This window comes from Aneurinibacillus sp. Ricciae_BoGa-3, from assembly GCF_028421645.1.
Lineage (GTDB): Bacteria > Bacillota > Bacilli > Aneurinibacillales > Aneurinibacillaceae > Aneurinibacillus_B.
Map to the genome: position 1 here is coordinate 223,813 of NZ_CP116888.1, position 57,671 is coordinate 281,483.

Here is a 57,671-nt window from a genome sequence, read left to right on the forward strand (position 1 = left end):
CAACAGTTTTGTATAGCGTTCAATAGGGGGGAAATAATCTCCCCATTTTTATTTTAGTAGATGGTTGTTTTATAGTTTATCTTCTTCAATCCATTGAACCAATTTTTCCAAGTCCACACCAAAATCTTTCGGACTTTCATAATTGGAAATTGAGTTATAGAACAAAGGTGCTTCCATCATCTTTAACATCCTCGATTCCACAAAGGCTTGCCTGTTGTAGGATGGTTTGGTTTTCTTTTTCACACCCTCCGTAAGGAGTATCTTGGCTCGTAATGCTTCAAAGGAATATCCTCTACCCAAACGATTAATAACACGAATAAGGCTGTTTAAAGACTCTGTATAAGCGTTGGTAATAGGATGGTCAAAATAGGCAAATATTTCATCCTCCCAATTTTTTAATGCTTTGGTGAGTGGCAGAAAAGCATCTTTTAATTCGCTTGTAATACCCTTTTTCCATTCTTCTAATCGTACTTTTGCCATTGTCTTTGATTCACTATCCCAAACCTTATAAAAACCTTCTTTGAGGTCATAGACTTGTTGTAGAATAGGGTATTGTGTTGACCATACTTCTAATAAGAGTATTTCACGCTCGGTAAGGTCGTGATTTCGCTTTAAGAGGACAAATCTATCGTGCATAAGTTGTCGCCTTTGTTTTTGTGTTAAATCGGCTCGTAATTGCTTCCTAACTGTCTCTAAGCAATCATTAGCCATTCTAACAACGTGAAACTTATCGACTATGATTTTAGCTTGTGGTAAGACTTCTTTAACAGCATCACGATAGGGATTCCACATATCCATTGTCACATAACGAATACGCTTCTTATTCTCTAAATGGTGTAGATAACGAATAACAGTTTCCTTATTACGATTAGTAAGCATATCAACTAAGGTACGTTGCTCTATGTTTGTGATAACACATCTCGCCTTACTTAATATGTGAATTTCATCAATTCCTAACCATTGAGGTGTTTCTATTCTGACTTGTTCTTCTAAGCGATTAACGTACTCTCGAAAGATAGAACGGATGGTTTTTTCATCAACACCCAATTCTTCTGAAAGGGAAACGAATGTACGTTTTAATGATTGCTTTTCAATAAAATCTACCAATCTCTTTGTCATAAACCTTCGTTCATCCATTACATCTTCATATTGTTCTCGGAAGGTAGATTGACAGCTTCGACATTGGAAGCGTTGTTGTTCCATAAAAATACCTACACGTTTTGCGTGAATAGGTAAATCCATATATAATTTTTGTTTCTTTCCGAATTTCTTTAAATCAGAAAAACCACATTCTGGGCAAAATAAAGGCGGTGTTGGTCGCACCGCTGATATAGCATAATCATGTTCATTTTCTTGTATTTTGGTAACTTGGATATTAGATAAGTTAAGAATGTCCATTGAGATGCGTTCCTCTCTAAACTATGTCTGTAGCAATAACACTATAAATAATCTACTAATGCCTTTGACTCACTTATTAGCAAAAAGTTAGACATTATAAATTCGTCTAATTCTTTTCTTGTAATCCCATCAAATTCATTTTTATCTTTAACACGAATTAGCTTTCTGAATGCTTCGTAAAGATGGGAATAATGTTCTTTAATCACTAATCTAATCGTGTGCCAGTGTTCTCCTAAATCACATGGGTAAAATTTTTGAGTTTTTTCATCAAATACTCCCAAACCAGCATGACCTTTTTTAATATAGTCATTTTCTAAATCACGAAACCTTTGTGACCCATGTACTATTTCAAATATTGATATAAAGTCATGTTCATAATCTGTAAATGTAATTTCTTCATAGCATTCTTTTTTCACAAATTCATATAGGATAGAGTTTAATTCATCATCTATCATTGTTTTCAAAAACTCGAAATTAGCAAATCTGCGAGCATCAGTTTCCTTTTTTCCTTCATCAGTATCCAAATATTGTTCAATAAATATTTTCATTAACTCTCTAACTATTGCTAATGGTTGATATTTAAAGTGTATTTTTTTTGTTTCCCTCAACAAATTTTCCTCCCCATCGAACTACGACATTAAATAGTTTCTTCAAGACGCTCGAAGGTCTGACTTTGATTTGTAAAATATGCAGTTTCACATAATGTGAATTGAACGAATAACCATGAACCACCTGTTCCTTGATTCATTCCATTAAAATCTGCATCTACATATATTTTACCTATCAAAGTTCCACCAATTATTGAATCTTCATTATTGAGAAAAAAGGACTCTTTCATTACTTCAAATTCTTCATCAAAAATGACATTTACTATGAATTTTAGTTCTTTCAAATTTTTCTTGCCTTTATAGTAATTAAGTTCTCCTTCTTCATTTCTTTTCCATTTATGCTGATTATTAAAGTATCTATAAATCATCTTCATTCGTTCAGTAAATTGATTTGAGTTCAATATCAATCACCCTCTTTATGTCATTAAGAATATATTACCATTAATTAGATAAGACAGCAACCAATTAATCCGATTTTATAACCGATTACATTGAAACTACAAATCTTTAAAACAACCAACTATTCCGAAGAGCCTAATTTTAACAGCATACACCTCTTTATACCAATTCCCCTTCTCGTCCAGCCTTGATTTAAGGGAATCTACGAGACCTTGCAGTTTATCTCTTCTTTTTATTTCTTTTTCTAGGGTCTTTTTTATCTGAGTGGGTGTATCCAGTTTTGCTTTTTTTGAAAATAAAAAACTAACCATGTATTTTATCGTTTCCCTTTCTTAGGCTTATATTTTTGTACTAATATTATATCTTATATTGTATTTTTGGTTAATTATATTTTACATTTAGTGTGTCTGACCCTCTTTAGCCATACGCATGTCATTTTTAGCCCGTTTGGAAAGTAAATCGATGGTTTGCAACTGGCTATTTAAATACCTTTTTTTATATTCCTTCATCTTTTTTAACGCCATTTTCTGTTCTTCAACTAAACCAGCCTTCGTTAATTCAGGGTAGTACGGTCTAAATATATTGGTGGCAATATAATAACAGATTTCATTTACCGTATCGTTTTCCAGCTTCTCGTCCAACTCCGTAAATACAGGAAGATATTCTGGATGCCCATAAAATCTGTCAATGAAATAGACAACGTTTAGCTTTTCTTCGTTTTTAACCAAAAAAGCCATATCTAAACGCTTGTTTAATTTCTCTGACAACTTATGAAACACTTCCTCTTTACTGGATAATTCGTGGTATTTTTGAATGGGTTGAAACCATTCTGGGAACTCATAACTATCTAGGACGATATCGAAATAACGAATACTCTTTCGGTTATATGCCATTCTAATTTTGTTAATCTTAAAGTTAAGGTTATTGCTTAATCCTTGTTTTCTTGCAATATCTACAAGATGTTCAGATAAAAAGAGATACAGCTTGTTTTTATCTCGTTCTTTAATCCAATTCCATACTGTTTTTTTATGTTCACTCCACACTTTACGTGGATAAAAATAATCAATAAACAACGCCAAGTTTCCCATCGAAACGGTGTCACTTTTCATCAGTTTTGTGTCTACTAACAAACGAACCCATTCAAAGAATTCTTTTCGAATGAAAGAAATATTTTTTTCCAAAACAGTCACCTCTCTCTTTTTTATTATGATAATGGTTTGATTAAATAATGATTCCATCATGAGAGGTGAAGCCTGTTTGAATACAAAAAGAACCCCTTTTACAATAAAAGGGGTTCTCATGCTTTAAGCTGACATTTTATTCAGTGAAACTTTTCGTCCACTCTCTGTCTCAAACGTCGTACCTTCTAGAGAATCATACATTTCCAGAAGTTCTTCTTCCGATAATGGACTGGATTGCAAGTTAATCGTGTGTTCAATTTCTAATTCTTTCGCATATCCATAAATCACAGCCGTGATAATCTCGCCTTCTTCTGACATGAAATCATAATTAGGGCTGAATTCCAGCATGGCTAACATTGATTTTCGAATGTCTTCGATTTTCGGATTGTTAAAGATGTTCTTTTGCCCAATCCGTTTGGCAGAACTTTTAACGGCTGTCAAAGGTTTGCTACCTGGTTTTTGATTCTTTTGAATCGCAACAAGCACCTTATTGATGTTTTCAAATGCATCATTTAGTGTGTTTCCTACAATTTCATAGAGCGTAGAAACCGTATCCTGATTTAAGCCATCCTTTATTTGGTCTTGTATGTCTTTTGAGAACATATCTAAGTTTTCCGTTACAGGGAAGGCTTTTGCTCCAACCGTCATGTAAAAACTGTCGGCATATTCCGTTTTAGAAGGAATCCTGGACATGATGGTCTGAAACACTTTATCCTTGTCAATCGCTTGAAGGTCATCAAGCGTATTTTTGAGAAGCTCTTTGAAACGTTCAATGAGGAAGTCCCATTTCGCTAAGATTTCATCTCTTGTTTCAAAGTACTCTTTCTTTTTGGTCTCTACAAATTCAACGAATGTGTTGTAGGAATCCAGTGTCATAAACTTGTAATCATATCCGATGGCATTACGTTTCCGATTCATCCGTACACCGTTGTCAATTTTAACGAGCTTGGCTTCGTACTCTTCAGGAATGAAGCTGATTTTTCCCATTTGCATGTGCTGTTTGAAAAACTCATTCACTTCGGTTCCTTTTTGGGTCAAATCGACGCCAAACAACTTAGGTGAAACTTTCACGTAATTGCGTTTGCGACCAATATGTTCCTGAACAATTAAGCCTTGTGTTCGAAGGTAAGAAGATAGGTCTTCTATTCCAACTGAAACGCCATCTTTTTGTAAACCTGCAACCAATTCCTCTGTCTTCTTTGCATCAAATCCAATATTGTTAACATCCTTAAATGTAGTAATTGGGTTTTTCATGTAAACCTCTCTCCTTAATAAGTAAAATTTTTCCTTTTTGATAATTAAACGACTGTTTAAATAAGTAAGTTTAGAAAGGGATGTGACTCCCTTTCCCCTAAGTTTGTATCATGGTCTAAACCAAGTTTATCGTGAAAACAAGATGGCTACACAAGGTAATGCACATAAAAGAAACATCATCATTACAAGTGTTCGAATTTCTTCCATTATTATCATCCCCTATAAGTGATTGATTGACCCGTCTCTTCCCCACTATTCTTCGTCAAAGATTCCAAGAAACATGGTTTTTTCAAACAACTTCATAAAGGACTGTTCTGCACCCGCATGACGGTCAAGATATTCAAAGTTTGACATCTGAACATCCAAGGATTCAATCAAGTGAAACGCTACGGCTTCTCGTGAACGTGGGATGAACAAGGCTCCAAAGTTTTGTCTACCTTTTGCAGAACCAACAACGTGTTCGAGCATCATTTTTTGCTCTTCAGGAAGTGAACTTTTATCCAGTTCTTGCAGAACGATTTTCATTGTTAAGTAGCTATCCTCAAACAGTTCCCCTTCTTGCGTTTTCTCAATCTTATGTCCATTGAATTTAAACGCATGAATTTTACCGATATTTACAAGGATGCTTGCAGTAACAAGGAAATCCACATTCAGTTTAGAAACGAAGTTATCTATGTTATGATTCCAAGCCGCCAATGTATGGGCAACCGCCTTTGTCAAACGAATGAGGCGCACCGTTTTAGCAAGTAAACCACCCTCAAAGGAATATCCACTCATTTGTGTGGCTGGAGCTTTAAAGAACCCCTCTTTAATGTCATCTCGGTTGAACAGTGAAATCAGAAGAGCATGAAGCTCTTTATCCTTCATTTCCTTTAAGACTTCCCGCAATTCTTGCTTCAATCCTTCAATATCCACATAGGTTTCAGTAGGTCGCTCCACTTTTCCGATGGACTTAATATCAACGTTGATAAATTCACCGTTTCTTGTGGCAACCACTTCCGCCTGAACATAATCTCCATTTTCAATTTCAGCAATAACAGGACTAATCGGTAGATTGCGCCATACCCGTTGGGTTGCCATAGCTGTACCGTCACTGATTCGAACAAAATCGTAATCACCGTTGCTGGCGTTTTTGACTTGTTTAGCGAATTCCCCTACGATAATCGCTGTTTCCCCATCTTTTAAGTCTTGTACTTTAACCTTTGTAATTGTGTTTTCCATTTTTTATTATCTCCCTTTTGAAAGTATGTAAACCTGTTAGATACAAAACAACATGAGATAACCTTAATATACATTTTCGTACAATAATTGTCAATTATTTATTACAAAATAATTTTACTAATGTATATTAGATTAACCTTTATTAAGTAAAATACAACGTTTCACCTTCTTTTTAAGTTTTTATATTTTAGTGTTTTCCCAACAGATTATTCAAAAGGAGTATCCAAGACTCAAAAAAAGAAACCAACCCAAATTGGGTCAGTTTCTAAGCGACAGTTTTCTTTAGTTCATCTAAGGCAACATGGATATCCATTTCGAATGGTGTACCCTTTGCCAATTCCACATAATAGGCTTCCGTTTCCTTAATGTATTTACGGCGGAAGGATTCGCTTGCTATTTTTGCGGTCAATAAGTTATGGAGTCTATCCGCTAACTTTACCATCTTCGCCAATTTATTTTTTCGAATCCCTTCGATATAACTTTCCATGACATAGCCTTTAAACTTCGTCAGCAGATTTACAGCAGTTAAGACTTCCTGGTTGCTGTGTAACAGAATTTCTTCATCTGTAGCATCGGTATCTTCCTTTAGGTCATGAAACATGGCAACAAGCGAGTAATTGCCTCGAAATCCTTTTTCATACAACAGCATGGCAACCGCAATCGGGTGAGTGGCATACGGCTCCCCACCGATACGTTTTTGATTCTTATGTTTTTCAAAGACAAAAGGAATGGCATCGACAATCATATGGCTTTCTCCTCCACTGGTTTATACACGGTATTTTTGAGAGATACAAAAGAAAATCCTTCTTTAGTTAAGACGGCGGAACGTAGTTCACCTCCTCGCTCAACTGCACCTTCTAAATTAAAGCTATGTTGGTATGCATTTGTTGGTTTAAGAAAGAAATTTCGATGTCCGTGAATTTGGTAGTGCAACGTATTTTGTTCGTTCTTATCAAAAAATTCATCAATTTGGGTTTGATAATCACCGACACCTTTAATGAGTTGGTCAGCCGATACCCAATTGAGGTTTGATGGGAAAGACGGAAGCCCACCGTGAGTCACCAGCACTTCTTTTCCTTCATACCTGTAATAAACCGCCTCTTTTAATCCTCTGCAAAAGCATTGAACCTCTTTTCGGCTTATCTGATTCTTTTCTAACTCGATTCGTGTTTGCGTTTCAAACACACTTGAACGGGCGGTTTCGTTATTCGCCCAATTCCATAAATATTTTTCGTGATTGCCTTCTAACAAAACCACGTTTTGCTTATGCCGAATGGATAAAAGAAACGACAGAACTTTGGCATTTTCCAATCCTCTATCAATGTAGTCACCCAGGAAGATATAGAGTTCATCGTCTTTGATTCCATCTTTTAGATACTCCATTAACACTTGATACGAACCATGAATATCTCCAATATGATGAACTTTTTTGTAGAAAGAGTAATCAATGGGTTGCAGTGTTAACACATCGTCGAAATGTTCATAGTCTACAACATCCATATCAGCAGGAATACGTTGGCTTTTAAAACGCATAAAACATTTTTCAATATGTGCCTCTGGGATTCGTTTATACTCTTCTCGTTCCCTGTTTCGTTTGAGTGCCACTTCTAGAGGAATGGAAGTAAAATCAACGACCACTATTTTATAACGATATTTATCCGCTAGTGCTTTGTATGTAAGCATATCGGAAAGTTTGGAATGCGTCGCATCTACGATAACAAAATCACCATTTTGCATTCGCTTTTCCAATGCTACATAAAGTAAATGCCAAGCGTCTTCCCGCCCGTATGACTGCGACACACCAAAAGAACCGTCGAGTGTTAAAACAGGCGATTGCAAAATCATTCGAAATGTATCAGAGGCTAATGTATAATGCTCCATATTGTGTTTTTTAATCAGGGTGCTTTTTCCGACACCTGGTGCTCCACGCATGATTAGGAGTTTTCGCATTATCCTACTCCTTTCTCTTTCACAGCTTACTTTTTTATCTCTATTTTACTGTAATTATTATATCACCTTATTATTTTTACGTAAATTTATTTTTACATAATGCCAAATAGTTATACCATTCTATTCGTAACACTCTTTCCTTTTTATTGAGAAAAAATGTTACAGTCTGTATGATTTGTTCATTTATTAATATGAAATAGTATGAATAATATCACCCTATTTCTTGTTGTCTTCATAAAAAAGAGGCGAACGAATCACCTCCATCGTGTGCTGTATTATAGAGTTTGAAACCTAACGCTATAGGAAAAAGGAAGGCAACAAAAAAGCACTCTCAATGAGTGCTTGTCCGTTCCAATTTACATGGTGCTCACTTGCTCGTAAGCGGAGAAGGATTCAATAAAAGCTCGATTGATTTCAGCTAACCTCTTTTGTACATTTTCTTTTTTGGCACTACCACTTTGGCTGGCTTGTGAGTACAAGCTTTCCTTATCTAAATTCTTGAAGAATTCATCTGCCCATAGCCCAAAGTATTCTGGTGTAATATTCTTCTCTTGTGCAGATTTTACGACATGATAAAGCATGGGAAGGTGGATTTTCTTTAAATATTTCCGTTTCTTGTCAAAGGCTCTATCCATAAAGTCGAGTGTTGAGACCACTGTTTCAATTAAGGATTCCTCAAAGGTACGTCCTCTTTGTTGCTCTACAAACGTCCGAACCTCTTTACTGCTTAATCCTGTTTCTTCGTTACCCGTAAGCATCAGAAGATGTAAAACGGCTTCCTGGTCATTATAGCGATTGGCGGATATATTGGATTTTTTAAAGAAATCATGGTTGGCTACCGTCTCTACGGTTTTCATGTTTTCCGTACCTAATAATACCCTTGTGCTTTCAATCGGCTTTAATGGAACCCCGTTGTTCAAACGGAAAAACATCTCTTCTATTTCTTCATCCGTAATATCTTCAAAGCGTGTGATGATAAGCGTCGCACTTAATAACGACTTTTGATAGTCTTCTGGAAGCTCTGAGAACTGAAGACCAACGATTTCATCCCCATCGACATCGGGCGTTTTTTCAGATAATGCATATTCATCGTTTAAATAGGCGATTATCGAAGACATTCTTTGTTTACCATCGATGAAATAATAGATGCCATTCTCAAATTTCGCGAAAAACGGGGGAATCGGAAATCCCATAATGAGACTTTGTATAAGAAGCGATTGTCTATGCTTGTCCCATATGTTTTTCTTTCGCTGTATGGCAATATCAAAATTCATTTTACCGTTCTCTGCCATCTTCGTAACTTGCTTAACCGTCCAAGGGATAGAATTCTTTTTCAACATCTGCATTCCTCCTACTAGAATGATGTTCGTGAGTCGATAAATGTCTTCAGGGCTTGTTTTCCTACTGAAAAATCTATGTTGGACTGGCTGATATAATCCGTTTCTTTATCATACAGTATAACCGAAAATGTATCCTGCGTAGACAAACGCTCTAATGCTTTTATGTGCGCCTCATTTTTGAAAAACTCGCATTCTACGAAGGGAGAATCGAACTTAATTTGCGTCACAGTGACTTCGTTGGTTTTAACCTCGGTGGTTTCAATCGGGGAAAAATCTAACCGTAGTACATAGGCATCCTGTTCCTCATAAAAACTAATCGTAGTGGCTACTTTTCCAATCAACGATTTCAACAAGGCTTTTTCATGTTGATAAAAAAAGACCAATTCTTCTTGTCCATTAGGCATAGAAAGTGGCAAAAAAGATAAAGAAGGATATGGGTTTTGATGTAAAAATTCAAGCATCCATTCAGGTAACATACTTTCGTCATCCCATCTTATTTAGTCCGTTCTTGTTTTCTCCATTATAGCATCATCGACCATATGAATGTAATCCCGTGAATCGGTTTGCCTCTCACACAATATTTGGCTCCTTTTCTCTTCCTCTCATTTTTTTAATTATAGACAAGTCTGGTCATGAATAGAATACAACATACGAAAAACAAAACAGGTTTATATAGCTAAAACTTTTATCAGAGAAGACTTTTTACTTAGGGAGGATTTTTATAATGGAAAAAGGAGCTTATTACACTCAGAGCGTGAATTACGCAACCAAATATCAAGAACAGGTTTCGTATATACAACAAATGGAGACAAAGTATCAAAAAACAAAGATGATTCGCAGAATCGTAATCGTATCTTTGATTATGATTGCGCTGTTTACATTGTGTAGTTTTGCAAAAGGTTTGGTTCATAAACAACAAGCTCAGATAAATACAGCTTATGATAAAGAACTTCAAAAGTTTGAAAAAGTGCAGGTTGTTATTCAAAATGGCGATACTGCTTGGTCAATTCAATCGAAATTAACACCGAACGAAGATGTTCGTAACATGCTTCAATTGGATGCCTACATCAACCACGTAAACATTGGGGGTTTAAAAATGGGAGATGTGATGACTTTTGTAAAAGCCAAAAGTAAATAACACAAAAAAAGAAACCGCTGGATTCCAGCGGTTTTTCTTTTTTGGATGAATTTCGTCTAGATTAATAGACAATTTGTTCCTTGTGTTGCATATCCTGATGAACTACAATATCGTGAACGCCCACTTCATAGGCGGTTCGATTGATTTCTCTACCGATTCCATTTTCTACATAGTTAAAAAGAAAGTTTCGAGAATGAATTCTACCTGTTATATCGATGGTTTCTCCATCCTCGAATCTATTAAGTACGTTTGCGTTCTCACCAAAAGCAACAATGGGAATGTAATCAAATTTCCTTATCCCCTTTTCTCTTCTTACTTTAAGTTTTGTTTCCGCTACCTTTTTTCCTTTTCGTCTGATTTTATAATTTATATTTCCACAGATAATGCCTGATAGTTGAATTTCGTTTTTATATTGGCTTGTAGGGAATATTTCTCGCATATAAGTGGGTTGCACATAGATTTCACAAATACGTTTCCCAAAACTATCTTTATTAAAAGAGCGAATGGTTCCGAAGATTTCAAAAAACTGTCCTTTCTTTACTAGTTTTCTGGCAAATTCACTTTCCTTATAAACCAACAGCTTAATCCTATTGGTAATATGATTGGGAGAAACATACTCAACTTCGGTTTCCAAAACAACAATCTCTCGATTTTCTTTTCCTCTGAAAGAATGGTTAACGGTTAATTCACCTGTGCTTATGCCTACTAACTTTACTTGATTCACCTTCATTCTTCCTCCTAACCAATGCGTTGATAAAGAAATATCCCCTTTTTTTATCTAAGCCATGATTCAGCCTCTATCGGTATTATAGATTTGCATACAGAGAATATAATAGATAGACAAGTCAAGGCGTGAGGAAACGAACTGAGACACGGAAAATAAAAGGTTCAATTCCTCCACATTACATATAAATAGCGAACATATATTCTCTTTTCTCTCATTATAGCATAAAAATTCCCCTTACCATTGAAGTAAGGGGTTATTTTTATCCGTGCATGAAATTTTGAAGTATGCCAATTACACCATGTTGGGATTGATTTCGAGACATCTTTGAAACGTAGCGATTAACGCCTGCTGTTTCTTGATTTTCATAACCAAATTGAGATAACCATATACCGCTCGAATGAAGTAAACCGCCGTAATGAAAATAGCTACAATACCTAGTGATTTTCCCCTAATGGTGTAGAGCCAAATTAAAAAAATATGGGTATAATCAACGAGGTCAACGCACTCAAATATCCATCCCGTTCAGCATATAGATACTTCAAATAAAACTCTGATTCTTCAATCCTTACTTTGAAAGATTCGACATACATTTTTTATAATTCATATTTCTTTTTTACTTTCTTCACAATGTCTGCACCAATTCCAAGCTCTTTTTCGATTTCTTCAGGTGTTTTGTTTTCCTCTAGCATTTGAGTGAATTGTGCCAGAATGTTGTAACCCTTTGCTTCCTTAATGAAAGGAATCACCTTTTTTAATTCATTAGGATTAGCATAAAAGTATTCAACCACTCCTCGGAAAAATCCCGAATTATCAATTTCAACATTTGCCAGAAGTGACGCTTTTTCTTTAACTTCCTCTAACTGGTCTTTATTGGAATCGAGTATTAAAATGTTGAGTTTTTTAAAAAGTTCCGATTCCGTTAATTGTTTGGTTCGCATAGTTTTCACTCTCCTTTTTCATCGTCTCGCTTGTCTTCTTACTGAAACGGTTGCATCGATTGGTGTAGCGGGTTGTGTGACTTCTTGTTCTACAGCAGTAGGTTCTTCAACCATCGTAGTATTCGTTTGAACCATCATCGGGGTAATCCGATACGGTTTTGTAGACGGCATTGGATTCGTTTTCGAAGCCATCGTTGTTGTCCCATCATATTTTACTTGTACGATAGTGTTGCGTTCAAGTTGTTGGTCTTTTCTGCGGATAAATTCTTTAACTGCACCCTCTTCGCTGTAGACATTACGGGAAAAAATTTCAACCACACCATTTGAGAACTCTTGAATACTTGCATAACGTTGCTGGTAGAAAAGAATGAAAATTGCTAATGCAAAAGCTCCCACTGCAAGCGCATTAATTGATGGATTGTTTATAATGGCATACACAGTAGACTTATAGTGTTCCCACTCCACAGTGTCATTACGCACCAGGTAAAGATTTAACCCATAAAACAAAGCGAGAATAGGGAACCGCATCACGCCACCTAAAATAAAAACCTTCATAAAGAACATAAGAAACTTAATGGATTGGTAATCCCTCCGATAGTACGCAGGGATTTCACCTTTCATCATTCTTGGTTTAATAAAGATAAAAAACAATACACTAAGTACCGTAAATGAAAAATCTAGTGTGGCTATCGTTTTAGGATATTGATTGCAGAGAAAATAAAAGCCCATTAGGATAAAAAAGTTCCCTTTTAACATCATTCGAAAACCGTTTGCTGTTTCCTGAATTAATTGCGGATGCATTAAATATTGTAATTTGTTTTGATTGATATTTTGTGAAGCACTAACCATATGTATCTCTCCTGTTCGATAATCTTTCCTTTTAAAATTCATTCCTTCAAAATATCTCGTTTAAATCAAGATAATCTATGACCTGTTATCTTTATGTTTACGGTGTTGATGGCTTACCGCTAATGACCTCTTGTGGCGTAACATGGTATTTGGCTAACTGTGCTTTCAAGCTATCCAACACTTGTGATACGGATTTGGCATCAAAATTTGTTAGTTTTGCATTCAAATCCGCAATCAGTTTCTTCTTATCGACATTTTCAATGCGATTGGATGCATTTGTTAACGCTTGGTTGATACTGTCATTGATTTCTTTCTTTATCAAGTTGGTTTCAAGGATTCCTGTGCTGTCTCGCTTTTGTGCAAATTGATTGTAATTCGTCTCAATTTGTTTGCTGACTTGTGGTTTTAGAAACTTATCCAAATGGAGCTTGGACTGTAAATCTTGGGCGTTCCATATAAAACCCAATTGAAATAAAAGATAGATAATGCCAAGAACAAGTATCAGTTTGACAAAGGATTTCATTAAAAAACTAAGAATTGCGATACCTACTACAACACCTATAAATATAAGTATCCAGGTTGTTATCATTTGTTCACCTCCCATGAAATTTTTATATTATATTCAAGGGCGTGTTTTTTCAAAATAAAAACCTGTTTGTTGTGAGGTTTGGCGTATAGCTTCCCTATTTCTCTTATAGTATAGCATGAAATCAAACGTTGTGTAAAGTATTTTTTACAAAAAACTATTATTAACCTATCACATCAATTTCTCTACAAAAAAGAGGTAGAGATTTTCTCTACCCCTTAAGTAATAGGTGTGGAACGACCAGTTGATTTAATTCCTCTTCATCGATGGTTTCTTTTTCTAGCAAAGCATCCGCTATGGACTTTAGCAACAGTTTGTTTTCTTTCATCAACCTAAACGTTTCTTCGTAAATCTTCTTAGAAAGAGTCTTGGCTTCTTTTAAAATATCGCCTTCGGTTGACTTATCTAAGTTTTCCATATACAACATGCCAAATTCATCGTTCATCCCGAACTCTTTAATCATCGCCATGATAAGGTTCGTGGCTTGTTTAATATCCTGACTTGCTCCCGTTGTAATCGATGATTCATCGTTGGTAAGTAGATATTCAGCAATACGTCCTGCATAACTCACTTTGACATCGTTAATCAACTCTTTTTTCGTGTGGAGTCCTGCCTTATCGGGAATAATAAAGGTAACGCCACCTGCACCAGAAGTAGATGGGATGATGGTAACTTTCGGAACGCTTTTCTTCGTTAAAAGCTTGGCAACCAACGCATGTCCCGCTTCATGCCATGCGACTAATTTTAATTGTTCTTCTTTCACGTCCTTAATGGACTTTTTATCCCCACGCATGACCACTTTATAATAAGCATCATCGATATCATCGTCCTCGATAAAGAACTTTCCTTTACTAACTGCAATTATGGCACTTTCATTCATCAATGTTTCCAGTCCTGCTCCTGAAAAGCCTATCGTTAACTTTGCCCACTTCTCGATATCCACATCTTTTCGTAACGATTTATTTTTAGAGTGAAGTTTCAATATCTCCACACGTTCCTTATATTCAGGAAGTGGGATGGCGATATGTTTATCGAATCGACCTGGACGAACAAGGGCTTCATCTAGGATTTCCACTCGGTTTGTGGCTCCAATGACCACAATACCTTCTGTAGAAGAAAAACCATCTAATTGAGTGAGCAAGGCATTTATGGTCTGGTCTTTTTCCGTGTTGTTATCTATCCCTCTACGTTTACCAACTGCATCAATTTCATCAATAAAAATGATACAAGGAGCTTTCTTACGAGCTTCGGCAAACAAGTCACGCACACGGCGTGCGCCTACACCCACATACATTTCCACAAAATCGGAACCTGAAATGGAGAAGAACGGAACGCCTGCTTCTCCTGCTACTGCCTTTGCACAAAGGGTCTTTCCCGTCCCAGGAGGTCCATAAAAGATGACACCTTTTGGCATCCTTGCCCCCATCTCTTGATACTTGGCAGGATTTTGTAAGAAATCAATGATAAATTGAACATCTTTCTTAACGGATTCATTTCCTGCAATATCATTAAAGGTTACGGATGGAGCCTTCTTTACTTCATGTGTACGAGACTGAAGAATTTTGTTTTGAAATTGGGTGTCTCCACCATTGCGTTTACCCGATATAGAAATGAAATAAAAGATAAGCCCTATGACGACTAAACCAAGTATGTTCTGCAAAAATGACCAGAATGGAGAAGAAATGGCTTCCGAAACGGTCACATCGTGTTTAAGAAGGAACATTTTGAAATCCGATGTTCGAGGATTATCTGTAATATACTCATTATCTGCTTTATCGACGCTGACAAAAGTAGGCGCACTAAAATCAATCGATACACCTTTAATTTGTTTGTCATCTACCTTTTTTAGAAACTGGTTGTAGGTGATAACCGTCGGTGGATTGTGATGCATGACAAAAAAACCTGTTGAAAGTATCGTGGAACCGATAAGCATGAGACAAATGCACAAGATGAACCAATATTCTCCGATAGATTTTACGATGGTATGTAACCGTTTTTTCATTGTTCTCCCCTTTTCCTATCTACTATCTATTTGCTTACACCATTTACAGGTATTTTCTTCAGTCAATTTTAGAATTAAATTTGACTAAAGTCAATTAAATTCATTTATTTATATTCAATTTAAACAAAGAAAAAACACATAGTAAAAACTATGTGCCTTTTATCGTTAGCTTGTAAAAAATTATGAAGCCTTCTTCAAATCCAATATTTGTTTAGGCGGTTCTAATTGCGGTTTTGCTAAAAGCATTTTTTGTTCTTCTAATTGTTGTTGACTGACAACCATTTGAAAGGCGGTTTTCATTTCCTTTTGCACTTCTTTAATCATGGACTGCGTTAATTTTTCATCATGAAGGACTTCTTTTGGAATGAAATCTTTGTTTTCAGTTTGTTTGCCTTGCGTGCCTAAATTAAGCAAACTTGGATTGGATTTAGGAAACAAAGAACTTACAGAATGATTTTGATTTGTTTTTTGAAGCAAAGAAATAATCCCATTCTGTTGATTATTTTGTTGGGGTACTTGTAGAATGGATGGTCTCGACTTCATCATTAACGAAATCATTGGGTCTTCTTTCATCTGGCTTTGTAACACAGAATCTGCAAATTTTCGATTCACAACCAGATTTTCAAGGAATCTTGCTGAAGAACGATTTTGTACTTCGGGTTGCTGAAAACGTAACAGCAAATTACGAGAATTTCCATCCGTTTTAGCGGAATCCTTTTGTGTTGTGGAGAGTAAGGTCTGCAGTTTATTGAATGGGGTTGCTACAGGTTGTGTACCGCTTAAAGTTGATGCAGGAAGTGTCGTTGAAATAGATACCGAAGCACCTCCACTGGTATTTAAAGAACCTCCTGCTGTTACGGTTGTGGGAGTTGCAGGCAAAGCGGGTTGAGGTTTAGCGGTTGTCGGAACACTCGTTGAAACAGGTTGACCAACAGGAGCGGATACACCATTTGTTGGCGGTTGAACAGTCGAAGTTGGCGAAGCGGGGGTCGTGATGGATGCTGTTACTCCTACTCCTGGTGTTTGTGTTTGAGTGGGTGTTTGGGTTACAGGGGATTGCCCATGACCTTTTGCTTTCTGGTACGCTTGAAGAGCTTGCTGTACGATATGAGAAAGATTCAATTTTCCACCTGAAGACAATGTTTTAACGACACTACTGACTACAGGAGCCGATGGATTATTCACATTGTTTGTCACTGCATGGGCAGTATTCGATTGCATGGATTGGGCTAATTGAGAAGCTTGTGCACTAATGGATACGCTATATGCCTGATTTACAACCTGGTTGGCTTTCTGCTGTTTGGATTGGACTACCGAAGAAACCTTTTGCGATGTAATTTGTTGATTAACTTGGTTATTCACAGTATTAATATTCATAAATTTATGTCCTCCATCTTTGAATTTTTATATCGTAATGCTTGACCTTTTTGATATAAAAACCTGAACGATGTCTGAACTGTTTTATGAACTTCTTACAGAAGTAACCTGTTTGATAGAAAATACTAATCAATGGCTCATAAAGAGCTATCTTGGAATGAAAGTGTTTAAACACTTACCTTTTTTACTTACACAAGAAAAATGAAGAGATATATCGAAGAAAGCGCAATGCAAGGTCCAAACGGGAAGAAGTCCGATTTTCTCTTCTTCTTGAACAACAGAAGCAATATGGCGATAATCGCTCCCGAAAAGAAAGAATAAACGATGAATTTCATAATCAAGCCTGTTCCCATAAACAATCCAACCGCTCCTGCCATCTTCACATCTCCCCCACCCATTGCGCCCGTTAACATCATAATGACGAGGAAGAGTACGAAAGCGATAATGCCTCCTAATAGAAGTTGTTGGTAAAAATCTTTGTAAATGAAAATAAAACCTCCACCCAATAACGCTACAATTAAGTTATACGAATTAGGTATCTCTTTGTACGTTAAATCAATAAAGCTTGATGCAATGAGAAATGTTTCAGCAACAGCTAGGACAGCAAATGTAGGGGTCAACCCAAACTTATGGTAGGTGAATGACCATGCTGTGGCGTTAACGATGATAGCAGTAATTTTATAAACCAAACTGTATGGATATTTGATTTTCGTGCTCACCACATTTAATAAAAATTGAGCAAGTATGGCTACAACGATAACGTATAGATAGTCCATATCCCTCCTCCAATCATTGATTATAGTAAATTTATTAACCTAACATTATCACGGGCTTTTGGGTGAAACAATGTCGTTTTGGTTCTAGCTATTTTTACACATAAAAAAACAGTGGAGTTATTCTCCACTGTTGAATAGCTTCATTTCAGGTGAATCGTAATGTTCAATTAACAGGAGACTTTTATCAATCCGCACGTAAGATACAGCTTCGCTTGATACGTTTTCTACATTATCTTCGGCAACAAATTACGCATTAATATCTGGCAACGCCTACACGGAGAAAGATGTACCTTTTGGGGTACGTCTTTTTTGCTAATTGCTGCATATAACGCGGATATCAATGTTTTTTTACAAATAAAAAAGGAAACGACCTAGGTTCCGTTCCCTTTTTTAAAAAATCCGTCCCTTATTGGGTATTGAATCAATCAGTATTGCCGCCCCTTAGTGGAGTTTTCTTGCAATTAATATATCACCCTTTGAAATTAGTGTCAATTGTATAGGTTCGATTTGAACCAACCGCATAAGGTTCAGAACTACCAATTACCCAAGAACCATTTGGTAACTATTCTCATTTGTTTCATAATAATTTGTATATCAAACGTTAATTGATACTAAAAAAGAGACTTTGACATGAAACGCAATCTCTCATTTACTAAGGCTTTAACTGAATCGTAATACTTGTATTGGTTGGCGTACTTCTATCAATCCGCACGTAAGATACAGCTTCGCTTGATACGTTTCCTACATTATCAACGGTTCTCGCTGTTATTTTCGTTTCGCCCTCATTCGTAACACTGAACGGTTGAGAATAGGTCACATAACCTTGGTTAGTTGCCCCATCCAATTTATATTCGGTGTGGTTTACTCCTGATTGGATATCGCTTCCACTTCCGATAGTGACGGGTACAGATGCTTGGCTTGTCCAAGTTTCATTATTTGAAATCGTAGGTGTAGTTGGCGCACTTGTATCGATATTGCTTACAATAATGGATTTTGTTGTTTGGTTTGATTCATTGTCTTCGGCAACAAACGAATATGTTCCGTTTGCGCTTATGGTGTAAGTTGCCGAACCGCCACTAATCCAATTCCCATCTGGCAACTGGATTCTCTTGATTTCTTCGTTATTTATCGTACTCGCAGTAAGGGTAATGACCTGGTTTGTCCAACTTGAAATATTTTGTGATAACGTTAAAATTGGAGCAATATTATGGCGAACGGTGAATGGAATATTGTGCTTTGCTTCTACCCCGCCTTCACTATCTTCTCCCCAAACACTTAACGTATGGTTCCCGATGGATAAATTATTTGCGATTAAAATATTGGTGTAAAAATTTTGATTATATGAGGTGTCTGTTAGCGAAGAAACTGTTACAGTAGAACCATTATCAATGGCATATTTAACGTACATGGTTCCCCTTGTATCAGGGTCGTTAATGGTTCCTGATAGAGTCATGTTGCTTCTAAGATTATATTGTCCATTGGAAGAGGGTGAGGAAATAGTTACAACAGGAGAAGCATTTAAGAATGTAATTCTGGCATATCCATTTCCTAAATGACCATATTCAACGCTACCAGAAGGAGAAGACATTGCCTGAGAACTAATCATTTGCCCATTTTGGACACCTCCAATATAAGAGGTTCCTCCACGAGCACCAGAAGGATAGTCGCCCCACGCTCCTTCTGTACCAGACCCTCCATAATATCCGCCTCCACCACCATTTCCGCCGTAACCCCAATGTTCAATTTCATCTCCGCCGTCGCCACCCTGAGAACCTGACATACCACCAGAAAATAAGCTACCACCGTCTCCACCACCATTTCCGCCGCCGCCACCCCCTGCAACAATCAGTCTCGTTCCAGAATCGGAAATGTCGGTAGCTCCTCCCCCTCCAAAACCAGCAAAATCACTCCCATAGCCAGTTCCTCCTCTTCCTCCCCCATTAAATCCTGCACCATAATTATTAGCTGTACTGCCAATTCTTACTAATAAATTTTGTCCTGCAGTCAATTTGATAGAACCTGATGCATAACCACCACGACCACCATTTCCTAAGTAATTTCCAGCACCTTGTGCGCCCCAAACTTCTAATTGATACGCACCAGTGTATGGAGCCGTAAAAGTGTAAGCCTGTGAATTCGAAAAGTCCCAACTTTTTTCTAAAGCATGAGATTCGATTGGTTTAATGCCTAAAAATAATGTGATTACCAATACAGATGATAGGCTATATTTTTTTATTATTTTTAACGCTAGTTGCTTTCTTTTCAATTTCAAATAAATGATGCTCCTCTCCTATTACTAAAACCTTTCATATTATATACAGATGTTTTACTCGTATGAGTTAAATTGGTCATACAAAAGGGTTTTGTAATTGGATACAAAGCCCTTTTGTCCGCTATGGTTTTAATTGAATCGTAATACTAGTGTTAACTGGAGCACTTCTATCAATTCGTACATAAGAAATCGTTTCACTTGATACGTTTCCTGCGTTATCAAGGGTTCTTGCTATAATCTTGGTTTGTCCTTCATTCAAAATACTGAAAGGTTGAAAATAGGTCGTGTATCCTTGATTGGTTGCGCCTTCTATTTTGTATTCGGTATGATTTATACCCGATTGATTATCGGTTCCTCCCACAATACTAACGGGTACAGATGATTGGGTTGTCCAATTCGTATTGTTTGAAATGGATGGAGACGTTGGGGATGTCGTGTCCACGTTGCTTACCGTAATGGATTTGGAGGTTTGATTTCCCGCATTATCCACCACGATAAAGGTATATGTTCCATTTGAGCCAACATCATATGACGCCGAATTCCCACTTACCAAAGAGCCATTTGGCATTTTGATTTGTTTGACTCCACTCGCATCGTCACTTGCGCTTACCTCAATGGAAACATTGCTATTCGTCCAGGAGGTTGTATTAGGCGTAAAGGTTAAAGTCGGTGCGGTTCTATCAATATTGGAGACTGTAATCGATTTTGTGGCTTTGTTCCCAACATTATCGAATACTGCAAAATCATATGTTCCATTTTGAGTAATGATAAAGCTTGCAGAAGACGCATTCACCCATCCGCCATTCCAAAGTTGAATTTTACTCACACCACTAAACGCATCTGTACCATTTATGCTTAAATTGATATTCCCATTTGTCCAGTTCGTTGTGCTTGGCGTGATGGATAAATTCGGCAACGATTTATCAACCTTAATTGTTTTGGTTACTTCGTCGGACATACTACCATCTGCATTCACCGCTCTAGCGGATAAATTCGTGATACCCTCATTTGAAACGCTAATGGGAGACGTATAGGTTGTCCAATCCTGGTTGGTTGCGCCTGAAAATTTGTATTCAACCGTGTTATTATCGCTTGCATCATTCGAAATCGTCGCTACAACATCCTGTCCAACCCAAGTATTATCTGCTACATTTAAACTCACATTGGGTTCGCTAGGGAAAACAACGTATTTTATGGTTACATTGTACGCATAACGGGTTTCATAGGTACGAGTGTCAACCGCAGGTTTGGTTACATATCCTTGGTAATTCCAAACACGAGTATCGATGCCTGGTTGACTTACATAACCTGCATAACGGTAAACTCTTGAGTCAATTTCTGGTCTTGATACGTAACCTTGATACCTGTATACTCGTGTGTCTATGGCGGGCTTGGTGACATATCCTGCATAATTATATACACGGGTATCCGAAGCAGGCTTCGTTACGGTTCCTGAATATGATTGTTGCCAAACACGTGTATCCGCATTAAGAGCAGGAATTCGTCCAACATACGTACAAACCATCCCTCCGTAATCTCTATCATTCATATAACCAGAAACAGGTATATATCCTGCATAATGATAATAATAATCGCTTCTCGTAACGTAAAGTTGAGAAGGACACCCCGCATCCGCAAGTCTGTGCGCTCTCTGATTTGGTGCGCCGTAAACATCAAAAGCTTGTGTGCTAACATTTTCATAGCTTCCGCTAATAACGGTAGCACTCCCGCTTGGATACAGCGTTCCTGAATAGCCACCCGAATTATAAGAAATCGAACTAGGTAAAGTTCCTGTCTTACCTGTTCTCGAATCGGTAACTTGCTTCGAATCAGCAGGAGTTTGGCTTCCGCTAACTACATAAGGGGTTAACAATCCAGAATAGCCTTGGTAGTCATAATAGTAAGAATAACTTTGACCCGTTACATATTTGGTTTGTGCAGGGGTATAGCTTCCGCTTTCCACATATTGAGATAAGGTTCCACTATAACCATAAGAATCACTATAATTAGCCGAACTCATTCCTGTTACCCATTTCACGCCTGCTGGCGTGTCACTGCCACTATAAACGTAAGATGATAGTGACCCCGAATAGCCTTGCCAATCACTGTAGTAAGAAGAATTTTGACCTGACACGTATTTGGAAGCCCCTGGTGTGTAGCTTCCGCTCACAAGATAAGATGTTAGATAACCCCAATATCCTTGACCATCAGCATAATAAGAAGAGCTTTTTCCTGTGACGTACTTGGTATCAGATGGTGTGTAACTTCCTCCCGTTTGAATCACAGTTCCATTGCCATTGCTGACATTTACCGTTAATTGATTTCCGTTTATCGAATAAGAAGCATTGCCATTATCGGATGTGATGCTTTGCACATTTTTAAGATTTGGAATCCTTAGCGTTTGGTTTCTATTTTGTTGGGTATTGGACGGAAAGGAAATGTTTTGCGTTTTGACAACGGATGTGGATGCAAAAGCCTCCTGTGGAAAGGCAGAAGTAAATAGAGTGTTTGCCAAGGTTAATCCTAGAGCAATCGCTGTCGTTATTTTTTTTGTAAATCTGTTTTTAATAGAATTTTCCCTCCTTTTACAAACATATGATTTTTATACTATATGTATTCTTTTACAGAATACAAGAGAGACTTTGCGCTTAATTGTCAAAGTCTCAATCTTTTACTACGGTTTTAACTGTATCGTTATGGATGTATTACTCGGAGTACTTCTGTCAATCCTCACATAAGATATGGCTTCACTTGACGCATTACCGACATTATCAATGGTTCTTGCCGATATTTTCGTCTCTCCCTGATTTGTTACGTTAAAAGGTTGAGAATAGGTGACATACCCTTGGTTTGTCGCCCCTTCCAGCTTGTACTCGGTATGATTGACACCTGATTGGCTATCACTACCCCCTACAATACTTACAGGAACGAACGATTGGGTTGTCCAATTCGTATTGTTTGAAATCGTAGGAGCAGTTGGGGGAGTCGAATCGATGTTACTTACCGTAATCGACTTTGTGGCTTGGTTTCCTGCGTTATCTTCGGCAACAAACGTATACGTTCCATTTGCACCAACTGAATAGGATGCAGAGTTTCCACTTACCCAGGAGCCATTTGGTAATTGAATCCGTTTCACTCCGCTTAAATTATCCACTGCCGAAGCAGTTATGGTTACATCTGCATTTGTCCAACCCAACGGGCTTGCTGATAACGATAGAGAAGCATTTGATTTATCAATCCATACCGTTTTTGATATGACATCAGAAATACTTCCATCGTTGTTTACAACTCTGGCATTAATGGTTGTCACTCCATCTGTTGAAATGGAAAAAGAAGAATAGTAAGTTGTCCATCCTTGATTTACCGCACCAGTTAAGGAATACTCCACATGAGACCCAGGAATTCCGATATTTCCAGAATTATCAAGATTTACAACCACATTTTTATTTAACCATTGATTTTCAGGTACATTAAAGTTAATGGAAGGTGGATTTGGTGGGTCTGTATATTGAACGGTTACACGATAGGAATAACGAGTTTCCCAAGTTCGAGTATCAACCGCTGGTTTGGTGACATAGCCTGCATAGCGATAAACCCGTGTGTCGGATTCGGGTCTGACAACCGTTCCACCATACGACTCTGTGTATTGATACACTCGTGTATCGGATTCGGGTCTTACAGTATATCCGCTATAGTTTTGTGAATAAGAATAAACTCGTGTATCAGAAGCGGGTCTCGTCACATAGCCTTGATATTTGTACACTCGTGTATCCGATGCGGGCTTTGTGACATAACCTTGATATTTCCATACACGGGAATCAACGGCTGGTGAACATACGTCTCCATACATATACAAAGCCCACATTCTCCAACCATAATCATAAAATGGAAGTTCGCTTGGTGGTTGATATAGTTTCGTTTCTTGTCCATTTTGTGTGTAAAAAAATCCTCTCCCATAATGCCAATAAACATTATTCGCTACCATTTGACCGTCATAATATTCACGACCAAAATAATCAGCGTACATAGAATGCAACGTTACCGTGATGCTTTGACAAGTAGGTTGTGAATAACTTCCACTTTCCACATAAGAGGAAAGCGTACCAGAATACCCTTGCCAATCACTGTAGTAAGCAGAAGCTTGCCCTGTCACATATTTGGTATCGGCATTTGAGGCAGAACCACTTTCTATATACTGGGACAAATTTCCTGTATACCCGTATGCATTATAAAAAGTGGAGGTTTGCCCCGATACCCACTTCGTATCAGCAGGCGTATAACTTCCAGAAAGAAGGATAGCAGTCGGACTTCCGTTTGCCGAAAGTGTTCCTGAATAGCCCCCACTGTTGTATACCTTGGTGTTGGCAAAAGACTTTGCTGATGAATAAGAAGTATCCATTATATATTTGATATCTAATGGCGTATAACTTCCGCTAATCAGTGTAGAAGACGGATTTCCATTTGCTGAAAGTGTTCCTGAATAACCTCCGCTGTTGTAATATTTCGTACTTGAAAAATTATTCGAAGACGAAATAGAAGTATCCGTCATATATTTGCTGTCGTATGACGTATAGCTTCCACTATAGAGATAAGAAGAAAGATAGCCTGAATAACCTTGATAATCCCAATAATAAGCCGAGGTTTGCCCTGTCACATATTTCGTATCTGCAGGTGAATAACTGCCTCCTGTTTGCACGGTTGAACCCGAACCGTTGCTTACATTGAGCGTTAATTGGTTTCCATTCACTGAGTAAGACACATTTCCATTATCTACGGTTACACTCTTTACTTCTTTCAAATTTGGAATCGTCAGGGTTTGACTTCTATTTTGTTGGGAATTAGATGGGAATGAAATAGTTTGTGTTTTTGTTACGGCGGTGTAGGCATAAGCATCCTGATGAAAAACAGGAAGAATTGCTAGATTGCCAACAACAATGCAGGTCAGTGTAAGAAGTGTGGTGAGTTTTTTTACGATTTTTTTCCGCATATTCATCATCCTCCTTTCTTTTAGAGAAAAGCTTTCGATATTACATTGTATTCCAAAATTTGTTTATTATATTGACTATAGGATATGAATTATATATACTTGATTATTTCGTTAAAAAAAAGACTCTGCTGGTTTGGCAGAGTCTTACAAATCATTTCTTTATCAATTTTGGTTCTATGGTTTTAGTTGAATCGTAATACTGGTGTTAACTGGAGCAGTTCTGTCAATCCGTACATAAGAAACAACTTCACTTGACGTATTTCCGACATTATCAATCGTTCTCGCTGTGATTTTGGTTTCCCCTTCATTCGCAACGGTAAATGGTTGAGCGTATGTCATATACCCTTCGTTGGTTGAACCCTCCAATTTATATTCCGTTCGGTTAACCCCTGATTGGCTATCTGCACCTCCCACTATATTTACGCTAACAGGAGAAGTACTCGTCCAATTCTGGTTGTTTGAAATGGAAGGAGCAGACGGCGGAGTGGTATCAATGTTGTTAATAACAATCGATTTTGTTGTTTGGTTCCCAACATTGTCTTCGTCAATAAATGTATACGTACCGTTTACAGAAACCGTATAACTCAAAGAGCTTGCGCTTACCAATGAACCATCTGGTAGCTTTATTCTTTTTACGCCACTTCCAACATCACTTGCTGTTACGTTTATTACAACGTTCGTATTTGCCCAAGCTGTGTGGTCTGCCGTGAGTGTTAATGATGGTGGATTTTTATCAATATTCCCCACAGTAACGGATTTAACCGTTTGGTTTCCAGACAAGTCTTCCGCTACAAATTGATAGGTTCCGTTTTGAGGAACAACATAATTTACCGAATTGCTATATATCCAGTTTCCATCAGGTGTTTGAATTCGTCTAATTCCTTGATTATCTGAAGCGGATGCGGTAATCGCTATACTTTGATTGGTAAGAGAAGCATTGCTTTGTACCAGAGAAAAATTAGGAGGGACATTATCTATCACACTAAAAGTGATATTTTGTTTGTTTCCAACTCCCCCTTCATTGTCTTCACCCCATACTTGGATGCTATGATTCCCAATCGATAGATTACTAGGAATCGTATACGTCGTATTGAAGTTTTGGTTATAAGATGTATCCGTTAACGTGGAAATGGTAACAGGAGAACCATTATCTATCGAATATTTAACAGACATCGTGCCTCTAGCATCAGGGTCATTAATGCTTCCAGAAATGACAATAGTGTTTCCCTGCGTATATTGTCCATTAGCAGATGGAGATGAAACACTTACAGTTGGGGGTGTATTTAGAGAAGTAATCCTTGCATAGCCGTTTCCAGACTGTCCAAGTTCACTTTCCCCGTTCGGAGAAGGAATCCATTGGTTTCCATCAATGGTTTGTCCATTTTGAACGCCTCCAATATAACCAGAACCTCCACCCCCTCCTGAGCCTAACTGGTTGCCACTGGTTCCACCGCCACCTCCGCCGAAGTAGCCACCGCCACCTCCGCCACCACCTCCGCCGCCGCAACCTCCACTAGCACCCCTTCCTCCTTGTCCTGAATAACCTGATGTGGATGTTTGTGGGTAACAATAATCTGGTCCTGCCGTTCCACCACTAGATTGCGAACCTCCTGCACCTGGATAACCTCCCTGTCCGTTAACACCATTCATGCCTCCTCCTGCTCCACCTGCACCATTCCAACCTGAACCACCGCCACCGCCAGCTATAATGAGTTTTTGAGAAAAGCTATGGATGTCGGAAGCTCCTCCCCCACCTCCCGCTTCTTGATAGCCGTTATAATCACCTTCTCCTCCTCCATTAAAGCCCCCTCTTACATAAGAACTGGAACCTGATGAACGTAGGTTTTCACCTTGTGAGCCAACATTTATATATAAAGTGTCACCTTGGGAAAGGAAAATTTCCCCCGAACTGTAACCGCCCTTCCCTCCATTGGAATAGTCAACTCGTCCTCCTCCTTGAGCACCCCATACTTCTAATTTGTATTTTCCAGAGTAAGGTGGGTTAAAGGTTTGTGTTCCGCCTGTATACCCGTAGTTCCATACCTGACCTGAAGCATGGGACTCAATGGGTTGTATTCCTGAAAGCAATGTTGAAAATAATGTAGAAGCTAAAACTAACGATTTGAATTTCGAGTATTTCTTTATTTTTTTCATATAATTGTGTTCTTCCCTCCAATCGTGGATGTAACATAATAAGTTCAAATTAAGAAAGTATTCTATATGTTATTCGAGAAAAGGAAGTTTACTATTTCGATTAAAATAATCTTTTGTCAGCAAAAATCTTATCATGCTCTTTTTTCTCCATAAAAAAAAGACAGCAAATGCTGTCTTCTTAAATTGTTTATGGTTTTAACTGAATCGTAATACTGGTGTTGACTGGAGCCGTTCGGTCAATACGTACATAGGATATCGTTTCATTGGATATATTCCCTACATTATCAATCGTTCTAGGGGTTATTTTCGTAACCCCTTCATTTGTAATGCTGAAAGGTTGAGCATAGGTGACATACCCTTGATTGGTTGCGCCCTCTAATTTGTATTCCGTTCGATTTACACCCGATTGTGAATCACTACCCGATAAAATCGTTACATTTACGGACGAAACATTTATCCAATTGCTTTGGGTCTGGATAGTAGGACTTGTCGGTGCAGTCGTATCAAAATTAGATACCGTAAAGGGTTTTGTCACCGCATTCCCCGCATTGTCATAGGCGGTAAAGGAATAGGTTCCATTTTTCCCAACATTGTAATCCACAATGGATTGATTTACATAATTTCCATCTGGAAGCTGAATTCTTAAAACACCCGCCCCACTATCTGTAGCAACCGCATGGATAGTTAGATGGCTATTATTCATCCAATTCGAGGTGTTTACGCTAAGAGTCAAAGAAGGAGGTTGATTATCGAGGTAATGAAAATGGGTTACAGGGGATACGTTTCCTGCATTATCAATCGCCACAACATGGACATAAAAGGCTTTGTCTCTTGGAGCCTCAATAGCTGTCGATGTTGTATCCACAATACTATCTGGAACTGTATTTGGATTGTGGTCAATCACATAGCTGTATCCTTTGATGCCTGCTGTTAGGGTTACAGAAGCGGTATTGGACTGTATTTCATTAACCGCAGTTCTTGCCTTTACCAGGTATTGGGATGTCACACCGTTGTCTGTGCTACCGATAGAGAGTGTTTCTCCATTTGCTCTATCTGAACTCACGCTGACTGCAGGTGCATTTGGAGCGGCTGTATCCATCCCAATTCTATCTAACCATGACAGATTAGGCGTGGTTTGAGAGAGATAAAACAGGGTATTCGCTATAATCCTCACTTCCGCTTGAGAGATTTGAGGGAAAGAGTGACCAGAATTGATGATGGCGGTATTGTTAAAGGTATGAACGTAAAAGTTATTCGTTCCACTTGCACCTGTTCTTGGTGAAACCGTAAATTCTTTAAAAGGAATGTTATAGAAACCTGTTGGGTTTACCGTTTTCATCCAGACTTCGCCTTTTGCGAACACATTCAAACCATGATGATAAGGAATTTGATAGATTTGACCAAGGTCTCCTACTTTAAACGGGAATTCCGTAAGCAATCCTTTTTTTACAATTTCAACCTTATCCCCTGACGGCCAATAGCTGGAATAGTCACAAGGAACATTTTCTGGTTGTAAAAAAGATACCGTGGAAAACATCGTTCCATATGCATCCGTACCCGCATAATCTGGACACTTTGAATACGTTTGGTTGGAGAAAATTTCGACGCCAAGTTCATTGGCTAACTTGTTTACCCCTCTATCTAAGGCACGGTATCCGATGGTATGGTGAGAAGTCATAAACCCTCCCCCATCCTTTATATAGGCTCTTAAATATTCAACGGCTATATCATTTGGATAAATAACGTCAGGAAGCAAGTTCCACATGCCATAAAAAACAGCATCGTAGTTCCAAGCTCCATTTACTTTTTTTAAATATTGGGATGGGTTGGCGTTAAAACTTGAAAGAGATACGGTGTCAATCGAAACACTATTGATGTTTTCTTTTTCTAACCAGGTTTTGAGAATACCCGAATCAGGTACGGGTTTACCATCTAAGTCAACTTGTCCACCCGATAGTCCTGTGTTCGTAATGCCTATGCCATCAGGATAAATATTTAAAACTTTTACGGATGACTTAGAGGGAATACTCTCCCAACTACCCGACGAATTGACTCGATACACCATATAGGTTGTGGGTGTATTAACATAGGGACTATTCCAATTTAATTGCACACCATTTTGATTGGGATTCGGAGTTGCAGTTAATGTAAAATTGCTGGATTGTGCAAAGCTTCTAAATGGCGTTGTCATCAACGAAAGAACGATTAAAAATAACAAAAAATGAATCTTGATTCGTTTCAGGCTTAAATAGGTTCTTATTTTCAAGCCTTTTCCCCCTTCCTCTATGTTTATTTTTCTTCTTTATTTTATGGACTAGCACAACTATTCATTTCTTTTTTGTTTCTTTTTTTATTTACTTTGATTGATTATAGTCAATTATACCATAAACTAAGTGATTTATTTAATGACATAAATAACAATAAGAGGCTCCTATTCGGAACCCCTTAAGAAGAAAAATTATTTCAGTTGAATGAGAATACTGGTATTCATTGGAGCACTTCTATCGATTCGCACATAGGATACCGTCTCATTCGAAACGTTACCAACGTTATCAAATGTTCTTGCGGTTATTTTCGTAACCCCTTCATTCGTAATAGCGAAGGATTGTGCATAGGTGACATATCCTTGATTGGTTGCCCCTTCCAATTTATATTCTGTTTTGCTCACACCAGATTGTCCGTCTTGTCCAGAAGTAACAGATACAGGAACGGAAGAAACGTTTGTCCAAGAAGTATTATTGTTGATAACAGGCTCAGTCGGAACGGTTTTATCAATATTGGAAACGACAATCGTTTTTGTCGTGGTATTGCCCATGTTGTCTTTAGCAACAAAGGTAAACGTTCCATTCGAAGAAACCGTATAGGTAGCGGAACTCGATTGAATCCAGTTTCCATCAGGTGTTTGGATGCTATTCAGACCTGATTCATTATCTGAAGCTGTTGCGGTTAAAACAACATTCCCTGTCGTCCAGTTTGTGTTCGAAGAAGCGACAGATAAAGTTGGAGGTGTATTGTCTACATAATGATAATGAGAGACGTTTGAAATGTTTCCTGCATTGTCCACGGATGCCACATGCACATAAAAGTCATGAGCTATGAGTTGATTTACCGTGTAATGCGTGGACGTTGTTTCAATCGTTGCGTCTGGAATTGTATTGGGATTTGTATCAACCACAATAGAATAGCCTTTTAGTCCAGATGTGATGGTAAGGGTTTTGATATCCGATTGGGTTCTCACGTTATCATTTGCACCAATTGCTTCTACATAATACTGATAGGTTGTCCCTTTATCTGAAACACTCGTATAACCAATTTCGGTTTTATTTGCATTTACATCAGGAACAACGTTTGTGATGGGTGGTGCATCTGGAGGCGTTAAATCTTGTCCAGAATGTTCATCCCATGAGGTTTGATTTGTGGTTTGAGACAGATAAAACAAGGTATTCGCAAGCACTTTTTGTTCATCAGGCGTTGCCATTCCACTACTATGACCTGTTTGAATCATGGCAGTGTTGTTCCATGTTGTCAGATAAAAGTTATTGGTTCCAAGACCTGTATTCGGGTCTGAAATCACAGCACCCGTTGTCAATGGAGCAGATGGATGGTAGTATTGCATCCAAATATCCCCTACAGCTATATCTCCTGTCGAGTGCGAATAAGGCGTGTCCAAAACCGTGCCAATATCGCCAATCGACCAAGGATAATTGGTTAATAGACCTTTCTTTTGTATTTGTACTTGTGATGAACCAATCCAAGGGATATCCGCAACTTCAAATCCACCATTTTCAATGTTGAAGTAAAAACGTAAGGATGTAAAATTAGGGTGTCCTCCCCAACCGTTGCTTTGTATCAAGGTATCGTGACCAAAAAGTATGCCTCTACCGCTTTGTATCCAAGGAATCAAGGTATCTCTTGCTTGGGTGGAGATATCACCTGAAATGTCGCACGAACCGTTACAATCCCAAGAACCAAAGAAGACGGTATCGTATTTCCAACTTCCATCTGCATTTTTTAAATACGCATTGGGATTAGCGTTGAAATCATCTTTGGAAACGGAATCGACATTGATTAATCCTTTTCCGTAACCTTTTGGGTCTTCATTATTCGGTTGTTCCATCCACATTTTCAAACTTGCTGATTTTGGAAGTGTGTATGATTGACCTTTCCAGTTGGTAAACGAAATGGTGTCCGAAACAGATGGATAGATATTTAATACGTGGGAGGTTGCTTTTGCAGGAACCGTTTGGAAGGAAGATACACCTTCTTGCTTTTTATAAACCATATAGTTGTATGGCTGTCCATTTTCAGGAGGATTCCAATCCATATGAACAAAGTTTCCTGATGGGTTAGGCGTAATGGTTAAGGCTGGTCTTTGCTCTCGAATATCTACCGATTTCGTAAGAATCGTGGAACCTGTGTTGTCATAGTCATACAGGATTTGAGAACCACCCTTATATACACCAAACACCAAACTCATGCGTTGACCAGGTAGTTGATAGCTCCAATTGCCATCATAGTTAATGGTATTTGCATTCGTAAGACCAATCGCCTTCATGGTGTTTCTAAGATTTGTAGTCAATGTACCAATGGCGTCATTAATTGCGAGAAAAATAACCGTTCCTCTTGGAAGGTTGTTAATGTCATTGGCTAAATTATCTCCCAGATTCAAGTTTCCATAAGTGTCATAGTCCTGTTGCTTGATAACATTCATGGTTTTTGGGTCAAGAGCGACCAATGACCAGCCTCTTCCACCGCTATACACCAAAGAATTATCCTTTGACACCGTAGCTTGTGGATGCCAATTCCATGCAGGAAGATTGTCACCAGCAGAAGTTATTGTAAAATGGTGCATGTCATCCGTGGCTCTGCATAACTTTTGATAGGTGGATATATAAAAGACACAACGAAAAGAATGGCAAGAAACATCGCACATAACCGTTGAAATGAGATAATAGGTCTTTTTCGATACATTTATTTCTCCTCTCTCTTCTTCAGGAATTTGATAGGTTGAGTATATTCCTCTATTCGATTTCATATAAAGTTCTACCTTCTCTTATATTGTATGAAAGATAGTCTCCTTTCATTTAGATAGACTCTTAAAAACAAGAACAGTGGAAGCCCTCCACTGTTCGTTTTACTTTATTCTCACTTTAGTTGAATCGTGATGCTTGTGTTCATAGGCACACTTCTATCGATTCTCACATAGGATACACTTTCGCTCGAAACATTTCCCACGTTATCGATACTTCTTGCTGTTATTTTAGTAACCCTTTCATTGCTTATTGAAAAGGGTTGCGAATAGCTGATATATCCTTGATTGGTTGCGCCTTCTAATTTGTATTCCGTTTTATTTACACCAGATTGCCCATCCACTCCAGATGTAATGGATACAGGAACCGAAGAGGCGTTTATCCAAGACGAATTTGTGGTTATGACAGGTGAACCAGGCGCAGTGGTATCAATATTGGATACCGTAATTGATTTCGTCGTAATATTCCCCGCATTATCCCTTGCTTGAAACGTATACGTACCGTTCGCTGAAACAGTATAACTTACTGAACCATTCTGAATCCAGTTCCCATCGGGAAGTTGAATGCCATAAAGTCCTGACTCACTATCCGATGCGGTTGCTGTCAACGTTGCATTTCCGTTAATCCAGTTCGTGGTGGAAGCGACCACTGACAAATTCGGAGGCGTATTGTCCACATAATGATAATGAGCGATACTTGACATATTACCAGCATTATCGATAGCGGCAACATGAACATAAAAATCACGACAATTGATGTTTTGATTTAACACATAGTGTGTCGATGTCGTTTCAATGATTCCATCTGGAATCGTATTCGGGTTATTATCAACCATAATGGAATACCCTTTGATTCCTGATGTAATGGTACTCGTCTGGATGTTGGAATTGATTCTCGCATTATTATTCATTCCTATTGCTTGAACATAATATTGATAGGTTGTTCCGTTATCCGAAGCAGAGCTGTAATCTACACTGATTTGAGAAGTTTTGCTATTTGGAACGACATTCGTAATCGTTGGCGCATTTGGCGCATTGAAATCTTGACCAGAATGTTCATCCCATGAGGTTTGATTCGTGATTTGAGACAGATAAAACAGGGTATTTGCAAGCACTTTTTGTTCATCAGGCGTTGCATTGCCTGTACTATGTCCTGTTTGAATCATAGCTGTGTTATTCCAAGTGGAAAGATAGTAGTTTCCATTACCTTGTCCGTAAATATCTGTACTACTTCCATTAAAATTGGTGTAGTCCATCCAAACATCTCCATATGAAATTTGAGATGTGGTATGAGAGGCGGGAACGGTTAGAATCGTTCCGACATCCCCAATGTTCCAAGGATAGTTTGTTAATAGTCCTTTGTTTTTGACTCTAACCGTCACATTGCCTGAATAGTCTCCAGCCGTTGGAATATTATTTGGCACAGCAGAATCGAGACCCACGACTTTAATGTTTAACCACTGTCGCAATTCGTCTGTATGGGTATTCCATACAGTTTGATACATGATAGTATCATGTCCTGCTAAATACCCTCTTCCATCTGCTATCCACTTCTTTAAAGATGCAACCGCTTGTGGACTGTAGTCATCTTCTGGTTGAAAACCATTACCATCCCAAGCACCTTCAAAAACAGCATCATATTTGTACGTACCGTCTGGATTTTTTAAATACGCATCAGGATTTTTATTAAAATCTGGAATAGATACAGCATCCACATTTATTAAACCTTTACCATATCCCCTCGGATTTTCTGCATTGGGTGTTTCCATCCACATTTTCAAACTTGCTGATTTTGGAAGTGTAAAACTCTGACCTTTCCAATTGGTAAAGCTTATCGAGAGGGAAACTGGCGGATAAATATTTAATACGTTAGCCGTTGCTTTTGCAGGAACGGTTTGAAATGTTGAACCCCCTTCTTGTTTCCTATACAACATATAATTATAGGGTTGTTGATTGTCAGGTGAATTCCAATCCAAATGAATAAAGTTTCCCAAAGCGTTAGGCGTTAAGATGAGGTTCGGTGTCTGTGCATATGCAAAGCTTGGCAAACCTATTGATGAAATGATTAATAAAGTAGAAAGAACCACTTGAGAAAAGTACTTTTTTAATATTGTTCTTTTTGTTTTCAGATTTTTTCCCTCCTCTCATTTCAATCTTTTGTTTTTATTATGGTAAGAACTTTTTCTTTCTTGATTGTTAATCGCTTTAAAAGATGTAGAAAAGAAAACATCAATGCTGTTCTTTTCTAATGGTTTACTCTTACTTTTTCTGAATGAGAATACTTGAATTAATTGGAGCACTTCTATCGATTCGTACGTATGATGTTGTTTCACTCGAAATGTTTCCGACATTATCTATCGTTCTTGCTGTTATTTTCGTAACCCCTTCATTCGTTATGGAAATAGGTTGAGAATAAGACACATAACCTTGATTGGTCGCTCCCTCTAATTTGTATTCCGTTCGGTTAACCCCTGATTGAATATCCCCTCCCGATTGTATTGAAACCAAAACAGAAGAGTTATTTGTCCAGGAGTTATTGTTCGCAATGAGAGGTGGGGTTGGGGAAGTTTGGTCAATGTTGTCCACCATAATCGGCTCTGTGTTTTGGTTTCCAATGTTATCTACCGTAATAAAAAGATAAGTACCATTAGATGAAACCACGTAATTGACTGCGTTCGAATAAACCCAATTGCCGTCTGGTGTTTGAATATGATGGATTCCTTTTGTATCAGATGCCGTAGCTGTTAATGTGAGCGTTCCGTTAACCCAATTCGTGTTATTAGGGGTAATCGTTAGATTTGGAGTATATGATGGGTTTGATTTATTCCCTGCATTGTCGATGGCTACCACACTTAAATTATTTGCGTCCGACAATGGCATATCCATTTGATTATTCGTCGTTTCGCCTACCAATGTGGAGCCTTTATAAATTTGATATTTAGCTAATCCAGATGTCACCCATACGCCTTTCGTTGTGCTCCAGGGTGATTCTTGACCATAGTGATTGACACTAGATACATTGTACTGATAGTACGTACCATTATCAGATGAAGGATTCCATGATAAATGAACCGTTCCGTTTGTAAAAGAAGAATAAACGTTGGTTGGAGAAGAAGGAGGTGCGGTATCTTTGGCTTGAGCATCTTGATACTCGGATAAATAGGACTGGTCTTCAGTTAATGGAACTTGCTGTCCATTTCGATAGATTTTAACCTGCGTGGCATAACCCATCTTCATTTCATCCATATACATCGTTCCGTTAGTAGACCAACTGTTTCTCATATCAAAGCCATCCGCCTGAAAATCATAATTCCAGTATGAGGCTTTTGCATTAAAGGACAGGGTATGCCATTGGTTATCAATCGGAATGTTTGCACTACCAAAACCAACGCTTGCCCAATCATTTCCGATTAACGTTGAGCCATAATCAAAAACCTCTCGATTTGGTACATAAATTCTACCCAACGGACTAGAAGAAGACCAAGGAAGCCTGCCTACATCATTTTGGTCAATAACAAACCGTTTGTTCCAAGCATCCCAACGATAAAATAAAATACCATAATCATGATTGCTATTTCTTGAACTGACGACATGATAAAGCGTGTTGGTATCAAAGCTTAAATCACCCGAATAGGTAAAGACTCTAAAAGTAGTCGGCGGATAATTCCAATCTATTCGTTGAGCATAATAGACTTGCTCTCCATATATCGTTCTTATCGGTATGCCTTGTTTACCCCAAGGACTTCCATTGAAAGCTGTCACAACGGCTTTTGTACCACTCACTGCCTTTACTTTAAAGGTAACACTTAAGTGGGAATTATTTGGGATACTTCTCCCTGAATATATATGAGCACTATTATCTGCCCTTGTTTGTGGATACCAATAACCATTACCTGACATTCCAGACACGGTATCCGTTAGCTTTAAGCTCCAACTACCTCCATAGGCGGTATCCGTTGAAAACGATTGATTTCCATAATAGGGATTCCCACCCCCTTGTAAACTCGGTCTTTCTTGACCTGGCTCAAAGGACGTTTGATATAAAACATTTTCTGGTGGCATGTCCACACCCCACCGTAAATAAGCAGAATTTCCGTTATTTTCAACCTGCATCAAATCAGGAACCGTTCCATTATAAGCGAAACTTTTTAGCGGAAAAAATCCAATGGAAGAGAGCAATAAACAAGTGATTGATAAAACGGAAACCATTTTCTTTGTAAGATTTCCTGGTTTTCTCTTCTTTCGATAAATCATTTTTTTCACCCCCTATTTTGTAACGATGTGACGTAAAGGATACCTTTATTATATTTTATATTATACACTATTGTCACCATATTAGTTTTATAGACTAAAAGAAAAAAGAAGAGTAATGACTACTCCTCTTCCTTCTTAGTTTTATTCGTTTTCCATCTTGCTACCTTACTTTTTCTGAATGGATATGCTCGTATTAATAGGAGAACTTCGGTCAATCCGTACATATCCGTATGTTTCTTGTGACACGTTTCCTACATTATCAATGGTTCTTGCAGTTATTTTCGTAACCCCTTCATTCTTTATTGAAAAGGATTGTGTATAGCTAACATACCCTTGATTGGTTGCCCCCTCTAATTTGTATTCTGTTCGATTAACTCCTGATTGATTATCTGTACCAGGAATAATGGTAACGGGAACTGACGAGACATTTATCCATGAACCATTGCTAGAAAGAATCGGTGGAGTTGGAGGAATTGTATCCAAATTGTTGACTAAAATCGACTTTGTTGATTGGTTTCCTACATTATCAACCGCAACAAAGGTGTAAGCATTATTGGCTGATACAAGGTAACTTAGAGAATTGGCATAAACCCAATTTCCATCTGGCGTTTGGATATGATGGATTCCGTTGACATCGGATGCCGTTACGTTTAATGTCATCGCATCCTTTGTCCAATTCAATGTGTTTGGTGTGATGGTTAAGTTCGGAACGAAAGCTTGTGTTGACTGATTTCCTGCATTATCGACGGCTACTACACTTAAATTGGTGCTTTGGGAAGAAGGAATATCCATTTGCATATTCGTCGTCTCACCTATCAAAGTTGACCCGCTATAAACTCGATATTTTGCTAATCCAGAAATCACGGTTACAACCTTACTTGCACTGAGAGGAGATTCTTCGCCATATTTATTCACGCTTGTAATGTTATACGTATAGGGACTTCCATTGTCTGAGGAGGAATTCCAAGATAAACGATAATTCCCGTTTGTTTGGGTCAATTGTACATTAGAAGGACGATTAGGAGCGGCATAATCTTTGGCACTTGTATCTTCAAATTCGGACATGTATGATTGGTCATTCGTCATCGGAAGGAGCGTTCCGTTCCGATACAAACGAATTTTTGTGGCGAGTCCGTATTTGATATCATCTATCCACATAATGGAACCAGGAGGCACTTCATATTGAAGAAAGAACAACAAACCTGCTTCGCTAATTTTAAAGTTCCAATTGTTGTCCTGTACTTTCATGTTCATACTGTATGTGACCCAATTGTTATTGGTATTGATATTTGAGTCATCTTTCGCTAACCCGTTATGCCACGTATAGGTTTTTAATTCTTCCCATGCATATACGGTTCTTGGGATTCCTGCATTCAGTTCGACTAAACCTGTATTTCTATTAACCGACATGATTTGAAAGGTTTGTCCAGCATAATTTCCAGAATAAAAAATAATCGCAGGCGTGTGTATGAATTGTTCCAGTAGTTGGGGTTTATCTACATAAATGTATCGACTTCCCACATAAGCGGTTTGTGTTAAATAAATCTTTTGTCCAGCGTGATAAGCAGAATTGGGGTCATTGTTATCAAATGATACGGAATTTCTTCCAAGACCTCCCTCTCCTAAGAAAACGATATGGTTAAGATTTCCTTGTGTGCGTAGCTTTAGCGTGAGGGAGAAATATTCTCCATCATGTACATCATAAAACCTTCCCCACGGGACATATACCCGTGATTCTCTTACATATTGGTAGTTATTCCACGCTTGCCACCAATCGGCATTACCATGAGGTCCCCATGTGTCGTTCACCTTTAAAGCATTAGAACCATCGTAACTTTCTCTTACAATGGATTGATTCCCAATCGTGTTTCGTTCACCTGTGTACAGCGAATAACTGCCCGCTCCATCAAAGTTAATGGTTTGCCTTGTGTTTTCAGGTAACATTGGAACGCCCCACTTAACCCAAGCCGAATTCCCTTTGTTAGTGACTTGCACAATATCTGGAACCGTCGCATTATAAGCGAAACTTTTAATCGGGAAAAATAGTATGGAAGACAGCACTAAACCTGCAATTACGGAAAGAGAAAGTATTTTATTCTTACGCATATGCTCTCTGGTCTTGTTTTTAAGTTTCATCTATCACTATCACCCCCGTTTTATCTTCTATTATCTTTATTATAATTTTATTATAGACTATTGTCATGTAAATAAAATTTGATGACCATAGTAAATTTGAAGAAAGATATTCATTTTATTGTTAATTTTTACTATAAATTTCGAGTTAAATCATTTAAAATAAGATAGGAGATTTTCCCATAACAGATTAGAAGGGTGGAAAAGATAATGAAAAGTTTAGGGGTTTGTCTTTATGTGGTATCCGTCATTTTAGCCATCGTTGGTTTTGTTACCATGTACAGGTATGGCAACTACGACTCTAATTATCCTTCATTGGGTGATTCAACGGGGCATATTGTTGGTGGCGATGCTTATAACTACATGATTATCGGGGTAAGAGGATTAGGGTATATCGGAGCAGGAATTTTAAGTGCCGTAGTTGGCTCTGGCTGTTTAATCTTTGGCATTATAGAGGATAATTATAGGTTGAATAAGAAATTAAAAGAACAAACCATACAGGAAGTATCAGATATAACCAGTGAGATAGAAACGGCATAACATAACTAAAACAAATCTTTTTAGTCACCTGTATAGGTGACTTTTATTTTGGACTTTTACATAGTTTTTACCTAAACCGCATAAGATAATAAGTACAACACGATTCACACTGGAGCGGTCTTAGGAGCCGCAAGAATGATAGAGAGGTAGGGCTATCATCGTTTCGAGTAATACAAAATAAAAAACATGTTTTCTTAATCATTTAATCAAAAAAGAGACTCTGTAATTTTTCAAACAGAGTCTCTTTTTGTTAATGCATTTCATTAAAGTGAATCACATTATAGATATTTCCTGTAACTGTTCCAACTTGCGCTTGTTCCGAAGAATCCGAACCAGGGAAGTATACGGTTTGCGTGTCATAAGGGGATACAAGGAGTTTTCGTGTTGCCACTGCACTTACATAAACCTTCGCTCCATTTGGTGTATCTTTTGGTAACGTAATGGTTTGCGTATAGTGGTCTGCACTCTTCATCATGTCTCCGACAAACGCTTGATGATAGCCGTTATCGCCAATCACATCCACTTTATAGGTTACATCATCTGTAACGGCTGATGGGTCGGTAGCTTGCTTCACGTCAACCGAGAAGCTAAAATTGCCCCCCGCAAGCATCGGCTGTGGTTCAAACGCCCAAACTTTTGGTGCAAATGGATTTGAACCGTTAAAGACTAGCGGATTCACGACATTTTCAAGAGTAAATCGTTGAAGCGTCAGTTTGTCTATGATGATGCTGGCATTTATTCTGTCACTTATATTTCCAGCTTTATCAACAACTTGAATGGAAACCGTTTTTACAACGCCATAATCCAGTGTCCAAGGAATCGTAATGGGCGCATTCGGAATCGGTTGTGGCAGGTCATATTCTCTTGTCCCTTCAAACACCTTAACCCTATCCACTCCACTTCCTCCGACATCTGAATAATTCAAAGTTAACTGAACATCTCTTGTTGCTGTAAATATCGCACCATGATTGATTTGAATGGACGCCAATGGCTTTGTCGTATCAGAAAAAATACTTGCTGTTCGGATTGACGACATGTTGCCTGCAACGTCGGATATTTTTACAAAGACCGTTTTGTTGCCATCTCCATTGGATAATGTCCAATTCAAAGATTGGCTATAAGGCATTTGTGACCAAGTGATTCCGTCATTGGAAAGATAAACATCTTTAACACCTGTTAGGGTGTCAGAGCCACTTAGTGCGAGGGTAACATTAGGATTGTTCGTAAAGGAATCCCCATTGTTAATGGAAAAGGAAGAAATTGTGGGCGGTGTGGTATCGAGAATGATAATATCCTCAATGGCAGTCGAAATATTTCCTACCTGGTCTGCATATTGCACCCAAACATGTTTGAGTCCATCTCCGTTTGAGAGTATCCAGTCTTTGTTGGTTTGATAAGGCTCCCAAGGCGACCAAGAACCATGTTCATTTCTAAACTGCATTTTGGCTACTCCCGAATAAGTGTCTTCGGCATGGAGGACTAATCCCACCAATGGTTTGTTGGTAATAAGCACATTCCGCTTAATATTGGAAACGGTATAAGATTTAGAAGAAACATGTCCCATGTTATCTTCTGCCTGGAAGGAATACGTACCGTTCTGCCCTACTTGAAAGGATGCTGTACTGCCATTTATCCAGTTCCCATCTGGCAATTGAACTCGTTTTACTCCTGTTCCCGCATCTGTTGCGGTTAGGTTCAAAACAACATCGGTATTGGTTAAGTCCAATATATCAGGTACAATCGTTAAGTCTGGTGGCAACTTATCAATTTTGATGGTTTTGGTTGTTACATCTGAAATACTTCCATCATTATTCACAACTCTTGCAGATATACTTGTCACACCATCCGTTGAAAGCGTAAAAGGCGTAAAATAGGTTGTCCAATTCTGATTGGTTGAACCTGCAAGGGAATATTCTAAATGGAATCCTGATAAACCCGTATTGCCATTATCTGTGATGGTTACATTCACATTTTGCTCAGTCCATTGGTTTTCAGGAGTATTTAGCGCAATGATTGGAGCGTTAGGCGGGTCAATGTATTTAATCGTTACCGTATAAGCATAACGAGATTCCCAAGTCCGATTGTCAACTGCTGGTCTTGTCACATTTCCTTGATATTTCCAAACACGAGTATCGGATGCTGGTGTACATACGTTTGCATAAAACCACTCTGCCCAACTCCATGTACTATAATCATAGTAAGGAAATTCTGTTGAAGAATAAAGCGGTTGATTATCATTGTCGTAATAAAAGGCATTATAAAATTTATATACGTGAGGTTGAACATAGCCTCCAGCATAATAATATTCTCGACCAAAATAATCCCAATACATAGAGTGGATATTGACCCAGACTGTTTGACAACTTTGTGGTGTATAACTCCCACTTTCCACATAAGAAGAAAGCCAACCCCAATACCCTTGCCAATCACTATAATAGGAGCCTGTCTGTCCTGATACCCACTTGGTATCTGCAGGCGTATAACTGCCACCTGTTTGCACCACCGTACCATAACCATTGCTTACATTGACGGTTACTTGATTCCCATTGACAGAATAAGAGACATTCCCGTTATCTACGCTAACGCTTTGAACCTGTTTAAGATTGGCAATCGTAACGGTTTGGCTTCTATTCTGTTGGTTATTGGATGGAAACGAAACGGTTTGGGTCTTCAATACGGCTGTGGAAGCCTCTGCTTTTGGAGGCGACATGGAAGCTATTATAAGCTGACTCAATAAGACTCCTGCTACCGCAATCCATGTACCCCATTTTTTCCTTTTTTTGATTCAACATTCCCCCTCTCTTTTTTATTAGCTTATGCGATTTATTGTTGTTTATAGTCTATTATATAATCTTAATTTCCTATAATCAATAAAGAATAGTAAGACAATATAAATCCTAATATATCGGAATACAAAAAGAGAGGCTCTGCAAAAGCAAAGTCTCTCTTTTTTATTAATGGGTTTCGTTGAAATGAATGGCATTGTAGATATTACCTGTCACCGTTCCAATTTGGGCTTGTTCCGAAGAATCTGCACCAGGGAAGTAAACGGTTTGCGTGTCATACGGCGAAACTAGCAGTTTTCGTGTAGCCACTGCACTCACATATACCTTGGCTCCATTTGGTGTGTCTTTCGGTAATGTGATGGTTTGCGTGTAATGGTCTGCACTTTTCATCATGGTTCCAGTGAATGCCTGATGATAGCCATTGTCGCCAACCACATCCGCTTTATACATAACGTTATCTGTAACCGCAGTTGGGTCAGTGGCTTGTTTCAAGTCTATCGAGAAGGTAAAATTTCCTCCTGCCAGCATAGATTGTGGTGTGAACGCCCAAACTTGTGGCACATATGGGTTTGAGTCGTTAAAGACTAACGGGTTAACCACATTATCAAGGGTAAATTTATTAAGCGTTAGTTTATCAACCACAATGGAAGCACTTGATATATCACTCGCATTACCAGCCTTATCAATAACTTGAACGGAAACCGTTCGACTTACACCGAAATCCAATGTCCAAGGAATCGTAATCGGTGCGTTCGGAATTGGTTTTGGAAGGTCATATTCTTTCGTGCCTTCAAAGACTTTCACAATATCTACACCACTGCCCCCTACATCCGAATAGTTTAAGGTTAGCTGAACGTCTCTCGTTGCGGTAAAGGTAGCTCCGTTATTGATTTGGATGGAGGCGACTGGCTTAGTCGTATCAAGGAAGATGGACTTGGCTTGCACGTCTGATATGTTACCCGCACCATCCGAAACTTTGAGGTATACCGTTTTGTTCCCATCTCCATTGGATAGTATCCAATCGACTGCTTGGGTGTAAGGCATTTGTGTCCAATTTACACCATCGTTGGAGAGATAGATATCTTTAACTCCTGTTAAAGCATCTGAACTACTTAAAGTTACGTTCACATGTGGATTATTGGTGTAGGAATTCCCATTGTTCAGAGCGAACGAAGAAATAGTTGGCGGCGTCATATCGAGGATAATAATATCCTCTATTGGAGTCGAAACATTACCAACTGCATCCGCATATTGTACCCAAACATGTTTGAGTCCATCTCCATTGGAAAGCATCCAATCTTTGTTCGTTTTGTAGGCTTCCCAAGGCGACCAATTTCCATGTTCGTTTCTGAATTGCATTTGTGCAACACCTGAATAAATATCTTCAGCATGGAGTACTAATCCAACCAATGGCTTGTTTGTGATTAGCACATTTTTTTTGATGTTATTTACTGGATAATCAACAATCATCTGATGTCCAACATTATCTTCTCCAATAAATCGATAGGTTCCGTTCGTGCTTACTTGGTAAGAAGCAGAAGAACCATTTACATAGTTTCCATCAGGTAGTGTTAAACGTTTCACACCACTTCCAAGGTCATTTGCATTTACCGTTAAAATAACATCCGTATTGGTCAAATCATTGATATCTTTTGTTACAGACATCGTTGGCGGTAATTTGTCAATCCGAATCGTTTTGGTTGCAACGGACGAGATATTACCTGCATTATCCACAGTTCTTGCCGAAACCGTTGTGGTTCCATCTGTTGAAAGCGTAATGGGACTTCCATAGGTTGTCCACGGAATATTATTCACTCCAGAAAGGCTGTACTCGGTTCGATTTACGCCTGAAATGCCATTATCTCCGTTATCTGTGATGGTTGCCGCAATATCTTGACCATTCCATGCCCCATCTTGTCCATTGGTTGAAATTGTAGGAGGATTTGGAGCTTGAGTATCAATATTATAGACATCCACGCTTTGGGAACTGATATTCCCTGCATTGTCTTCGGCAATAAATGGATACGTTCCATTACTTGAAACCGTTGTAGTTGCGGAAGAAGCATTCACCCAATCACCAGCTAAAAGGTATTGACTTGGGATGACTTGAAAATCACTGAGTCCTGCATACTTCCATTGAAGAACAGCCTCTGCATTTCCTTGATTTTCATAGTATTCCATCCGAATGGGATACCACTTTCCTGCATCCAAATGGACAGTTCCATTCCAAGCAGTACCTCCTTGTTCTACCCATTTATCAACGAGCATGGTATTGTTGACCCAAAGCCTTGCTCCATCATCCGTTATGGTTTGGAAGGTAACATCACCCGATTGCGGAACTTGAACAAATCCTGTCCAAACCACGTTAAAACCATCAGAAGGCAAGGAGCTATCTGGACTTCCTGCTCCCCAATTCATATTAACTTGAGGGTCAATTCTCTCAAACTTTTTCGTTCCTCTTATCGTAGGAGAAGGAACAGGTGTTGGTTCTGCATAATACTCCCCTCTTAACCCATGTGTTGCACCATCAGGAATTAAGACTCGCTTGATTCCACTTTGATTATCCGATGCTGTTGCATGTAGGGTTACATTCCCCGAAGTAAACGATTGTGGATTAGCCGAAACAGACAAAGAAGGAAGGTTTTTATCAATATTGGAAACCATAATGGTCTGGGCGGTTTGATTTCCTCCATTGTCTTCCGCAACAAATGTATAGCTTCCATTGGCGTATACAGTAAAGTTAACAGAACTTGAAGAAACAAAATTCCCATCAGGAAGATGGATTCCCTTCAAACCTGCAATAGGCGAAGCTGAAGCTGTAGCCGTTATTGAAACGCCTTGATTAGTCCAAGAAGAGGTATCTGCAGATAAATTTATGGTTGGAGGAGCGACTTCTATCGATATTCTGGCATAGCCATTTCCAGAATGTCCGAATTCATTACTTCCCCAAGGGGATATAAACCATTGGTTTCCAGAAAACATTTGACCGTTTTGAACGCCTCCAACGTAGCCTGAACCACCGCCACCGCCACCCGTGTATCCACTCATATATCCGCTTCCTGTTCCGCCACCACCACCGTAGTAACCGCCACCACCGCCGTTTCCATTATAATTGTACCAGTTGTTAATACTTCCTGTACCACCGTTGCCACCCATTCCAAATGAACCTGCGGTAGGAGATGTCCAGATATAATCATAGGATGTACCAGGTGCGCCACCATATTCTTGTGTGCCTCCAAAACCTGATTGACCATAATAACCATTGAAAGAACAGCAGGTATTTTTTGCACCACCGCCACCTACGCTCCCACCACCGAAACCTGTTTCGGTAACAGCAATGTTACCACCACCGCCTCCACCGCCTCCACTAACGATGATTCGATTGTAAAGGTTAGTGTTGTACAAGCGCATATCCGTAGCACCACCGCCACCGCTTCCGTATTTGCCATAGGAACTTCCGCCATCTCCTCCTCCGTTCCATCCGCCGTATGGTGAGCCTCCTTGTCCACCAACAGAAACATATAAATTGGTTCCTGCGTACAGATAAACTTGTCCTTTGGAATAACCCCCTGGTGCGCCACCTTGACCGCCTTGAGCACCCCATGTTTCTACTTGATAGGTTCCCGTATAAGGAGCCGTAAAGGTCTGAACATTACCTGTAAATCCATAGTTCCAGACCTGTTGCGAAGCATGAGATTCCACTGTATTTAATCCCGCAAACAAGGATGCCCCTAAGAAAAGCGTCAGTAATGAACGTTTAATTCTTTTTCGGATTTTTTTATCTCGCAATGTTCAATACACCTCCTTTCCTCACAGGACTTATTCTTTTGTGAAAAACAAACGATGTTATCCGTCCTCCTTTCTTTTAACATTGATTTTTCTAAAACATATAAACTCAATTTAATATTTATTGACTATAGTATATTATAACATATAAATGATTTTGATTTCTAAATGGTTATTATTTGTCAAATTAAAAGAGACCTTGCCTTTATGCAAAGTCTCTCTTTTATTAATGGGTTTCATTGAAGTGAATGGCATTGTAGATATTACCCGTAACCGTTCCAATTTTGGCTTGTTCCGAAGAATCTGCACCAGGGAAGTAAACGGTTTGCGTGTCATAAGGGGAAACCAGAAGTTTTCGTGTTCCCACTGCACTTACATATACATTGGCTCCATTTGGAACATCTTTCGGCAACGTAATAGTTTGTGTGTAATGGTTTGCACTTTTATTCATGGTTCCGAGAAACGCTTGATGGTAGCCATTGTCGCCAACCACATCTACTTTGTAAGAAACACCATCTGTGACAACCGAACTGTCATATGGTTCTTTGAGGTCAACCGAGAAAGTGAAGTTTCCTCCTGCCAGCATCGGTTGGGGTTCAAATGCCCAAACCTTTGGCACGAATGGATTGGAATCGTTAAATTGCAACGGATTCACCACATTTTCAATGGTAAAGCGTTGAAGCGTTAATTTATCAACCACAATCGATGCGCTTGCTATATCACTTACGTTACCCGCTTTATCGATGGCTTGTATGGAAACCGTTCGTGTCATACCATAATCCAATGTCCAAGGAAGTGTAAGCGGTGCATTGGCTACTGGTTTCGGAAGCGTATACTCACGATTTCCTTCGATGATATTCACAGTATCAATTCCGCTACCACCAATATCCGAATAGTTCAATGTGAGTTGAACATCTCTTGTTGGTGTAAAGGTTGCTCCGTGATTGATTTGAATGGAGACAACTGGTTTTGTTGTATCTAAGAAGATATTAGCGGTTGAAATCGTTGAGATATTTCCAGCTACATCTGATATTTTCAGATAAACCGTTTTATTTCCATCTCCATTAGATAGTGTCCAGTTGAGACTTTCTGCATAAGGCATTTGCGTCCAGTTCACACCATCGTTAGATACGAACATATCTTTAACACCTGTTAAAGAATCACTTCCTTTAATTGCTAACGTTACATTCGGGTTATTCGTGTAAGAGGCATTATCGTTGATGTTAAACAATGAAATAGTTGGTTTCATTGTATCGAGAATAATAATATCCTCGATTGGAGCTGAAGCGTTTCCTGCTTGGTCTGCATATTGAACCCAAACGTGTTTGAGTCCATCTCCATTTGAGAGCGTCCAATCTTTATTGGTTTGATAAGGCTCCCAAGATGACCAGCTTCCATGTTCGTTTCTAAACTGCATTTGTGCAACGCCAGAATAGGTATCTTCGGCATGAAGCAGTAAACCAACTAAAGGTTTGTTTGTAATCAACACGTTTTTCTTGATATTACTTACGACATAAGAAACGGTTTTGGTATGCCCCATATAATCTTCGGCTGTAAAGGAATAGGTTCCATTTTGTGCAACCTGATAAGTGGCTTGGCTTCCTGAAATCCAGTTTCCATCGTGTAACTGAATTCTTTTCACTCCTGTCCCTGTATCGGTTGCAATAGCCGTCAAGGTAACATTCGTATTTGTTAAATCAGAAGTATCGGATGTCACAGATAAGTTTGGAGGCAGTTTATCAATTTTAATGGTCTTGGTTATTTCATCGGATATGCTTCCGTCATTGTTGACTACTCTTGCATGTATGGTTGTCACGCCATCCGCTGAAATGGCGAAAGGTGTAAAATAGGTTGTCCAATTTTGATTGGTCGCACCTTCAAGTGAATATTCCACATGAAAACCAGAAGCATCTGTATTTCCACCATCCGCAATATTGACGTTAACATCCTGACTTACCCATTGGTTATCAGGTGCATCAACGTTAAGGATTGGAGCATTAGGAGCGGAAGTATAATGAATCGTGACATTATATGCGTAACGAGTTTCCCAAGTCCTGGTATCAACGGCTGGTTTTGTTACATTCCCTTGATATTTAAATACTCTGGTGTCTGAAGCAGGTTTCGTTACATTCCCCTGATACTTAAACACCCTTGTATCCGAAGCAGGTCTGGTCACATACCCTTGGTAACGATATACCCTTGTATCGGAAGCGGGTTTAATAAGTGTACCTGTATACACTACATTCGCAGTAAAAAGGTCACCATAGACATCTCCATGCATCATTCTCTCCCATGTACAAGGATAAGAAGTACTACAATAAGGGGGGTCAGTTGAATATGCATTTCGTGTCGGATTATTTGCCCAATAATAATTCTCAATCGTTACGTGGCTAAGACCCATTGCTTCAATTTTTTGAACAGCTTCATTGTAGTCGAAGTTAAGACCACTTGGGTCTGTTGAATCTACCTCTATCTCTGTTGGAGCTAAATACTGATGGGACTGCATCGTCCAATCTACATGGTTACGATAAAGATTCCCTACATAACCATTGTAATTATAATTATTAATGGAATTTTGGAAATTAGTATCGGGTACTTTTGCATAGAATTGTCCACCATCTGCATTTCCCGTAAAGCTAATGCTATCCGATGGTGTGTAGGTTCCGCTGTAAACATACTGCGATAAGATTCCACTATAACCGCCCGAATTGTAGTTTGGGGAGGTTTGTGCTGTGACCCACTTCGTATCTGCAGGAGTTGCACTTCCACTTTCCACATATTGTGTTAACGTTCCGCTATACCCTTGAGCATCCTGATAATTCGCACTGGTTTGTCCTGTTACATACTTCGTGTCGGATGGCGAATAGCTTCCGCTTTCCAGATATTGTGATAAGGTTCCGCTATATCCTTGGGCATCCTGGTAATCAGCACTCGTTTGTCCTGTCACGTACTTGGTTGCTGGTGGTGTATAACTTCCACCCGTTTGAACGACAGTTCCCGTACCATTGCTGACATTGACGGTTACTTGATTACCATTAACAGAATAGGATGCATTTCCGTTATCTGTTTGGACACTTGTGATATCCTTTAAACTCGGAAGGGTTATCGTTTGGCTTCGATTTTGTAGTGTGTTCGATGGGAAAGTTAGTGTTTGGGTATTTGTTACGACCGTAGATGCATACACCTTTTGCGGAGAGAGGGACATCATCGTAAGATTACCAAGTGTGATACCAGCAAGAGCAATCCATGTCATCCATTTTTTCCCTCGTTGGTTTTTGATTAGGCTTCTCCTCCTTTTCTCTTTCACTAATTAATCAATCGATTTCTTGTGTTTTTTATAGGAAATCAACAATTTAGTCTATAGTATATTATACAATTTTATTTGTTTATAATCAATTTGACGCTATTCACGAGGACTAAACATCTCAACACAGTAAAAGAGAGACTCCGCAGAAGCAAAGTCTCTCTTTTTATCAGTGAGATTCATTAAAGTGAATCGTATTATAGATATTGCCTGTTACCGTTCCGATTTGAGCTTGCTCAGAAGCATCCGCACCAGGGAAATAAACCGTTTGCGTGTCATAAGGGGATACCAGAAGCTTCCGTGTTCCCACTGCATTTACATATACCTTTGCTCCATTTGGAACATCTTTTGGCAACGTAATGGTTTGCGTATAGTGGTCTGCACTCTTCATCATGTTTCCGACAAACGCTTGATGATAACCATTGTCGCCCATCACATCAACTTTGTAGGTTACATTATCTGTAACGGCTGATGGGTCTGAGGCTTGCTTCACGTCAATCGAGAAATCAAAGTTTGCACCAGCAAGCATCGGCTGTGGTTCGAACGCCCAAACTTTTGGTACAAATGGATTTGAATCATTAAATACTAATGGATTTACCACATTATCAAGCGTAAATCGTTGAATCGTTAATTTATCGACGACAATAGAATGCCTTACTAAATCACTTACGTTCCCTGCTCTGTCAATGGCTTGAATAGATACGGTTTTAACAACCCCATAATCCAATGTCCAAGGAATCGTAATCGGCGCATTGGCTAATGGTTTTGGTAGGTCATATTCTTTCGTTCCTTCGAAGACTTTGACGGTATCTACCCCACTTCCTCCAACATCGGAATAATCCAAGGTAAGTTGAACATCTCTTGTCGGTGTAAAGGACGCTCCGTTATTAATCGTAATCGAAACGAATGGTTTCGTTGCATCAAGAAAAATGTTCCTCGTTTGCACATCTGAAAGGTTGCCCGCACCATCCGAAACTTTCAGGTAGACTGTTTTATTTCCATCTCCATTTGATAACGTCCAATTCAACGTTCCCGTATATGGAATCTTCGTCCAGTTCACATTGTCATTGGAAACATACAGGTCTTTAATACCTGTTAAGGCATCCGATGCGTTTACCTTCAATGTCACATTCTGTGAGGTAGTATAGGTTTCTCCATTATTAATTTGGAAGAAAGATACCGTTGGTTTGGTTGTATCCAGAATAATAATATCCTCGATAGGATTGGATACATTGTTTACATTATCCTTATATTGCACCCAAACATGCTTCAAACCATCTCCATTGGAAAGTATCCAGTCTTTATTGGTTTGGTAGGGTTCCCAAGGTGACCAAGAACCAAGTTCATTTCTAAATTGCATTTCTGCAACACCAGAATACGTATCTTCTGCATGAAGAACTAATCCAACCAATGGTTTATTGGTAATCAACACGTTTTTCTTAATATTACTCACCAATTTTGTTACAGTAACCAGATGACCAGCATTATCTTCAGCCGTAAAAGTATAAGAACCATTCGTGCTCACCACATAATTTATAGATGAATTCGAAACAAAATTTCCATTGGGCAGTTGAATGTGCTTTATACCACTGATAGAATCAACTGCATTGGCTGTAAGTACAACATCTGTGTTCGTCAATTCGTCAATATTTTCCGTAACTGTTAAAGTCGGTGGATATTTGTCTATACGAACCGTTTTAGTAACGATTGAAGAAATATTGCCTGCATTATCGATAGCTCTTGCTGAAATAATTGTGGTTCCTTCAGTAGATATCGTAACAGGTGAATTGTAGCTAGAAAACGGTTTGGTTTCTGCACCTGACAAACTGTACTCAATCCGATTGATTCCAGATACTCCGTTATCTCCATTGTCCATAATGGTTGCGATAACGTTTTTCGTATTCCACTCATTTTCGACCCCATCTAATTGAATTGTTGGAGCAAAAGGAGCGTCAGTATCCAGATTGTTGATGGTGATACTTTTTGTAACCTCAATCCCAGCATTATCTCTCACAACGAAGGTATACGTTCCATTTGTGGGAGCCGTGATGGTTGCAGAAGTACCTGATACCCACGAACCGTTAGGTAATTGGATTTGGCTTACTCCACTGGCGTCTTCTCCTGTTGTTAGATTTAAAACAACACAATGATTTGTCCAATCATTCGTGCTTGGTGTAATGGTTACGCTAGGTGGATTTACCAAGATGGTTTCGTCCACATAATGTTGTCCAATGACTGGTGGAACCCAAACTTGCTGAGAAGAATAGACAGGAACCTGTCTTGGAACCCAACCGTATGTTGGTTGAACAAAAACCGTTACATAACCATACGTTGGCTCCTCATGACTCACCCATCCGTAAGTTGGTTGCACATAGTACTGTTGTGATACATAACCGTAGGTCGGTTGGACATATACTTGTTTTGTCACCCAACCATATTTATCTGGAATCGTAACATAGTCGGTATAGTTTTTAGCGTTATAGGAGTATTGACATGGCGGTGCGTGAGACCAAAACTGACCAGCCGCCCAGCCTTCACACCAGCCAGATGGAACGGCTACCGTATATCCAGGGGTGACGACATCCCATTCACGAGTAGTTGTATAATGTCCAGGATTCGTTTGTTGATAGACTTGACGAGTTGACCAATAACCTCCGCCTGTCTGTTGCCATTGTTGAACCGTATGGGTTCCCGTTTGTTGCCACTGTTGTGTGTTATAGCCAACGCCTGTTTGTTTCCACTCCTGTATTGTTTGGGTTCCAGTTTGTACTTGAACCGTGTTCCAATACCCTTCTGTGACGACATAATCTCTTAGGACAGGATGTGTCCAGTAAACAGGTTGGGGGTCAGCATATGCAGCGGATGCAACGATTGTGAAAGCGATGAAGGCGAAAAAAGTTAAGACTATTTGTACTGTGTATTTTTTTATCTGTCTGACCTCCTTTCAAATACTTTATTCTATTCAAGTTTTATTCAATAAATAAAAAAAACGACTAACAAGGTAGCCGTTTATCAATCTTTTCTGTATTTGTTAAGAAAAAAAGAAGGATTTAAAAAAACTATTTTAATCCTTTTTTTTGGTTAAACATTATGGTTGTGGCTGATGAATGAATCTCCCACCACTTAGCTTCGCTTGAAGTGTGGGTTTCTTCTCTTTCAAGTCAAGAAGTTACTAAAAGACCATTCGGTCTTTCGCTTTCACGAAGAAAGAGAATCTTCTCGTCTCTATAAGAAGCAACATCTTTCGATGGGTGGATTCGCACCTTCTACTACTCCCCAACTATGCGGGTCGTAGATACGTGGGAAGACCTTCTACTTCCCAAGGTTCAAAAGAACCTCGTAACGATTCACTCAATATATTTTTGGCTCCGTGAACATCTCGGTGAGACGTATACCCACAGTGACAACGATAATTTCGAGTAGACACTTTCTTTTTTCGTTTGCAAACAGGACATGTTTGACTGCTATAGGCTTCACTCACAAAGAAAACGTTAATTCCTTGAGTATTTCCCTTGTATTTCAAATAATCTTTGGTTTTGCCAAAACTCCAATTAGATAGCTTCTGATTGGTCTTTTTTCGTTTCTTTTTCTTGGTCTTTCGTTGTACCCCTTCAGGATTGCCGACATAGATATCGGAAATCTTTTGTTGGATACACCAATCCACAAACGATTTGGTCGTTTTGTGTAAAGCATCTCGCAATTGATGTTCGCTCTTGGAGATAATATACCGTTTTGCTCGTTGGTACTTTTTCCATTGGCGAGAACCTTTTTTACAATGACTTTGACGTTTTTGGAGTTCGCCTATTTTTTTATTACGTAAACGATGCAGACTTCGCATCTTACGACCTGAAACCAGAATGCTTTCTCCATTTTCACAAAACGAAGCGATGGTATGGATTTCTCCCATATCTACGGCACAAGAAAAACCTTTTTCATAAGGTTGTTCCTCTTGCCCATCTTCATAAGAAACAGATAAATAGAGTCCATTATCATAGCAAAGTTCGATTTCTTTGATATCACCTTTGGGAAGGTGTTTCGCATGTAAAACCAAGGGAGGAACACGTTTCCCGTGGAATACACCTAATGACAAGGAAATCGTTCCGTTTTCCGAAATGGAAAAAGCTTTATCCACCCATTTAGTATTGAAATGTTTTTTCTTTTTATAAGGATATCGAGCCGTTTTAATTCCTTTTTGAATGGCTTTGTAGGTACTATCCCTGGCATCCAAATATTTGTGAGCCACCGCTTGAATGCTCTGACTATGAAGACGATACTTCCCTTTAAGATGTTTTTGGATTTCTGATTTTTTTATCCATTTTTTGTAAGCAAAAAAATAGTTTTTTGCTTCCACAAGACAATCATTCCAAATATCAGCAGAAATACGGTTACACTCAAATAATTGCTGAATGGTTCTTGGAGAAGCAGAAAAATAAATCTTTTGCCCTCGATACATAGTGATGATTCACCTCCTTTTCTATGAATTTCTATTATTATACAAGAAAAAAAGAATAGCGATTCATCCCCCACCTATAGAGGAAGGTGACTTCTCGCTAATCATGATTAAATTGCACTTGACTCACACCAACCCGCTCTATGTTAACATTCGCATTGGTATAAAAAAGCCCATTCACAGGATATTTTGCATAAACAACGACGCTAGGTTTATAGATTTTAACCGTTCCAGCAGGTGTAGCGAAATCGTAGCCCGTATCGGATGTTGTGTTTACAACATATACATTAACGGTTGCTTTATCTCTCAAATCACTATGCGTTTTTGGCGAATAGTCATCGTTTAAAAGAACATCATCTTTAATAACTTGATTGGCTACATTCGTTGCTCTAGTTTCATCAATTTGCAAAATACCCTGTGGAACTAAATCCTCTTTGATTTGCGTAACGGCTGAAGCGGCGGCGTTATCTGTAACCGCCTTTAAGTGAACCCCTTCATAGATATAGTGAGACAAATCGATAGCGGTAAACATGAGAATTGGGATTAATACAGACATCCACAGTATCATGTAGATGGAGATAAATCCTTTTTTGTTTTTCCAAAATTTTTTCATGTGGCTTACCATCTTTCTGACATCACGGATTCGACGATGGTATATTTATTATCCACAAGATTTTGATTCAATCCGAAGAAGCTCATAGGTGCTTTAATCGAATTATTCGCAGGGACTTGAATCGTCAGTTGAATCAATTCTTTAGAATCTCTTTTAATGTAATTAGTTCCGTTATCATGTAGTGGTGTGACTCCCATTGCATTTAAGTTACCAGGTTTTGTTGTAGCTATGACATTCACTTGGTTTTTATCGTAGCCCATTTGTGCCAGTCTATTTTTAAACTGCTCTACGTCAGAATTTACAGGTTCTGAGGTTGCATCTGTTAGTCCACCCTGAATTTTTGCTTTTTGGGCGAGGTCATGAGTCTCAATTTGTAACATAACTCTTGGAAACAACCACGTAAAAAATCCAATGGATAACAGTACCACCATTAACGCACAGGTTGTAGCGATAATGGTTTCAATGGACACAAACCCTTTTTTATTTTTTAAAATTTTACGCATCACCCTCTCTCCTCCTTCGACTTTAGTTTTCGATTTCATAATAATATAATATAGTCAACGATTCAATAAATAACACATCGTATGTTGTTTTAGATATAAAAAAAACACCTTTGATATTTCAAGGTGTTTTGGTTGCTCACGGTTATTACTGAGCGGTAGGACCTGTTAGACCGTTATAGTTTGTTTGCACACTATGAACTTTAGCTAACGCTTGGTTCGTAACACCATTTGCAGATGTTTGGAAAGCAGAAATAGATAGCGCACCTAGGCCAATTACTAGTCCAGCTACGATGACGGTTTCGATAGATACATAGCCACTATTTTTTCGAAGTGTATTCACGATTTTGTACAAGGGATTCACCTCCTTTATCTGGATTATCGAAACTTAATCTACTTCCAACTCTAGCAAAGAGTGGCTTGGCTCATTCATTACTGAGCAGTAGGACCTGCCAATTTGCTGTAGTTATCTTGTACGTTATGAACTTGAGTCAACGCTTGAGTGGTGACTCCATTTGCAGATGATTGAAAAGCTGAAATGGACAGCGCACCCAAGCCAATAATTAGGCCTGCCACGATGACGGTTTCGATAGATACATAGCCACCGTTTTTTCTTAGTTTGTTCATTACTCTTTGCATCATTATTTCCTCCTTTATATCTATCAGTATTTGATTCGGAAGCCACTCTCTACTCTAGCAAAGAGTGGCGGTTATTAATTTATTACGGAGCAGTAGGACCTGCTAGGCTATTGTAGTTTGTTTGAACGCTGTGAACTTTAGCCAATGCTTGGGTTGTTACACCATTTGCAGATGATTGGAAAGCAGAGATGGACAGCGCACCTAAGCCAATAATTAATCCCGCTACGATGACGGTTTCGATAGACACATAGCCACTGTTCTTGCGTAATGAATTGATTACTTTTTGCATGTTCTATTCACCTCCTTTTTTCATGTTATGATAAAAACTGATTCCGATAAATTATTTATCGTTTATAAGCAACGATATTAATATATGATACTCAACTACTAACTTAATTATTAGTTATTACTGAGCGGTAGGACCTGCCAATTTGCTGTAGTTATCTTGTACGTTATGAACTTGAGTTAATGCCTGGGTTGTTACACCATTTGCAGATTGTTGGAAAGCCGAGATAGACAGCGCACCCAAGCCAATAATTAGGCCCGCCACGATGACGGTTTCGATAGATACATAGCCACCGTTTTTTCTTAGTTTGTTCATTACTTTTTGCATTGTTTTTTCCTCCTTTAAATTTTCAACTTTTGTTTTTTGATTTTATAATATATACTACTTGGTTTCTTTCTATAACTTTTAGGATGTTTAATGATTGCTTTATCATGTTATATACTTTTGAAAGAAAAACAGGTAGGCAATAACGTAAATGCTCTCGTAAACTTCGGATGGATGAATTCTCTGTTATTGTACGAATCACTCTTTTTCCTTTTTTTTCGAAAGTTTACTTCATTTAATATTTCTTTTATAATAATAGATTCTTAAAGCAAGATTATTCAACAGAAGTTGTTTTACCCTCGTTTGAGCTTGTTATAAAAAGTTCATACCTTTTTAACGATTAATCTTATCTATTATGAAAAATCTTCATTTGTAATATGAACTTTACTAACGAAGCCAGAAATCTTCATTAAGTAATTCTTTTATAATATAGTAGGCATAATGGAAGGTTATTCGTTTTAATAGCTTCTAAATGGTTTGAGTCTTGTTGTATAAAAACAAAAAAAATAGAAGAGGGAATGTCCTCTTCTATCCTTTTCTATCCTATTGCGTTAACAGTGAATTGAATTTTGTACCCACGGTGCTCACTGAGTTTTGTACCTGTATATACCCCGCTTGATTGAAAGCACCAATTAGCAAGGCTCCAAAGCCGACCACAAGACCACCAATTACAATCGTCTCGATAGATACATAACCCTGATTCTGCTTTCGCAAAAAATTCATAAACTTATTCAATTAATCAACTCCTCCTTTTCTTATTCACCATCCTTTCCATCCTGTTTTTTAAAATCCCATTTGCGCTTGTGAGAAGATATGGATACCCCAAACAGCTAAAGGAACGAAGCAAAGAACAATGATAGCAATGAAAGGAATGGCAATTGTACTTTGAGAATAAACAAGCTTGGACAAATCAGTACGCCTTTTGGAAGCGTTATTCTTTTCGATGATTTGTTGCATGTTATTCTCTAACAATTTTATGGAATCTTCTCTGGAATATTCGCCCATTTCCTTCAATACATTGATAGTTTCTTTAAAATTTGTTTCGCCAAAACTTTCTTTAATGTACTGCAGACCATCCTCTTTATTTCGAATAAACATACGATAACCCGTATCAAAAATATCCTTATATCTGGTATTTATTCTTGATAATGCGAACAGGATGTCACCAATGGTTTTTTTGGAACGCAACATCAAGATGATAAACAACTGCACCACTGGAATATCTTTTAAATGGAAATACTTGTACATGTCGGCTCTCCTCTTTACATAAATGTTCGGTATGATATTGAGGATTGCTAAAACGATTAAGACTCCCGCCTTCAATTTCGTCAATGAGCCTGTAGTGTTTCCGTTAATATCAATCTGTTTAATGTTGAACAGAAATTTTGCAACCGTTCCGCCATTATTAATGATAAGTAGGATAAATCCAAATAACACAATACTGGATATAAGAAGTCCGACTTTCATCGTGGTGAAACTACGGTAATTAAAGACATGCGTAAGGTTGGCTTCTGCCAACTTCTTTTTAATGTCTTTTGTTTTCTTATTAACTTCTTTTTCATCAATAAACCAGATAAATGGCATGTAGTACGAGTAACGATATAAAGCATTTGCCCATTTAAGTTTAAATGGGCTTTTGATGTGAATCTTGGTTCGCTCTATTCGCACCGAGTTCATCAATCCCAATGCTATCAGAAACGCAACCAATAATAGAGCATATATCACGGTTATCATCGAATTTTACCTCCTTCCTTTCTTAGAAGCTAATTTGATATTGAGGATAATGGTCATAACCAGAGCGCCATTCCCAATAACAAAACAGAGAAGTCCTCCCATGCTACCAAAGAAGAAGTCCTTTCCTACTGGATTG

The 57,671-nt window shown here is 38.5% G+C and carries 43 protein-coding genes (1 of these 43 running past the window's edge); 2 read left to right on the plus strand and 41 right to left on the minus strand.

Annotation, left to right across the window (positions count from 1 at the left end; all coding sequences use genetic code 11):
* Positions 1–69 precede the first annotated feature (69 nt).
* The 11 genes from PP175_RS26830 to PP175_RS26880 form a co-directional block, all read right to left on the minus strand.
* On the minus strand, positions 70–1,398 hold the full coding sequence (locus tag PP175_RS26830) for an ISL3 family transposase (RefSeq protein WP_272444148.1): 1,329 nt from the start codon (positions 1,396–1,398) through the stop codon (positions 70–72).
* Between the two features lie 41 nt (positions 1,399–1,439).
* On the minus strand, positions 1,440–2,006 hold the full coding sequence (locus PP175_RS26835) for a hypothetical protein (protein WP_272444149.1): 567 nt from the start codon (positions 2,004–2,006) through the stop codon (positions 1,440–1,442).
* A 29-nt stretch (positions 2,007–2,035) separates the two neighbouring features.
* A complete protein-coding gene (locus PP175_RS26840; RefSeq protein ID WP_272444150.1) occupies positions 2,036–2,407 on the minus strand; it encodes a hypothetical protein in 372 nt (123 codons plus the stop codon).
* Positions 2,408–2,503: 96 nt separating this feature from the next.
* Positions 2,504–2,716, minus strand: coding sequence for a hypothetical protein (locus tag PP175_RS26845; RefSeq protein WP_272444151.1), 213 nt, complete (start codon positions 2,714–2,716; stop codon positions 2,504–2,506).
* An 87-nt stretch (positions 2,717–2,803) separates the two neighbouring features.
* Positions 2,804–3,586 carry a hypothetical protein gene (locus PP175_RS26850; RefSeq protein ID WP_272444152.1) on the minus strand — a complete coding sequence of 261 codons (783 nt, stop codon included), beginning with the start codon at positions 3,584–3,586 and terminating at the stop codon, positions 2,804–2,806.
* Positions 3,587–3,709: 123 nt separating this feature from the next.
* On the minus strand, positions 3,710–4,840 hold the full coding sequence (locus PP175_RS26855) for a hypothetical protein (RefSeq protein WP_272444153.1): 1,131 nt from the start codon (positions 4,838–4,840) through the stop codon (positions 3,710–3,712).
* Between the two features lie 252 nt (positions 4,841–5,092).
* The gene (locus PP175_RS26860) at positions 5,093–6,061 is read right to left on the minus strand and encodes a metal-dependent phosphohydrolase (RefSeq protein WP_272444154.1); all 969 of its coding nucleotides are present in this window, start codon (positions 6,059–6,061) and stop codon (positions 5,093–5,095) included.
* A gap of 265 nt (positions 6,062–6,326) precedes the next feature.
* Positions 6,327–6,806: an HD domain-containing protein gene (locus tag PP175_RS26865; protein WP_272444155.1), complete on the minus strand. Its 480-nt coding sequence runs from the start codon at positions 6,804–6,806 to the stop codon at positions 6,327–6,329.
* Complete coding sequence (locus tag PP175_RS26870) at positions 6,803–8,011, minus strand: serine/threonine protein phosphatase (protein ID WP_272444156.1); 1,209 nt, start codon at positions 8,009–8,011, stop codon at positions 6,803–6,805. The genes PP175_RS26865 and PP175_RS26870 overlap by 4 nt, the downstream gene beginning before the upstream one ends.
* A gap of 356 nt (positions 8,012–8,367) precedes the next feature.
* Complete coding sequence (locus tag PP175_RS26875; RefSeq protein WP_272444157.1) at positions 8,368–9,351, minus strand: DUF262 domain-containing protein; 984 nt, start codon at positions 9,349–9,351, stop codon at positions 8,368–8,370.
* A 14-nt stretch (positions 9,352–9,365) separates the two neighbouring features.
* Positions 9,366–9,827 (minus strand): hypothetical protein, encoded by a 462-nt coding sequence (locus PP175_RS26880; protein WP_272444158.1) that lies wholly within the window; start codon positions 9,825–9,827, stop codon positions 9,366–9,368.
* A gap of 248 nt (positions 9,828–10,075) precedes the next feature.
* Between PP175_RS26880 and PP175_RS26885 the strand changes: the two genes are divergently transcribed.
* Positions 10,076–10,489 carry a hypothetical protein gene (locus tag PP175_RS26885; RefSeq protein WP_272444159.1) on the plus strand — a complete coding sequence of 138 codons (414 nt, stop codon included), beginning with the start codon at positions 10,076–10,078 and terminating at the stop codon, positions 10,487–10,489.
* A gap of 61 nt (positions 10,490–10,550) precedes the next feature.
* On the opposite strand, the gene PP175_RS26890 is transcribed toward PP175_RS26885, so the two are convergent.
* The 16 genes from PP175_RS26890 to PP175_RS26965 form a co-directional block, all read right to left on the minus strand.
* Positions 10,551–11,213, minus strand: coding sequence for a single-stranded DNA-binding protein (locus PP175_RS26890; protein ID WP_272444160.1), 663 nt, complete (start codon positions 11,211–11,213; stop codon positions 10,551–10,553).
* A 596-nt stretch (positions 11,214–11,809) separates the two neighbouring features.
* Positions 11,810–12,154, minus strand: a complete 345-nt coding sequence (locus tag PP175_RS26895) for a hypothetical protein (RefSeq protein ID WP_272444161.1) — start codon at positions 12,152–12,154, stop codon at positions 11,810–11,812.
* Between the two features lie 18 nt (positions 12,155–12,172).
* Entirely contained in the window at positions 12,173–13,003 is an 831-nt protein-coding gene (locus PP175_RS26900) for a hypothetical protein (protein WP_272444162.1), read from the minus strand.
* A gap of 97 nt (positions 13,004–13,100) precedes the next feature.
* Positions 13,101–13,592 carry a hypothetical protein gene (locus PP175_RS26905; protein ID WP_272444163.1) on the minus strand — a complete coding sequence of 164 codons (492 nt, stop codon included), beginning with the start codon at positions 13,590–13,592 and terminating at the stop codon, positions 13,101–13,103.
* Between the two features lie 208 nt (positions 13,593–13,800).
* Positions 13,801–15,591 carry an ATP-dependent metallopeptidase FtsH/Yme1/Tma family protein gene (locus PP175_RS26910; protein WP_272444164.1) on the minus strand — a complete coding sequence of 597 codons (1,791 nt, stop codon included), beginning with the start codon at positions 15,589–15,591 and terminating at the stop codon, positions 13,801–13,803.
* Positions 15,592–15,771: 180 nt separating this feature from the next.
* On the minus strand, positions 15,772–16,968 hold the full coding sequence (locus PP175_RS26915; RefSeq protein WP_272444165.1) for a hypothetical protein: 1,197 nt from the start codon (positions 16,966–16,968) through the stop codon (positions 15,772–15,774).
* Positions 16,969–17,156: 188 nt separating this feature from the next.
* Positions 17,157–17,744, minus strand: a complete 588-nt coding sequence (locus PP175_RS26920; protein WP_272444166.1) for a prepilin peptidase — start codon at positions 17,742–17,744, stop codon at positions 17,157–17,159.
* Between the two features lie 652 nt (positions 17,745–18,396).
* Positions 18,397–20,016, minus strand: a complete 1,620-nt coding sequence (locus PP175_RS26925; RefSeq protein ID WP_272444167.1) for a glycine rich domain-containing protein — start codon at positions 20,014–20,016, stop codon at positions 18,397–18,399.
* A gap of 121 nt (positions 20,017–20,137) precedes the next feature.
* Complete coding sequence (locus PP175_RS26930) at positions 20,138–22,531, minus strand: OmpL47-type beta-barrel domain-containing protein (RefSeq protein ID WP_272444168.1); 2,394 nt, start codon at positions 22,529–22,531, stop codon at positions 20,138–20,140.
* Positions 22,532–22,690: 159 nt separating this feature from the next.
* Positions 22,691–25,003, minus strand: a complete 2,313-nt coding sequence (locus tag PP175_RS26935; RefSeq protein WP_272444169.1) for an OmpL47-type beta-barrel domain-containing protein — start codon at positions 25,001–25,003, stop codon at positions 22,691–22,693.
* A 174-nt stretch (positions 25,004–25,177) separates the two neighbouring features.
* The gene (locus tag PP175_RS26940) at positions 25,178–27,157 is read right to left on the minus strand and encodes a glycine rich domain-containing protein (RefSeq protein WP_272444170.1); all 1,980 of its coding nucleotides are present in this window, start codon (positions 27,155–27,157) and stop codon (positions 25,178–25,180) included.
* A gap of 187 nt (positions 27,158–27,344) precedes the next feature.
* Positions 27,345–29,423, minus strand: a complete 2,079-nt coding sequence (locus PP175_RS26945; RefSeq protein WP_272444171.1) for an OmpL47-type beta-barrel domain-containing protein — start codon at positions 29,421–29,423, stop codon at positions 27,345–27,347.
* A 192-nt stretch (positions 29,424–29,615) separates the two neighbouring features.
* Complete coding sequence (locus PP175_RS26950) at positions 29,616–32,192, minus strand: OmpL47-type beta-barrel domain-containing protein (RefSeq protein WP_272444172.1); 2,577 nt, start codon at positions 32,190–32,192, stop codon at positions 29,616–29,618.
* 110 nt (positions 32,193–32,302) lie between these two features.
* Positions 32,303–34,162 carry an OmpL47-type beta-barrel domain-containing protein gene (locus tag PP175_RS26955; protein ID WP_272444173.1) on the minus strand — a complete coding sequence of 620 codons (1,860 nt, stop codon included), beginning with the start codon at positions 34,160–34,162 and terminating at the stop codon, positions 32,303–32,305.
* 283 nt (positions 34,163–34,445) lie between these two features.
* The gene (locus PP175_RS26960; RefSeq protein ID WP_272444174.1) at positions 34,446–36,440 is read right to left on the minus strand and encodes an OmpL47-type beta-barrel domain-containing protein; all 1,995 of its coding nucleotides are present in this window, start codon (positions 36,438–36,440) and stop codon (positions 34,446–34,448) included.
* Between the two features lie 165 nt (positions 36,441–36,605).
* On the minus strand, positions 36,606–38,576 hold the full coding sequence (locus PP175_RS26965; protein WP_272444175.1) for an OmpL47-type beta-barrel domain-containing protein: 1,971 nt from the start codon (positions 38,574–38,576) through the stop codon (positions 36,606–36,608).
* Positions 38,577–38,783: 207 nt separating this feature from the next.
* Here PP175_RS26965 and PP175_RS26970 point away from each other — a divergent pair, with 207 nt between their 5' ends.
* A complete protein-coding gene (locus PP175_RS26970; RefSeq protein ID WP_272444176.1) occupies positions 38,784–39,113 on the plus strand; it encodes a hypothetical protein in 330 nt (109 codons plus the stop codon).
* Between the two features lie 250 nt (positions 39,114–39,363).
* Here the strand turns inward: PP175_RS26970 and PP175_RS26975 are convergent, their stop codons facing one another.
* The 14 genes from PP175_RS26975 to PP175_RS27040 all read right to left on the minus strand — a co-directional run.
* Positions 39,364–41,847, minus strand: a complete 2,484-nt coding sequence (locus PP175_RS26975) for a hypothetical protein (RefSeq protein WP_272444177.1) — start codon at positions 41,845–41,847, stop codon at positions 39,364–39,366.
* 220 nt (positions 41,848–42,067) lie between these two features.
* Positions 42,068–45,688: an OmpL47-type beta-barrel domain-containing protein gene (locus PP175_RS26980; RefSeq protein ID WP_272444178.1), complete on the minus strand. Its 3,621-nt coding sequence runs from the start codon at positions 45,686–45,688 to the stop codon at positions 42,068–42,070.
* A gap of 223 nt (positions 45,689–45,911) precedes the next feature.
* Positions 45,912–48,938 (minus strand): hypothetical protein, encoded by a 3,027-nt coding sequence (locus PP175_RS26985; protein WP_272444179.1) that lies wholly within the window; start codon positions 48,936–48,938, stop codon positions 45,912–45,914.
* Positions 48,939–49,158: 220 nt separating this feature from the next.
* Positions 49,159–51,417: an OmpL47-type beta-barrel domain-containing protein gene (locus PP175_RS26990; protein WP_272444180.1), complete on the minus strand. Its 2,259-nt coding sequence runs from the start codon at positions 51,415–51,417 to the stop codon at positions 49,159–49,161.
* Positions 51,418–52,269: 852 nt separating this feature from the next.
* The gene (locus PP175_RS26995; protein ID WP_272444181.1) at positions 52,270–53,442 is read right to left on the minus strand and encodes an RNA-guided endonuclease InsQ/TnpB family protein; all 1,173 of its coding nucleotides are present in this window, start codon (positions 53,440–53,442) and stop codon (positions 52,270–52,272) included.
* Between the two features lie 97 nt (positions 53,443–53,539).
* Positions 53,540–54,052 (minus strand): TadE/TadG family type IV pilus assembly protein, encoded by a 513-nt coding sequence (locus tag PP175_RS27000; protein ID WP_272444182.1) that lies wholly within the window; start codon positions 54,050–54,052, stop codon positions 53,540–53,542.
* A gap of 5 nt (positions 54,053–54,057) precedes the next feature.
* Positions 54,058–54,558 carry a hypothetical protein gene (locus PP175_RS27005; protein WP_272444183.1) on the minus strand — a complete coding sequence of 167 codons (501 nt, stop codon included), beginning with the start codon at positions 54,556–54,558 and terminating at the stop codon, positions 54,058–54,060.
* 142 nt (positions 54,559–54,700) lie between these two features.
* On the minus strand, positions 54,701–54,907 hold the full coding sequence (locus PP175_RS27010) for a hypothetical protein (protein ID WP_272444184.1): 207 nt from the start codon (positions 54,905–54,907) through the stop codon (positions 54,701–54,703).
* A 77-nt stretch (positions 54,908–54,984) separates the two neighbouring features.
* Positions 54,985–55,194 (minus strand): hypothetical protein, encoded by a 210-nt coding sequence (locus PP175_RS27015; RefSeq protein WP_272444185.1) that lies wholly within the window; start codon positions 55,192–55,194, stop codon positions 54,985–54,987.
* Positions 55,195–55,273: 79 nt separating this feature from the next.
* Positions 55,274–55,480: a hypothetical protein gene (locus PP175_RS27020; protein ID WP_272444186.1), complete on the minus strand. Its 207-nt coding sequence runs from the start codon at positions 55,478–55,480 to the stop codon at positions 55,274–55,276.
* A 117-nt stretch (positions 55,481–55,597) separates the two neighbouring features.
* Positions 55,598–55,804, minus strand: a complete 207-nt coding sequence (locus tag PP175_RS27025) for a hypothetical protein (protein ID WP_272444187.1) — start codon at positions 55,802–55,804, stop codon at positions 55,598–55,600.
* 540 nt (positions 55,805–56,344) lie between these two features.
* The gene (locus tag PP175_RS27030) at positions 56,345–56,536 is read right to left on the minus strand and encodes a hypothetical protein (RefSeq protein ID WP_272444188.1); all 192 of its coding nucleotides are present in this window, start codon (positions 56,534–56,536) and stop codon (positions 56,345–56,347) included.
* Between the two features lie 48 nt (positions 56,537–56,584).
* A complete protein-coding gene (locus tag PP175_RS27035; RefSeq protein WP_272444189.1) occupies positions 56,585–57,535 on the minus strand; it encodes a hypothetical protein in 951 nt (316 codons plus the stop codon).
* Positions 57,536–57,541: 6 nt separating this feature from the next.
* Positions 57,542–57,671, minus strand: partial view of a pilus assembly protein TadB gene (locus PP175_RS27040; protein ID WP_272444190.1) — the end only. Its footprint extends 806 nt past the window's final position; the window shows 130 of its 936 coding nt (coding positions 807–936); its start codon lies off the right edge, out of view; its stop codon occupies positions 57,542–57,544.

What these genes read in the sequence shown, in the direction of transcription:
- PP175_RS26830 (WP_272444148.1), bottom strand. Translation starts at nt 1,398, where the DNA reads ATGGACATTCTTAACTTATCTAATATCCAAGTTACCAAAATACAAGAA.
- PP175_RS26845 (WP_272444151.1), bottom strand. Translation starts at nt 2,716, where the DNA reads ATGGTTAGTTTTTTATTTTCAAAAAAAGCAAAACTGGATACACCCACT.
- PP175_RS26855 (WP_272444153.1), bottom strand. Translation starts at nt 4,840, where the DNA reads ATGAAAAACCCAATTACTACATTTAAGGATGTTAACAATATTGGATTT.
- PP175_RS26860 (WP_272444154.1), bottom strand. Translation starts at nt 6,061, where the DNA reads ATGGAAAACACAATTACAAAGGTTAAAGTACAAGACTTAAAAGATGGG.
- PP175_RS26865 (WP_272444155.1), bottom strand. Translation starts at nt 6,806, where the DNA reads ATGATTGTCGATGCCATTCCTTTTGTCTTTGAAAAACATAAGAATCAA.
- PP175_RS26870 (WP_272444156.1), bottom strand. Translation starts at nt 8,011, where the DNA reads ATGCGAAAACTCCTAATCATGCGTGGAGCACCAGGTGTCGGAAAAAGC.
- PP175_RS26875 (WP_272444157.1), bottom strand. Translation starts at nt 9,351, where the DNA reads ATGTTGAAAAAGAATTCTATCCCTTGGACGGTTAAGCAAGTTACGAAG.
- PP175_RS26880 (WP_272444158.1), bottom strand. Translation starts at nt 9,827, where the DNA reads ATGTTACCTGAATGGATGCTTGAATTTTTACATCAAAACCCATATCCT.
- PP175_RS26885 (WP_272444159.1), top strand. Translation starts at nt 10,076, where the DNA reads ATGGAAAAAGGAGCTTATTACACTCAGAGCGTGAATTACGCAACCAAA.
- PP175_RS26895 (WP_272444161.1), bottom strand. Translation starts at nt 12,154, where the DNA reads ATGCGAACCAAACAATTAACGGAATCGGAACTTTTTAAAAAACTCAAC.
- PP175_RS26900 (WP_272444162.1), bottom strand. Translation starts at nt 13,003, where the DNA reads ATGGTTAGTGCTTCACAAAATATCAATCAAAACAAATTACAATATTTA.
- PP175_RS26905 (WP_272444163.1), bottom strand. Translation starts at nt 13,592, where the DNA reads ATGATAACAACCTGGATACTTATATTTATAGGTGTTGTAGTAGGTATC.
- PP175_RS26910 (WP_272444164.1), bottom strand. Translation starts at nt 15,591, where the DNA reads ATGAAAAAACGGTTACATACCATCGTAAAATCTATCGGAGAATATTGG.
- PP175_RS26915 (WP_272444165.1), bottom strand. Translation starts at nt 16,968, where the DNA reads ATGAATATTAATACTGTGAATAACCAAGTTAATCAACAAATTACATCG.
- PP175_RS26920 (WP_272444166.1), bottom strand. Translation starts at nt 17,744, where the DNA reads ATGGACTATCTATACGTTATCGTTGTAGCCATACTTGCTCAATTTTTA.
- PP175_RS26935 (WP_272444169.1), bottom strand. Translation starts at nt 25,003, where the DNA reads ATGCGGAAAAAAATCGTAAAAAAACTCACCACACTTCTTACACTGACC.
- PP175_RS26940 (WP_272444170.1), bottom strand. Translation starts at nt 27,157, where the DNA reads ATGAAAAAAATAAAGAAATACTCGAAATTCAAATCGTTAGTTTTAGCT.
- PP175_RS26950 (WP_272444172.1), bottom strand. Translation starts at nt 32,192, where the DNA reads ATGAAATCGAATAGAGGAATATACTCAACCTATCAAATTCCTGAAGAA.
- PP175_RS26960 (WP_272444174.1), bottom strand. Translation starts at nt 36,440, where the DNA reads ATGATTTATCGAAAGAAGAGAAAACCAGGAAATCTTACAAAGAAAATG.
- PP175_RS26965 (WP_272444175.1), bottom strand. Translation starts at nt 38,576, where the DNA reads ATGAAACTTAAAAACAAGACCAGAGAGCATATGCGTAAGAATAAAATA.
- PP175_RS26970 (WP_272444176.1), top strand. Translation starts at nt 38,784, where the DNA reads ATGAAAAGTTTAGGGGTTTGTCTTTATGTGGTATCCGTCATTTTAGCC.
- PP175_RS26985 (WP_272444179.1), bottom strand. Translation starts at nt 48,938, where the DNA reads ATGACATGGATTGCTCTTGCTGGTATCACACTTGGTAATCTTACGATG.
- PP175_RS26995 (WP_272444181.1), bottom strand. Translation starts at nt 53,442, where the DNA reads ATGTATCGAGGGCAAAAGATTTATTTTTCTGCTTCTCCAAGAACCATT.
- PP175_RS27000 (WP_272444182.1), bottom strand. Translation starts at nt 54,052, where the DNA reads ATGAAAAAATTTTGGAAAAACAAAAAAGGATTTATCTCCATCTACATG.
- PP175_RS27015 (WP_272444185.1), bottom strand. Translation starts at nt 55,194, where the DNA reads ATGATGCAAAGAGTAATGAACAAACTAAGAAAAAACGGTGGCTATGTA.
- PP175_RS27020 (WP_272444186.1), bottom strand. Translation starts at nt 55,480, where the DNA reads ATGCAAAAAGTAATCAATTCATTACGCAAGAACAGTGGCTATGTGTCT.
- PP175_RS27025 (WP_272444187.1), bottom strand. Translation starts at nt 55,804, where the DNA reads ATGCAAAAAGTAATGAACAAACTAAGAAAAAACGGTGGCTATGTATCT.
- PP175_RS27035 (WP_272444189.1), bottom strand. Translation starts at nt 57,535, where the DNA reads ATGATAACCGTGATATATGCTCTATTATTGGTTGCGTTTCTGATAGCA.